The sequence below is a fragment of the Streptomyces sp. NPDC050674 genome (genome assembly GCF_040654575.1).
In the GTDB taxonomy this organism is placed as follows: domain Bacteria; phylum Actinomycetota; class Actinomycetes; order Streptomycetales; family Streptomycetaceae; genus Streptomyces.
This window is the reverse complement of the sequence record NZ_JBFAIG010000005.1, coordinates 225,006-282,545: the sequence shown is the minus strand read 5'-3', so window position 1 is coordinate 282,545 and position 57,540 is coordinate 225,006. Positions and strand designations below refer to the sequence as shown.

General features: G+C 72.7%; 45 protein-coding genes, 1 pseudogene and 1 riboswitch (2 of these 47 running past the window's edge). Of the genes and pseudogenes, 26 read left to right on the top strand and 20 right to left on the bottom strand.

The genetic code is table 11. The annotated features are described in order from the left end of the window. From AB0I06_RS11580 to AB0I06_RS11570, 3 genes are all read right to left on the bottom strand, one after another. Positions 1-262, bottom strand: partial view of an ester cyclase gene (locus AB0I06_RS11580; protein ID WP_363118573.1) — the 5' portion only. Its footprint begins 446 nt before the window's first position; 262 of the gene's 708 nt are visible here — the first part of the coding sequence; the start codon lies at positions 260-262; its stop codon lies off the left edge, out of view. A 109-nt stretch (positions 263-371) separates the two neighbouring features. Then, positions 372-1,145, bottom strand: coding sequence for an SDR family oxidoreductase (locus AB0I06_RS11575; protein WP_363118572.1), 774 nt, complete (start codon positions 1,143-1,145; stop codon positions 372-374). A 94-nt stretch (positions 1,146-1,239) separates the two neighbouring features. After that, positions 1,240-1,908, bottom strand: coding sequence for an MOSC domain-containing protein (locus tag AB0I06_RS11570; RefSeq protein ID WP_363118571.1), 669 nt, complete (start codon positions 1,906-1,908; stop codon positions 1,240-1,242). Positions 1,909-1,989: 81 nt separating this feature from the next. Between AB0I06_RS11570 and AB0I06_RS11565 the strand changes: the two genes are divergently transcribed. Beyond that, positions 1,990-2,886: a LysR family transcriptional regulator gene (locus AB0I06_RS11565; protein WP_033311558.1), complete on the top strand. Its 897-nt coding sequence runs from the start codon at positions 1,990-1,992 to the stop codon at positions 2,884-2,886. 65 nt (positions 2,887-2,951) lie between these two features. On the opposite strand, the gene AB0I06_RS11560 is transcribed toward AB0I06_RS11565, so the two are convergent. Beyond that, complete coding sequence (locus tag AB0I06_RS11560; protein WP_352117699.1) at positions 2,952-3,281, bottom strand: WhiB family transcriptional regulator; 330 nt, start codon at positions 3,279-3,281, stop codon at positions 2,952-2,954. A gap of 380 nt (positions 3,282-3,661) precedes the next feature. Between AB0I06_RS11560 and AB0I06_RS11555 the strand changes: the two genes are divergently transcribed. From AB0I06_RS11555 to AB0I06_RS11540, 4 genes are all read left to right on the top strand, one after another. After that, positions 3,662-4,273 carry a response regulator transcription factor gene (locus tag AB0I06_RS11555; protein WP_003948568.1) on the top strand — a complete coding sequence of 204 codons (612 nt, stop codon included), beginning with the start codon at positions 3,662-3,664 and terminating at the stop codon, positions 4,271-4,273. Positions 4,274-4,741: 468 nt separating this feature from the next. Continuing rightward, positions 4,742-5,329, top strand: coding sequence for a sigma-70 family RNA polymerase sigma factor (locus tag AB0I06_RS11550; RefSeq protein WP_030854669.1), 588 nt, complete (start codon positions 4,742-4,744; stop codon positions 5,327-5,329). 154 nt (positions 5,330-5,483) lie between these two features. Next, complete coding sequence (gene guaB, locus AB0I06_RS11545; protein ID WP_363118570.1) at positions 5,484-6,986, top strand: IMP dehydrogenase; 1,503 nt, start codon at positions 5,484-5,486, stop codon at positions 6,984-6,986. Positions 6,987-7,091: 105 nt separating this feature from the next. Continuing rightward, a complete protein-coding gene (locus AB0I06_RS11540) occupies positions 7,092-8,216 on the top strand; it encodes a GuaB3 family IMP dehydrogenase-related protein (RefSeq protein WP_363118569.1) in 1,125 nt (374 codons plus the stop codon). A 645-nt stretch (positions 8,217-8,861) separates the two neighbouring features. Here the strand turns inward: AB0I06_RS11540 and AB0I06_RS11535 are convergent. Next, positions 8,862-10,070, bottom strand: coding sequence for a nucleotide sugar dehydrogenase (locus AB0I06_RS11535; protein WP_363118568.1), 1,209 nt, complete (start codon positions 10,068-10,070; stop codon positions 8,862-8,864). A gap of 271 nt (positions 10,071-10,341) precedes the next feature. Here AB0I06_RS11535 and AB0I06_RS11530 point away from each other — a divergent pair, with 271 nt between their 5' ends. Further along, the gene (locus AB0I06_RS11530; protein ID WP_363118567.1) at positions 10,342-12,048 is read left to right on the top strand and encodes a glycerol-3-phosphate dehydrogenase/oxidase; all 1,707 of its coding nucleotides are present in this window, start codon (positions 10,342-10,344) and stop codon (positions 12,046-12,048) included. 9 nt (positions 12,049-12,057) lie between these two features. Here AB0I06_RS11530 and AB0I06_RS11525 read toward each other — a convergent pair whose 3' ends face one another. After that, positions 12,058-13,101 carry a serine hydrolase domain-containing protein gene (locus tag AB0I06_RS11525; protein WP_363118566.1) on the bottom strand — a complete coding sequence of 348 codons (1,044 nt, stop codon included), beginning with the start codon at positions 13,099-13,101 and terminating at the stop codon, positions 12,058-12,060. A 171-nt stretch (positions 13,102-13,272) separates the two neighbouring features. Here AB0I06_RS11525 and AB0I06_RS11520 point away from each other — a divergent pair, with 171 nt between their 5' ends. The 7 genes from AB0I06_RS11520 to AB0I06_RS11490 all read left to right on the top strand — a co-directional run bounded on the left by AB0I06_RS11520 (position 13,273) and on the right by AB0I06_RS11490 (position 26,834). After that, positions 13,273-15,315: a serine/threonine-protein kinase gene (locus AB0I06_RS11520; RefSeq protein ID WP_363118565.1), complete on the top strand. Its 2,043-nt coding sequence runs from the start codon at positions 13,273-13,275 to the stop codon at positions 15,313-15,315. Positions 15,316-15,468: 153 nt separating this feature from the next. Continuing rightward, positions 15,469-17,988 carry a protein kinase gene (locus AB0I06_RS11515; protein WP_363118564.1) on the top strand — a complete coding sequence of 840 codons (2,520 nt, stop codon included), beginning with the start codon at positions 15,469-15,471 and terminating at the stop codon, positions 17,986-17,988. 166 nt (positions 17,989-18,154) lie between these two features. Next, a complete protein-coding gene (locus AB0I06_RS11510; protein WP_363118645.1) occupies positions 18,155-19,945 on the top strand; it encodes a serine/threonine-protein kinase in 1,791 nt (596 codons plus the stop codon). 74 nt (positions 19,946-20,019) lie between these two features. Next, positions 20,020-21,279: a protein kinase gene (locus AB0I06_RS11505; RefSeq protein WP_363118563.1), complete on the top strand. Its 1,260-nt coding sequence runs from the start codon at positions 20,020-20,022 to the stop codon at positions 21,277-21,279. A gap of 124 nt (positions 21,280-21,403) precedes the next feature. After that, positions 21,404-23,233 carry a serine/threonine-protein kinase gene (locus AB0I06_RS11500; protein ID WP_363118562.1) on the top strand — a complete coding sequence of 610 codons (1,830 nt, stop codon included), beginning with the start codon at positions 21,404-21,406 and terminating at the stop codon, positions 23,231-23,233. Between the two features lie 137 nt (positions 23,234-23,370). Then, the gene (locus AB0I06_RS11495) at positions 23,371-25,008 is read left to right on the top strand and encodes a succinic semialdehyde dehydrogenase (protein ID WP_363118561.1); all 1,638 of its coding nucleotides are present in this window, start codon (positions 23,371-23,373) and stop codon (positions 25,006-25,008) included. A gap of 38 nt (positions 25,009-25,046) precedes the next feature. After that, positions 25,047-26,834 carry a GMC family oxidoreductase gene (locus AB0I06_RS11490; protein ID WP_363118560.1) on the top strand — a complete coding sequence of 596 codons (1,788 nt, stop codon included), beginning with the start codon at positions 25,047-25,049 and terminating at the stop codon, positions 26,832-26,834. A gap of 91 nt (positions 26,835-26,925) precedes the next feature. On the opposite strand, the gene AB0I06_RS11485 is transcribed toward AB0I06_RS11490, so the two are convergent. Beyond that, on the bottom strand, positions 26,926-27,912 hold the full coding sequence (locus AB0I06_RS11485) for an LAETG motif-containing sortase-dependent surface protein (protein WP_363118559.1): 987 nt from the start codon (positions 27,910-27,912) through the stop codon (positions 26,926-26,928). Between the two features lie 214 nt (positions 27,913-28,126). Between AB0I06_RS11485 and AB0I06_RS11480 the strand changes: the two genes are divergently transcribed. Then, positions 28,127-29,269, top strand: a complete 1,143-nt coding sequence (locus AB0I06_RS11480) for a hypothetical protein (RefSeq protein WP_363118558.1) — start codon at positions 28,127-28,129, stop codon at positions 29,267-29,269. Positions 29,270-29,837: 568 nt separating this feature from the next. On the opposite strand, the gene AB0I06_RS11475 is transcribed toward AB0I06_RS11480, so the two are convergent. After that, positions 29,838-30,119, bottom strand: coding sequence for a chorismate mutase (locus AB0I06_RS11475; RefSeq protein ID WP_363118557.1), 282 nt, complete (start codon positions 30,117-30,119; stop codon positions 29,838-29,840). 330 nt (positions 30,120-30,449) lie between these two features. Between AB0I06_RS11475 and guaA the strand changes: the two genes are divergently transcribed. Further along, positions 30,450-32,030 (top strand): glutamine-hydrolyzing GMP synthase, encoded by a 1,581-nt coding sequence (gene guaA, locus AB0I06_RS11470; RefSeq protein ID WP_363118555.1) that lies wholly within the window; start codon positions 30,450-30,452, stop codon positions 32,028-32,030. A gap of 15 nt (positions 32,031-32,045) precedes the next feature. Here the strand turns inward: guaA and AB0I06_RS11465 are convergent, their stop codons facing one another. After that, on the bottom strand, positions 32,046-32,519 hold the full coding sequence (locus tag AB0I06_RS11465) for a pyridoxamine 5'-phosphate oxidase family protein (RefSeq protein WP_363118554.1): 474 nt from the start codon (positions 32,517-32,519) through the stop codon (positions 32,046-32,048). A gap of 189 nt (positions 32,520-32,708) precedes the next feature. Here AB0I06_RS11465 and AB0I06_RS11460 point away from each other — a divergent pair, with 189 nt between their 5' ends. Continuing rightward, positions 32,709-33,503 (top strand): class II aldolase/adducin family protein, encoded by a 795-nt coding sequence (locus AB0I06_RS11460; protein ID WP_363118553.1) that lies wholly within the window; start codon positions 32,709-32,711, stop codon positions 33,501-33,503. A gap of 69 nt (positions 33,504-33,572) precedes the next feature. Here the strand turns inward: AB0I06_RS11460 and AB0I06_RS11455 are convergent, their stop codons facing one another. Further along, positions 33,573-34,307, bottom strand: coding sequence for a hypothetical protein (locus tag AB0I06_RS11455; RefSeq protein ID WP_363118552.1), 735 nt, complete (start codon positions 34,305-34,307; stop codon positions 33,573-33,575). A gap of 294 nt (positions 34,308-34,601) precedes the next feature. On the opposite strand from AB0I06_RS11455, the gene AB0I06_RS11450 reads away from it, so the two are divergent. Continuing rightward, positions 34,602-35,954, top strand: coding sequence for a hypothetical protein (locus tag AB0I06_RS11450; RefSeq protein WP_363118551.1), 1,353 nt, complete (start codon positions 34,602-34,604; stop codon positions 35,952-35,954). 117 nt (positions 35,955-36,071) lie between these two features. Then, a complete protein-coding gene (locus AB0I06_RS11445; RefSeq protein ID WP_363118550.1) occupies positions 36,072-36,599 on the top strand; it encodes a DoxX family membrane protein in 528 nt (175 codons plus the stop codon). Positions 36,600-36,612: 13 nt separating this feature from the next. On the opposite strand, the gene AB0I06_RS11440 is transcribed toward AB0I06_RS11445, so the two are convergent. Next, positions 36,613-36,834 (bottom strand): hypothetical protein, encoded by a 222-nt coding sequence (locus tag AB0I06_RS11440; protein ID WP_363118549.1) that lies wholly within the window; start codon positions 36,832-36,834, stop codon positions 36,613-36,615. Beyond that, positions 36,821-38,272 carry a PspC domain-containing protein gene (locus AB0I06_RS11435; protein WP_363118548.1) on the bottom strand — a complete coding sequence of 484 codons (1,452 nt, stop codon included), beginning with the start codon at positions 38,270-38,272 and terminating at the stop codon, positions 36,821-36,823. Before AB0I06_RS11435 ends, AB0I06_RS11440 begins: the two co-directional genes overlap by 14 nt. Positions 38,273-38,449: 177 nt before the next feature. Between AB0I06_RS11435 and AB0I06_RS11430 the strand changes: the two genes are divergently transcribed. Both AB0I06_RS11430 and AB0I06_RS11425 read left to right on the top strand, forming a co-directional pair. Next, positions 38,450-39,739 carry a PspC domain-containing protein gene (locus AB0I06_RS11430; RefSeq protein ID WP_363118547.1) on the top strand — a complete coding sequence of 430 codons (1,290 nt, stop codon included), beginning with the start codon at positions 38,450-38,452 and terminating at the stop codon, positions 39,737-39,739. Further along, positions 39,736-40,476, top strand: coding sequence for a response regulator transcription factor (locus AB0I06_RS11425; protein ID WP_363118546.1), 741 nt, complete (start codon positions 39,736-39,738; stop codon positions 40,474-40,476). Before AB0I06_RS11430 ends, AB0I06_RS11425 begins: the two co-directional genes overlap by 4 nt. 9 nt (positions 40,477-40,485) lie before the next feature. Here AB0I06_RS11425 and AB0I06_RS11420 read toward each other — a convergent pair whose 3' ends face one another. Continuing rightward, positions 40,486-41,544, bottom strand: coding sequence for a C40 family peptidase (locus AB0I06_RS11420; protein WP_363118545.1), 1,059 nt, complete (start codon positions 41,542-41,544; stop codon positions 40,486-40,488). Positions 41,545-41,967: 423 nt separating this feature from the next. Between AB0I06_RS11420 and AB0I06_RS11415 the strand changes: the two genes are divergently transcribed. Next, on the top strand, positions 41,968-42,321 hold the full coding sequence (locus tag AB0I06_RS11415) for a hypothetical protein (RefSeq protein WP_363118544.1): 354 nt from the start codon (positions 41,968-41,970) through the stop codon (positions 42,319-42,321). Here AB0I06_RS11415 and AB0I06_RS11410 read toward each other — a convergent pair. Beyond that, the gene (locus tag AB0I06_RS11410; protein ID WP_363118543.1) at positions 42,299-43,237 is read right to left on the bottom strand and encodes a hypothetical protein; all 939 of its coding nucleotides are present in this window, start codon (positions 43,235-43,237) and stop codon (positions 42,299-42,301) included. The genes AB0I06_RS11415 and AB0I06_RS11410 overlap by 23 nt on opposite strands. A gap of 77 nt (positions 43,238-43,314) precedes the next feature. Further along, entirely contained in the window at positions 43,315-44,493 is a 1,179-nt protein-coding gene (locus tag AB0I06_RS11405; RefSeq protein WP_363118542.1) for an NlpC/P60 family protein, read from the bottom strand. 7 nt (positions 44,494-44,500) lie between these two features. Next, positions 44,501-44,674, bottom strand: a riboswitch (cyclic di-AMP (ydaO/yuaA leader). Positions 44,675-44,999: 325 nt separating this feature from the next. Between AB0I06_RS11405 and pcrA the strand changes: the two genes are divergently transcribed. Then, entirely contained in the window at positions 45,000-47,504 is a 2,505-nt protein-coding gene (pcrA, locus tag AB0I06_RS11400) for a DNA helicase PcrA (RefSeq protein WP_363118541.1), read from the top strand. A 236-nt stretch (positions 47,505-47,740) separates the two neighbouring features. Then, a complete protein-coding gene (locus AB0I06_RS11395) occupies positions 47,741-48,610 on the top strand; it encodes an alpha/beta hydrolase (RefSeq protein WP_363118644.1) in 870 nt (289 codons plus the stop codon). 57 nt (positions 48,611-48,667) lie between these two features. Here AB0I06_RS11395 and AB0I06_RS11390 read toward each other — a convergent pair. The 3 genes and pseudogenes from AB0I06_RS11390 to AB0I06_RS11380 all read right to left on the bottom strand — a co-directional run. Then, positions 48,668-48,859: pseudogene (locus tag AB0I06_RS11390) on the bottom strand (transposase); the annotation flags it as partial. Between the two features lie 9 nt (positions 48,860-48,868). Beyond that, positions 48,869-50,428 carry a peptidoglycan DD-metalloendopeptidase family protein gene (locus tag AB0I06_RS11385; protein WP_363118540.1) on the bottom strand — a complete coding sequence of 520 codons (1,560 nt, stop codon included), beginning with the start codon at positions 50,426-50,428 and terminating at the stop codon, positions 48,869-48,871. A 219-nt stretch (positions 50,429-50,647) separates the two neighbouring features. After that, the gene (locus tag AB0I06_RS11380) at positions 50,648-51,511 is read right to left on the bottom strand and encodes an alpha/beta fold hydrolase (protein ID WP_363118539.1); all 864 of its coding nucleotides are present in this window, start codon (positions 51,509-51,511) and stop codon (positions 50,648-50,650) included. Between the two features lie 551 nt (positions 51,512-52,062). On the opposite strand from AB0I06_RS11380, the gene AB0I06_RS11375 reads away from it, so the two are divergent. After that, complete coding sequence (locus AB0I06_RS11375) at positions 52,063-52,479, top strand: cobalamin B12-binding domain-containing protein (protein ID WP_363118538.1); 417 nt, start codon at positions 52,063-52,065, stop codon at positions 52,477-52,479. A gap of 428 nt (positions 52,480-52,907) precedes the next feature. Here AB0I06_RS11375 and AB0I06_RS11370 read toward each other — a convergent pair whose 3' ends face one another. Together AB0I06_RS11370 and AB0I06_RS11365 are read right to left on the bottom strand one after the other, a co-directional pair. Then, positions 52,908-54,587: a DUF5691 domain-containing protein gene (locus AB0I06_RS11370; RefSeq protein ID WP_363118537.1), complete on the bottom strand. Its 1,680-nt coding sequence runs from the start codon at positions 54,585-54,587 to the stop codon at positions 52,908-52,910. A gap of 239 nt (positions 54,588-54,826) precedes the next feature. Continuing rightward, positions 54,827-56,179, bottom strand: a complete 1,353-nt coding sequence (locus AB0I06_RS11365; RefSeq protein WP_363118536.1) for an SWIM zinc finger family protein — start codon at positions 56,177-56,179, stop codon at positions 54,827-54,829. A gap of 145 nt (positions 56,180-56,324) precedes the next feature. Between AB0I06_RS11365 and AB0I06_RS11360 the strand changes: the two genes are divergently transcribed. Then, positions 56,325-57,455, top strand: coding sequence for an AAA family ATPase (locus AB0I06_RS11360; protein ID WP_363118535.1), 1,131 nt, complete (start codon positions 56,325-56,327; stop codon positions 57,453-57,455). A gap of 84 nt (positions 57,456-57,539) precedes the next feature. Then, position 57,540 carries a 1-nt sliver of a DUF5682 family protein gene (locus AB0I06_RS11355; protein ID WP_363118534.1) on the top strand. It continues 2,393 nt past the right edge of the window, so only 1 of the gene's 2,394 nt is visible here; the start codon is cut by the window's right edge — 1 of its three bases falls inside, at position 57,540; the stop codon falls past the right edge of the window.

Sequence of the window (57,540 nt, the reverse complement as noted above, 5' to 3'; positions counted from 1 at the left end):
TGAAGACCGGCGTCTCGTCGCAGAGCGCCACCATGTCCTGGAAGATCCGGTCGGTCTCCGGCAGCCCGGAGTTGCGCATCGCCTCCTCGTACGAGGGGAACTCCACGATCTCCACGATGTGCGAGGCGTCGGCCCGGTCCTTGGCCACCACACTGTGCGACGCGGTCCGCTTCCCCTTGGTCTGCTCGACCCACCGGTCCATCAGCCGGTTCATCTCGTCGAGCCGGCTGGTCCTGCATTCGATGAGCTGTACGAAGGTCATGGTCTCGCCTCCGGCCCCCCGGGTCCGGCTGAACAGCTCCATTGTCCCAAGGGGCCGGCCCGGATGCCTCCCGGCCGGGGGAGGAGCGGGCCGGGCCGCCCGCGTGCGCCTACTGCGGCCCGTACTTGCGTCCCGTCCTGGACGACACCGCCCCGAGCATCCCCCGCGGCACCAGCTTCGCCGCCCCCATCAGAGCCTTGTAGCGGGGGTCCGGAATGGACAGCGTCTTGCCGCGCGCCAGATCCTGCAACGCCGCCGCCACCAGCTTGTCCGCGTCGAGCCACATCCAGCCCGGGATGTTGTCCGTGCCCATCCCGGCCCGCTCGTGGAACTCGGTGCGCACGAACCCCGGGCAGAGCGCCATCAGCCGTACGCCGCTGCCCGCCAGGTCGCGCGCCGCGCCCTGCGTGAACTGCACGACCCAGGCCTTGGAGGCGCCGTAGGTGCCCCGCGGGACGAAGGCGGCCACCGACGCGACGTTGACGACGCCGCCGCGGCCGCGCTCGCGCATGGCCCCGGTCGCCGCCGACGTCAGCCGCAGCACCGCCTCGCAGTGCACCTTCAGCATCCGCAGCTCGTCGGCCATGGAGACGTCGAGATACCGGCCCTTGTTGCCGAACCCGGCGTTGTTGATCAGCAGGTCGACCGGGTTCTTGCGGTCACCGAGGCGGGCGGCCACCGCCTCGATGCCCTCGTCCTCGGCCAGGTCGGCCGTCAGCACCTCCGCCTCGATGCCGTGCCGGTCGTGCAGCTCGGTCGCCTGTTCCCGGAGCCTCTTGGTGTCCCGGGCCACCAGCACCAGGTTGTGCCCGTCGGCCGCCAGTCGCCGCGCGAACGCGGCCCCGATGCCTGCCGTCGATCCCGTAATCAGAGCCGTTGTCATGGCAGAAGGTTAGTGACCTGGACTGCGTGGGTCCGCTTCCCCGTGGGGCCGTCCGTGGTGAAGGGTCGGTGAACACGGGCGTGGTGAGCGGGCGTCAGGACCCGTACTTCGCCTGGTACTCCCGTGCCGTCCGCAGCAACTCCGGGTGCAGCGCCTCGCCCGCGGCCAGCAGACGCGGCAGCAGCGTCCGCTCGGTCGTCACCGCCCGGAACTGCAGGGCCACGGTGACGTCGTGATCGGGCCGGCGCACGATCTCGACGGCGTCGCCCGCCCGGATCTCCCCGGGCACGATCACCCGCAGGTACGCCCCCGGGGCGCCCCGCCGCGTGAACCGCTTCACCCAGCCCTTCTCGTCCATGTGGCCCTGGAACGTACGGCACGGTATCCGCCCGGAGGTGATCTCCAGCACCACCTCGGGACCGATGCGCCAGCGCTCGCCGATCAGCGCGCCGGACACGTCCAGGCCCTGGGTCGTGAGGTTCTCGCCGAACGCGCCGTCGGCCAGCGTCCGGCCCAGCTCGCGCTCCCACTCGTCCATGTCCTCGCGGGCCATGGCGTACACCGCCTGGTCGTCACCGCCGTGGTGCTCCAGCTTGCACACCGCGTCCCCGGCCAGCCCGCTGCCGCCGATGCCCTTGGGCCCGGGCGCGGACACCCGCACCGGCCCGTCCACCGGCCGCTTGTCGATCCCGGTCACACCCTCCGGGTTGTCCGTGTAGGGCACGGCCACGGCATGGCCCAGATTCACTGACAGAAGCCTCATGCACCGCACGGTAGGCGACCGGCCCCCAAAGCGTCGACGCATTATCGGCGGCGGCGTCAAAGGGTGACTTATCCTCGAAGGGTGATCGAAGCTCGTCATCTCCGTGTCCTGCGCGCCGTCGCGACCACCGGCTCCTTCTCCGCCGCGGGCCGTGAGCTGGGCTGCACCCAGCCCGCCGTCAGCCAGCAGATGAAGGCCCTGGAGACCTCCGTCGGCACACCGCTGCTGATCCGCACCGGACGGGAGATGCGTCTGACCCAGGCCGGTGAGGCCCTGGTGCGGCACGCCGCCGGGATCCTCGCCGGGCTCACGGCGGCCGAGGAGGAGGTCGCCGCCATCGCCGGGCTGCGCGCGGGCCGGGTCCGGCTCGTCTCCTTCCCCAGCGGCAGCTCCACCCTCGTGCCCACGGCCCTCGCCGCGCTGCGCGAGGCACACCCCGGCACCCGTGTCTCCCTGGAGGAGGCCGAGCCGCCCGCCTCCGTCGGTCTGCTGCGCGAGGGCGACTGCGACGTGGCGCTCGCCTTCCGCTACGAGGGGGCGGCGGGCGCCGAGGAATGGGACGACCTGGTCGTACGGCCGCTGCTGTCGGACCGGCTCGTCGCGCTCGTGCCGGAGCGGCACCGGCTCGCCGGCGCGGAGTCCGTCGCCATCGGCGAGCTCACCGAGGAGCCGTGGATCGCGGGCTGCCCGCGCTGCCGCGGACAACTGGTCGAGGTGTGCGCGGCGGCCGGCTTCACCCCGCGCATCGACTTCGCGACCGACGACTACCCGGCCGTCGTCGGACTGGTGGGGGCCGGACTGGGCGTGGCCGTGCTGCCCCAGCTGGCCGTCGAGTCGGTACGGCCCCGGGGGGTGCGCACCGTGCGGCTCGAACCGGCGGTGCGGCGGGAGATCGTCGCGCTCACCCTTCCCGACCTCGCACAGGTCCCGGCGGTGGCCGCGACGCTCGACCAGCTGGCCCGGGCCGCCCGCCGCTAGCGGCCGCCCACCGGCGTCAAAAACCAACGGCACGCGTGCGCGTGCCGGTAAGCAGAAACGTTCCTTCAGTTGTTCGAGGCGGAGTGCCCGCCCGATGCCGACGCCGACACCAGCCGGTTGCGTGCCCGCCCCATGAGCTCTTCGCGCTCGTCCTCGGTCAGTCCGCCCCACACGCCGTACGGCTCACGCACCGCCAGGGCGTGGGCGGCGCACTCGGCACGCACCGGGCACCGCATGCAGACCTCTTTGGCCGAGTTCTCACGAGCACTTCGCGCCGCACCGCGCTCGCCCTCCGGATGGAAGAAGAGCGAGCTGTCCACCCCGCGACAGGCAGCCAGCAGCTGCCAGTCCCACAGGTCCGCGTTCGGTCCGGGAAGGCGGGAGAAATCTGCCATTACGTGACCCCTTGTAGCCGTTCTGGGCGGATCCGGTGTCTACGACCGTACAACTACGATCTAAGGAGATGAAAATATGACTCATTGCGAATCTAGCTCCAGACACTGGCAAAGCGGAAGAAATGGGTCTGAATGGGGCATAGGTTGTGATGAAAGTTCGAGGGTCTGCGGTGCATGTCTGCACCGTGTCCGTCCCCTCACGTAGAGTGCCGAAGAGGGCAGCCGGCCCCGTAACTCTTTCGAGTGACCGTCGTTGAGAGTGCGAGGCGGTTGAAGCAACAAGCGCTCGGACGGGTGTCCGGGGCGGTCGACCGCACAGGTGACGATTTCGTACCAGCCTGGAGGCTCAAGGTGACGTGCATCAGCTGCGGAGGGCGGTCATGACATCCGTCCTCGTCTGCGACGACTCCCCGCTTGCCCGAGAGGCGCTCCGTCGTGCGGTCGCGACCGTGCCCGGCGTAGAGCGCGTGACGACGGCGGCCAACGGCGAGGAAGTCCTCCGCCGCTGGGGGGCCGACCGCTCGGACCTGATTCTGATGGACGTACGCATGCCCGGACTGGGCGGCGTCGAGACGGTCCGGCGGCTGCTGTCGGCCGACCCCGGTGCGCGCATCATCATGCTCACCGTCGCCGAGGACCTGGACGGCGTGGCCCTCGCGGTCGCCGCCGGTGCCCGCGGCTATCTGCACAAGGACGCCTCCCGCGCGGAACTGCGCGCGACGGTGACCCAGGCCCTGGCCGACCCGACCTGGCGGCTGGCCCCGCGCCGGCTGCGCTCGGCCGAGATGGGCGCCGCGCCCACGCTCACGGCGCGTGAGATCCAGGTCCTCGAAGGCATGAGCCACGGCCGCTCCAACGCCGAGATCGGCCGCGAGCTGTTCCTCTCCGAGGACACCGTCAAGACGCACGCCCGGCGCCTGTTCAAGAAGCTCGGCGCCTCGGACCGGGCCCACGCGGTGGCGCTCGGCTTCCGATGGGGTCTGGTGCGCTAGGGCCTGTCCTTCGGATCGGCCCGGCTTCGACGCCGCGCGGCCTCAGGCCGGGGCCGGCGAGCGGGGCCACCTGGATGCCCCCGCGCGAGCCGCACCCGCGTGGACCGGAGCCGGTGGCCGACGACGGCGCCGCCGGCGCTCCGCACCCCTCCGGGCGAGGCCGAGAGCCCCGGACGGCGCAGGCGAGGGCCCACGTCCCCGGGACGATCCGAACGGCAGGCCCCAGCGGTCGTGGTGAGGCACGGAACGCCAGGTGGGCGCGGGTGGACCGGGGGTCCGCCGAAGGCCCGCTGCTCGTTTCGCCGCGGATGCCGCATCCTTGGGGGTGTGGAGTTCCTCGGGGACGAGTCGGTCGAGCGGAAGGGGAGGGCGCAGGGGATGAGTGCCGGCGCACCTGCTCATAACGCTTCGGTGCACAACAACGGGCGCGGTGCCGCGGACCCGGTGGCCGCAAGGCACCATGGACCGATGCGCGACGACGAGGCGGCCCCTGCCCAGGGCGCGATCGGTGCGCTCGTCCACCGCGCCGTCGACGGGGACGAGCAGGCCACGCACGACCTGCTCGCCCATGTCCACCCGCTGGCCCTGCGCTACTGCCGCACCCGTCTGTCCCGTCTCCCGGGCGACGCCCGGCACTTCGTGGAGGACCTCGCCCAGGAGGTCTGCGTGGCGGTGCTCCTCGCACTGCCCCGCTACCGGGACACCGGGCGTCCCTTCGAGGCGTTCGTCTTCGCCATCGCCGCCCACAAGGTCGCCGACCTCCAGCGTGCGGCGATGCGGCACCCCGGTTCGACGGCGGTCCCCTCCGACGAGATGCCCGAGCGCCCGGACGACTCCCTCGGCCCGGAGGAGCGCGCCCTGCTCAGCAGCGACGCGGAATGGGCCAAGAAACTGCTGGCCAACCTGCCCGAGAACCAGCGGGAGCTGCTGCTGCTGCGGATCGCGGTGGGGCTGACGGCCGAGGAGACCGGCCAGATGTTGGGAATGTCACCCGGTGCGGTCCGGGTGGCCCAGCACCGGGCGCTGAGCCGGCTGAGGGCCCTGGCCGAGCAGTAGCGCCGCGCGAACTGCCCCTCCGTTGAACAGGCGGTGTGTCGCTTCCGTACGAACATACGAAGCCCGGAGCCGGGTGGAACCGTGGAATGAGACAGCCCCGCTGCCCGTTAGCATGGACATCCGCACCGATCAAGGCCATTTGGGGGAAGGTGTCATGACTGCCAACGTCGACGGAGTGCCCGGTAAATTCGCGACACTCGGGCTGACCTACGACGACGTGCTGCTGCTGCCGGGTGCATCCGAGGTGCTCCCCAACGCGGTCGACACCTCGTCCCGCATCTCCCGCAACGTCCGGGTCAACATCCCGCTGCTGTCCGCGGCGATGGACAAGGTGACCGAGTCCCGCATGGCGATCGCGATGGCCCGCCAGGGCGGCGTCGGCGTCCTGCACCGCAACCTGTCCATCGAGGACCAGGTCAACCAGGTCGACCTGGTCAAGCGCTCCGAGTCCGGCATGGTCACCGACCCGATCACGGTGCACCCGGACGCGACGCTGGCCGAGGCCGACGCGCTGTGCGCCAAGTTCCGCATCAGCGGCGTCCCGGTCACCGACGGCAACAAGAAGCTGCTGGGCATCGTCACCAACCGCGACATGGCCTTCGAGACCGACCGCACCCGTCAGGTGCGCGAGGTCATGACGCCGATGCCGCTGGTCACCGGCAAGGTCGGCATCTCCGGCGCCGACGCCATGGAGCTGCTGCGCCGCCACAAGATCGAGAAGCTTCCGCTGGTCGACGACGCGGGTGTCCTCAAGGGCCTCATCACGGTCAAGGACTTCGTCAAGGCCGAGCAGTATCCGCACGCGGCGAAGGACGCCGAGGGCCGGCTGCTCGTCGGCGCGGCCGTGGGTGCCAGCCCCGAGGCCCTGGAGCGGGCCCAGGCGCTGGCCGGCGCCGGTGTGGACTTCCTGGTCGTCGACACCTCGCACGGCCACAACAGCAACGCCCTCAGCTGGATGTCGAAGATCAAGTCGAGCGTCGGCGTCGACGTGATCGGCGGCAACGTCGCCACGCGTGACGGCGCCCAGGCGCTGATCGACGCCGGTGTCGACGGCATCAAGGTGGGCGTGGGCCCCGGCTCGATCTGCACCACCCGCGTGGTCGCCGGCATCGGTGTCCCGCAGGTCACCGCCATCTACGAGGCGTCCCTCGCGGCCCGCCCGGCCGGTATCCCGCTGATCGGCGACGGCGGCCTGCAGTACTCCGGCGACATCGGCAAGGCCCTGGCCGCCGGCGCCGACACCGTGATGCTGGGCAGCCTCCTCGCCGGTTGTGAGGAGTCCCCGGGCGAGCTGCAGTTCATCAACGGCAAGCAGTTCAAGTCGTACCGCGGCATGGGCTCGCTCGGCGCGATGCAGTCCCGCGGCCAGGCCAGGTCGTACTCCAAGGACCGCTACTTCCAGGCCGAGGTCGGCTCCGACGACAAGCTCGTGCCCGAGGGCATCGAGGGCCAGGTGCCCTACCGGGGCCCGCTGGCCAACGTGCTGCACCAGCTCGTCGGCGGTCTGCGCCAGACCATGGGCTACGTGGGCGCGGCCACCATCGAGGAGATGGAGTCCAAGGGCCGCTTCGTCCGGATCACCTCGGCGGGCCTCAAGGAGAGCCACCCGCACGACATCCAGATGACGGTCGAGGCGCCGAACTACAGCCGTAAGTAGCGGCCAGGCCTTCCGAGGGCGGCCCCGGGGCATCCGGGGCCGCCCTCGGCGTGCCCGTCGGCGATACTGGAAGACGCTGAAACGCATCAGGGAAAGGCCACCAACGTGACTGAGATCGAGATCGGGCGCGGCAAGCGCGGCCGCCGGGCGTACGCCTTCGACGACATCGCCGTCGTCCCCAGCCGCCGTACGCGGGACCCGAAGGAGGTCTCGATCGCCTGGCAGATCGACGCCTACCGCTTCGAGCTGCCCTTCCTGGCCGCCCCCATGGACTCGGTCGTGTCCCCGGCCACCGCCATCCGCATCGGCGAGCTCGGCGGCCTCGGCGTGCTGAACCTCGAAGGCCTGTGGACGCGCTACGAGGACCCGCAGCCGCTGCTCGACGAGATCGCCGAGCTGGACTCGGAGACCGCGACCCGCCGTCTGCAGGAGATCTACGCCGCTCCCATCAAGGAGGAGCTGATCGGGCAGCGCATCAAGGAGGTGCGCGACTCCGGCGTCGTCACCGCCGCCGCGCTCTCCCCGCAGCGCACCGCGCAGTTCTCCAAGGCCGTCGTGGACGCGGGCGTGGACATCTTCGTCATCCGCGGTACGACGGTCTCCGCCGAGCACGTCTCCGGCGCGCACGAGCCGCTGAACCTGAAGCAGTTCATCTACGAGCTGGACGTCCCGGTGATCGTCGGCGGCTGCGCCACGTACACGGCGGCCCTGCACCTGATGCGCACCGGCGCGGCCGGTGTGCTGGTCGGCTTCGGCGGCGGCGCCGCGCACACCACGCGCAACGTGCTCGGCATCCAGGTCCCCATGGCGACGGCGGTGGCCGACGTGGCCGCCGCACGCCGCGACTACATGGACGAGTCGGGCGGCCGGTACGTGCACGTCATCGCGGACGGGGGTGTCGGCTGGTCCGGCGACCTGCCCAAGGCGATCGCCTGCGGCGCCGACGCGGTCATGATGGGCTCCCCGCTGGCCCGTGCCACCGACGGGCCGGGCCGTGGCCACCACTGGGGCATGGAGGCCGTGAACGAGGAACTGCCGCGCGGCAAGAAGGTCGCCCTCGGCACGGTCGGCACCCTGGAGGAGATCCTCACGGGCCCGTCCCACACCCCCGACGGCTCGATGAACCTCTTCGGCGCCCTGCGCCGCGCCATGTCCACGACCGGCTACAGCGAGCTGAAGGAATTCCAGCGCGTCGAGGTCACGGTGGCGGACTCGCAGCACCGGCGGTAGTCCGGCCCCGGCTGAGAAGGGCCTGGTCACTCGGGAAGTGGCCGGGCCCTTTTGCGTGCCCAAGTGGCTCTGACGGGGCGCGTGTTGCCGTCAGGGGGCGCACGGGTGCCTTCAGGCCGTTCGGCCTCGGGGAGGGCGGTTTCGAGGCGCTAGTGTCCGATCGGCGCCCAGGTTCTTCTGGGTGCCCCCTTCCAAGGACACGGTTCCGGACCCCGGCCCTCGGGGCCCGGCCCGAACTCCGACGTGCCGCCTACCGGGTCAATGGGCGGCGTCGTGGAAGGGGGCGCCCATGGGACGCCACCGCAAGCCCACCCGCTGGGACCGACTCCGTCTTCGGATGGTGCAGTGCCGGAGGAGGTGGATCTTGCGGATTCTCGGATGGTGAGCGGCCGCCCCCAGAAGAAGTAGGGGCGGACACTTCGTGATCCATCCAGGAGCCTGCCGCAGTGACCGCTGCGGTGGGCTCCGCTTTGTTTCGGATGGTGAGCGGCCGCCCCCACGAAGACCCGGGGCGGACAGTCCGTGATCCATCCAGGAGCCTGCCGCAGTACCCCCTGCGATGGGCTCCACCTGTGTCCGTAAGGTACCCGCGCCGTGTGCCTCATGCCACCAGTCGCCTGGGTCACGCACCCCGCGCGCTCCCCTTCACAACCGATGCGCCGCCCCCGTCGGGGCTGCTCCCCGCGTGTCCAGCAGGAGCTGGGCCTTCACCGACAGGCCCTGGAGGTCGTAGGTGCGGTGCTGTTGGAGGAGGATGGTCAGGTCGGCGTCGGCCGCCGCCTCGTAGAGGGAGTCCGCGCGCGGCACGGGGTGGTCGAGGACGCTCCAGGCCGGGACGTACGGGTCGTGGTAGCTGACCGCCGCGCCCAGTTCCCGCAGGCGCAGGGCGATCTCCCGGGCCGGGGTGCCCTGGAGGTCGGCGAGGTCGGGCTTGTAGGTGACACCGAGCAGGAGGACGCGGGCGCCCCGGGCCGACTTGCCGTGTTCGTTGAGGAGCGTGGCGGCCCGCTGGACGACGTAGCCCGGCATGCGGCTGTTGACCTGCTGGGCCAGTTCCACCATGCGCAGGCCCCGGCCGCCCCCGGCGGTCATGTCCTGGGGGACGGAGTGGCCGCCGACGCCGGGGCCCGGGCGGAAGGCCTGGAAGCCGAACGGCTTGGTCTCCGCGCAGCGGACGACGTCCCAGAGGTCGACGCCCAGGTCGTTGCAGAGGACGGCCATCTCGTTGACGAGCGCGATGTTCACATGCCGGTAGTTCGTCTCCAGCAGCTGCACGGTCTCCGCCTCGCGCAGGCCACGCGCGCGTACCACCTTGTCGGTCAGCCGTCCGTAGAACGCGGCGGCCGACTCGGTGCAGGCCGGGGTGAGGCCGCCGATGACCTTGGGGGTGGTGGCGGGCGTGACGTCGCGGTTGCCCGGGTCGACGCGGCTGGGGGAGTACGCGAGGTGGAAGTCGCGGCCCGCGCGCAGGCCGGAGCCCTCCTCGAGGAGCGGACGCAGGACCTCCTGCGTCGCCCCCGGGTACACGGGGGACTCGAGGATCACTGTGGTGTGCGGGCGCAGACGGGCGGCCAGGGTGCGGGCGGCCGCCTCCAGCTGGCTCAGGTCGAGTCCGCCGTCCGCTCCGCGTGGGGTCGGCGCGCAGATGACCGCCGTGCGCACCCGGCCGAGCTCGGCCGGGTCGGTGATCGGCCGGAAGCCCCCCGAGAGCATCCGGCGCAGTTCGGCGGGGCTGAGCGAGCCCGCCTCGGGGCCGGTCCGGTAGCCGATGGTGGGGATGCCGGCGGCGACGGCGGCCTGGGCCAGGGGCAGGCCGTATGCGCCGAGTCCGATGACGGCGAGATCTGCGGGCATGGCGTGGCCGTCCTTCCCGATAGCCGAAGTGGGACAGGTGCGCAAGCCCTGTGGACAGGACGGGCGAGCGCAATGTCAGACTAGGAGTAAATATGACCGATATGCGGGATTGTCCGGCCGAGTTTCGGGTGAGTGTTCCGTGAGCGTTCTCCACAGGCTGCGGGCCCGTGGTGGCTGAAGTGGGGCAACGCGGTCAGAATTTGGGCAGGGGGTACGGACGGGGTCTCACCCGACGGGTGGGGCCCGTGCGACCGATCAGCGGGAGGCAGCGGTGAGGACAGCGACACTCGGACCGGCGCAGCGCGTCGAGTCACTCGCATCGATGGCCGAGCGCGAGCTGGACGTGCTGGTCGTGGGCGCAGGCGTGGTCGGTGCGGGCACCGCGCTCGACGCCGTGACCCGGGGCTTGTCCACCGGGCTGGTCGAGGCGCGCGACTGGGCGTCCGGCACCTCCAGCCGGTCCAGCAAGCTCATCCACGGCGGACTGCGCTATCTGGAGATGCTCGACTTCGCGCTCGTGCGCGAGGCCCTGAAGGAGCGCGGCCTGCTGCTCGAGCGGCTCGCCCCGCATCTGGTGAAGCCGGTGCCGTTCCTGTATCCGTTGCAGCACAAGGGCTGGGAGCGGCTGTACGCGGGGTCGGGCGTCGCCATGTACGACGCCATGTCCATGGCCCGCGGGCACGGCCGGGGCCTGCCGATGCACCGCCATCTGACCCGCTCTCACGCCCTGCGCGTGGCGCCCTGCTTGAAGAAGGACGCGCTGGTCGGCGCGTTGCAGTACTACGACGCCCAGATGGACGACGCCCGCTACGTGGCGACCCTGGTGCGCACGGCGGTGGCGTACGGCGCGAAGGCCGCCAACCGCGCGCGGGTGACGGGCTTCCTGCGCGAGGGCGAGAGGGTCGTCGGCGCGAAGGTGCAGGACGTCGAAGGCGGCGGCGAATACGAGATCCGCGCCAAGCAGGTCGTCAACGCCACCGGCGTGTGGACGGACGACACCCAGGCGATGGTCGGGGAGCGCGGGCAGTTCCACGTGCGGGCGTCCAAGGGCATCCACCTGGTCGTGCCGCGCGACCGGATCCACTCCACGACCGGCCTGATCCTGCGCACGGAGAAGTCCGTGCTGTTCGTCATCCCCTGGGGCCGGCACTGGATCGTCGGCACCACGGACACCGACTGGGACCTCGACAAGGCCCACCCGGCCGCCTCCAGCGCGGACATCGACTACCTGCTGGAGCATGTGAACTCGGTCCTCGCGGTGCCGCTCACCAGGGACGACGTCCAGGGCGTGTACGCGGGCCTGCGCCCCCTGCTCGCCGGTGAGTCCGACGCCACCAGCAAGCTGTCCCGCGAGCACACCGTGGCCCACCCGGTGCCCGGGCTGGTCGTCGTGGCGGGCGGCAAGTACACGACGTACCGGGTCATGGCCAAGGACGCGGTGGACGCCGCGGTGCACGGGCTCGACATGCGGGTCGCCGAGTGCGTCACGGAGGACGTGCCGCTGCTGGGCGCCGAGGGCTACCCGGCGCTGTGGAACGCCCGGGCGCGGATCGCCGCCCGGACCGGGCTCCACGTGGTGCGGGTCGAGCACCTGCTCAACCGCTACGGGACGTTGACCGAGGAGCTGCTCGAGCTCATCGCCGAGGACCCCTCGCTGGGTGAGCCCCTGGCCGCGGCCGACGACTACCTGCGCGCCGAGATCGTGTACGCCGCCTCCCACGAGGGGGCGCGGCATCTGGACGACGTGCTGACCCGGCGGACGCGCATCTCCATCGAGACCTTCGACCGGGGCACGCGCAGCGCGCGGGACGCCGCCGAGCTGATGGCGCCGGTCCTCGGCTGGGACAAGGACCAGATCGAGCGCGAGGTGCAGCACTACGAGAAGCGGGTGGAGGCCGAGCGGGAGTCGCAGCGCCAGCCGGACGACCTGACGGCGGACGCGGCGCGGCTGGGGGCGCCGGACATCGTGCCGTTGTGATCAGTACGCCTAGGCGGTGCGGGGGCAGAACTCGGCCGTGAGCAGGGCGGGTTCGAGGCCGGGGTCCGCGATCGCGTCCGTGTTCACGCGGAAGGTGAGGACGCGCCGGCCGTCGACGGTGGCGGCGGTGCGCACGTAGCTGCCGGATATGTGTCCGTTGTGCCCCCACACCGTCGTGCCGCAGGGAAGCTTCTCGGGAAACAGGCCCATGCCGTACGCGCCGTGCGCGGTACGGGTGTCGAGCATCTCGCGCAGCCGGCGCGGGGGCAGCAGCCGGCCGCCGAGCAGGGCCGTGTAGAAGCGGTCCAGATCGGAAAGCGTGGTCACCAACTCGCCCGCGGCGCCGGCCACCCGCGGGTCGAGCGCGGTGACGTCGGTCCCGTCGGCGGCGTAGGCGCGGCCGTGCGGAGCGGGCAGTGAGGAACGGGAGCCGGGAAAGGAGGTGCCCGTCAGGCGCAGCGGGGTGATGATGCGGCGCTCGGCCTCCGTGGCGTACGTGTGCCCGGTGACCTGCCGGACGACCAGGCCGAGCAGCACGTAGTTGGTGTTCGAGTAGGAGAAGCGGCCGCGTTCGGCCGGAGGGTGGGCGAGAGCAAGACTCAGGGCCTGACGGGGTGTGACGGGCACGGTCCCGGCGGTGTCCGCGGTGTAGTCGTACAGGCCGCTGGTGTGGGTCAGCAGGGAACGCAGGGTGAGCGCGCGGCCGTCGTTGCCCGCTCCCCGCACCAGGCCGGGCAGGTGCCGCTCCACCGTGTCGGACAGCGACAGCCGGTGCTCGGCGGCCAGTTGCAGCACCACCGTCGCGAGGAACGTCTTGGTGATGCTGCCGGCGCGGAAATGGTCCGAGCGGGCGATTCCCGGACCGGCGGCGGCGTAACGGGTGGTGGTCCCCTCGCGGGCCAGCAGGGCCGCGGCCGGGGCCTCACCCCGCGTCACCAGCAGCGGCAGCACCGCGTCGGTCGGCGCCATCGACAGGGCCGAGGAGTCGGCCGGGGGAAGCCCGAACAGGGCGGCGGCCACCGGCAGGGCCAGCAATGTCCGAATCGGTGGCATGCGGGCTCCTCCCTGGTCGGCGCCCATCATGCAAGGCGGCGTGGGGCGCGCCGCACCCGGGTGGCCGCGGGGCGGGGCCGCGGGTGCCCGCCAGGGGGCCCCTGGGCGCCGGGCACTTGTCGGGTGAGAGACAATGGAGGCTCTGTCAGGGCGGGTTGTATGAGGGGACGCATGTCGGAGGCGGAGCGGGCGGGCACATCTCGTCAGGACACTCGTCAGGACAACAGGGAGCGTCTCCTCGCGGGGCGTTACCGGCTGGGCAAGGTGCTGGGCCGCGGAGGCATGGGCACGGTGTGGCGGGCCCAGGACGAGACCCTCGGGCGGACGGTCGCCGTCAAGGAGCTGCGGTTCCCGACGAACATCGACGAGGAGGAGAAGCGGCGGCTGATCACGCGGACGCTGCGCGAGGCCAAGGCCATCGCGCGAATCCGCAACAACAGCGCCGTGACGGTCTTCGACGTCGTCCAGGAGGACGACCGGCCCTGGATCGTGATGGAGCTCGTCGAGGGCAAGTCGCTCGCCGAAGTCATCCGTGAGGACGGCCTCCTGGAGCCGAAGCGCGCCGCCGAGGTCGGGCTCGCCGTCCTCGACGTGCTGCGGTCCGCCCACCGTGAGGGCATCCTGCACCGTGACGTGAAGCCGTCCAACGTGCTGATCGCCGAGGACGGCCGGGTCGTGCTCACCGACTTCGGCATCGCCCAGGTCGAGGGCGACCCGTCCATCACCTCGACCGGCATGCTCGTCGGCGCGCCCTCCTACATCTCCCCGGAGCGGGCACGCGGGCACAAGCCCGGCCCGGCGGCCGACCTGTGGTCGCTCGGCGGGCTGCTGTACGCGGCGGTGGAGGGCGCTCCGCCGTACGACAAGGGGTCGGCCATAGCGACCCTCACGGCCGTGATGACCGAGCCGCTGGAGGAGCCGAAGAACGCGGGCCCGCTGAAGGACGTCATCCACGGACTGCTCACCAAGGACCCCGCGCAGCGGCTCGACGACGCGGGTGCCCGGGCCATGCTCAACGCGGTCCTGCGCGCGCCGGACAGGGCCGAGCCGGAGCCGATGGACGCGACGAAGGTCGTGCCGCTGCCGGCGCAGCCGGACAGGTCCTCGGGCAAGGGAAGCGCGCCGGGCGCCGGGGGCAAGCGGGGCGAGGAGCCCGGGGAGCGGCTGCGCGGGGCGTTGCGTTCCGTGCGCAAGGCCGCCGCGGGACCGGCCGCCCTGTCGGCCAATTCCGGTGACTCCGCGGCCTCTTCGGGGACGGGTGACCAGGCTTCCTCCGCGTCGGACGGCGGCGCGGGCGGGGCCGGGGCCGCGGGCGCGTCCGGGACGCGGCCGGGCGCAGGGGCCGGGGAGCGGGGCGCAGGCGCACCGGAGTCGAAGACGGCTTCCGGGGGCCGCAGTTCGGGCTGGCCCGTCATGCCGTCGCCGGACCTGCCGCCCAGGCCCGTGCCCCGGGCGCCGCTCACCGACGTGGTGCCGCGGCGGACCCTGATGATCATCGCGGCGGTCGTGGTGCTCGCCGTGATCGGCGTCGTGCTCGCCCTCGCGCTCGGCGGGGACGACGAGGGGTCCAAGGGCGCCTCCGGCAAGGGCGCGGGGAAGACCGCCGCCACCGCGTCGGACGGCTCCGACACCAAGGGCGACGAGAGCGACGGCACGCGCACGGACGGGGCGCAGACCCAGCCCGCGCCGTCCGGCTCCGCCTCGGGCACGCCGAGCGGCCGGGCGAGCGGCCAGGCGAGCGGCTCTTCGGACGACAGCGGCTCGGGCACGGGGAAGGGCACCGCGGCGGAGTCGACTCACCAGGGCTCCCAGGGGTACTCGATCGGCCTGCCGAAGGGCTGGAAGTACCGGTCCGCCGGTGCGGCGGGCGACCGCTTCACCGGGCCCGACGGGCAGAAGCTGCTCATCGCCTGGACGTCCACGCCCAAGGGCGACCCGGTGGCGGACTGGAAGAACCAGGAGCGCTACATGGTGCGCGCGCAGTACAAGAGGATCCGCATAGAGAAGGTGGACTACCGGGACTGGAACACGGCCGACTGGGAGTTCACCTACACCGAGAACGGCACCAGGTACCGGACCATCGACCGGGGTTTCGTGGTCGACGACCGGCAGGGGTACGCGCTGATGTACACGGCCAAGGCGGCAGGCTGGGACGGCCGGTTGCGCAAGGAGACGTGGCGGACGCTGACGAAGACCTTCGAACCCAAGTCCTGAGCATGAGGCGCCCCGGGTTTGGGGAGTGAGATCTGGCATCCCCGCATTGCGGGTTGCCCGCGGCACGTATCGTGAATGTGTGCGGACCGTGTGCAGCCGGAACGGACCGTGGGGCGACTGGATGTGACCGAACGGGCTGCCGGGGGAGGCAACGTGGACGACTATGCGGGCCGGGTGCTCGCCGACCGCTACCGCCTGCCGCTGCCGCCCTCCGACGAGTACGAACTCACCGAGACCCGGGCCTTCGACACCTACAGCGGACAGGAAGTCCTGGTCCGGCAGGTGCCGTTGCCGGAGGTGGTCGAGGCGGAGGTCCTCGACGCCGAGGGCCTGCCCGACGGGTTCACGGCCCGTGACGGTGGTGCGCGGCGGCCCGGAGGGCGCGCGGGTGCGCGTCCGGGCGTGCGGCGGCCCACGGATCCGGTGGTGCGGCGCGCGGTCGAGGCGGCGCAGTCCGCGGCGGCCATCCCCGACCACCCGCGACTCGACCAGGTCTTCGACGTGTTCGCCGAGGGCGGCTCGCTCTGGATCGTCAGTGAGCTGGTGGCCGCCCGTCCGCTGGCGGCGCTGCTCGCCGAGAAGCCGCTGACGCCGTACCGGGCGGCCGAGGTCGCCTCCGACGTGCTGATGGCGCTTCGGGTGCTGCACGCGCACGGCTGGGTGCACCGGAACATCACCGCGCGGACGGTGCTGGTCTGCGACGACGGGCGGGTGATGCTCACCGGGCTGGCGGTGGGCGCCGCGGAGGAAGCGCTGTGCGGGTACGACCCGGTGCCGGAACCGCCCTTCGAGGAGGCCCCGGGGCCGGGGCGGGAAGGCGGCACCGGGGGGCCGGTCCAGGGCGTCGGAGGTTCCGGACGTCCGGGTCCGGCCGGTGGCGCGGCTGACCCCGAGGCCGCGCGGCGCGCCGCCATCGAGGCCAGGGAGTCCAGGGGACTGCCCTCGGCCGGGGGCCAGGGCCCCGGAGGCGGATCGGTGGTGCCGGTGCGCAGGCCGGTGGAGGACAGCGGGGACCCGAGGGCGGCGCGCGCCGGGGCGATCGCGGCCTACCGGGCCGGTGCCCGGGCGGCGGCCCGGGTGCAGGAGGCGCAGCAGGGCGAGCGGGCCGCCCTGCCCGGGGCCCGGCCCGCCCCGGACGGCGGGCCCGCGCCCCATGACAGAGGATCGGCGCAGTCGCCCTACATCCCCGGGCAGGGCACCGCGCCCGGCACCCAGCCGCCCGGGCGGATCGCCGACCCCTACGGCGTGGGCGGCGGCCCGCGGACGACCGGGTGGCACGGCGCGACGCCCCGGGGCACGGCCGGCGACGGACCGGCCCCGCAGGACCGGGAGCGGGCGGCACTCCCGCCGGCCCCGGACAGCGCGCCCCACGGCGAGTCCACGCGGTGGGACGACCTGGTCGCCGGCACCCCCGCCCCCCGGCGCGGCCCGGCGACCGCGCTGGCCGCCGAGCGGGCGCGGCAGGCGCGGATGGCCGTGGTCGGGCCCGTGACCGAGCGCTGGGCGCCGGAGCAGGCCGGACCGGTGCACGAGAACTGGCAGCTGGCCGCGCCGATCGGCCCCGCGACCGACCTGTGGGCGCTCGGCGCGCTGCTCTTCAGGGCCGTGCAGGGGCACGCGCCCTACCCGGAGGAGTCGACGGCCGAGCTGGTGCAGATGGTGTGCGCGGAGCCGCCCGCGTACGCCGAGGAGTGCGGGCCGCTGCGGCCGGTGGTGGAGTCGCTGCTGCGGCAGGACCCCACCGAGCGCCTCGACTTCGAGGAGGTGCGCGGCTGGCTGCGCTCCCTGGTGCGGTCGGCGCCCGAGCCGGAGGCGGGGATGCACGTCGTCCCGGTGCCGCCGGTGGACGCCGGCCGGCTGCCCGTCGTACGGCGCCGCGGCGAGCTCGTGCGCAGGCGCAAGGCCGGGCTGCCCGCCCACCACGGACGGCACAAGCGGGCGAAGAAGGAGTCCGGTTCGCCGCGCCGGCTCGGCCGCAACCTGCTCCTGCTGGTGCTGCTCGTGATGGCCGCGGCGATCGCCTACGCCATGCTCTTCATGCCCAAGTCGGGGACCGAGGGCGCGAACGGCGCGGACCGCACCGGCGCCGCGGGCGAGGTCAGCCGGCCGCCCGAGCCGGACGCCAGCAGCGAGCCACGGCCCGAGCAGACCTCGCCCGAGCCGGACGGGAGCCCGTCGTCGTCGGCGGGCACCACCGAGACACAGACCACCGGCCCCGGCGCCGCCGACGGCTTCACCCTGCGCAAGGACTCGGCGGGTTTCCAGGTCGCCGTCGCCAAGGGCTGGGACCGCGCCCCCCGCAACGGCAGTGGCCAGGTCGTCTACTCCAAGGGCGACTTCGAGCTGATCGTCGTGGCGGGCCGCGACAGCGCCTCCGAGTACGGCAGCGATCCGATGGCGTACCAGCGGGAGTCGGAGCGCGAGTTGCAGCCGTACCGCGACTCCAGCTGGGCCACCTCCACCGGGCTGAAGAGGATAGAGGTGGGCGGACGGACCATGGCCGAGGGACAGTTCACCTGGAGCGGCGACGGGGGCGACCTGTACGTCCGCAACCTCGCGATGCTGGTCGGCGGGCGCTACCACGTGGTCCAGGTGCGCGGCCCGGAGTCCGAGCGGGACGAGGTGACACGGCTGTACGAGCAGGCGGCGGCGACGTACAAGGCCACGGGCTGAGCTGCCGCCGCACCGCCCGTACACCGCGGTTCGGCTTCCGGTCGCCTCCCCTCCCGGCAGGCACAACCGTCACAGTGCGGTCACCGTGGTACCCCGCTTGTTCCCCGGGTGAGGGCGGGTCCTTACGCTGACCCTGTCAAGACCATTGCGGGGCAACGTGAATCAGATGCAGGGCCTGCTCGTCGCGGGCCGCTACCGGCTGGCCGAATCCATCGGGAGTGGCGGCATGGGCCGGGTCTGGCGTGCGCATGATGAGGTGCTGCACCGGTCGGTCGCCATCAAGGAACTGACGGCCGCCCTCTACGTCTCCGAGAGCGAGCAGGCGATCCTGCTGGCGCGCACCCGGGCCGAGGCGCGGGCCGCCGCACGGATCAACCACTCCGCCGTCGTCACGGTGCACGACGTGCTGGAGCACGACGGCCGCCCCTGGATCGTGATGGAGCTGGTCGAGGGCCGCTCCCTGGCCGACGCGGTCAAGGAGGAGGGCCGCGTCGAGCCGCGCGAGGCGGCACGCATCGGCCTCTGGGTGCTGCGGGCCCTGCGCGCCGCGCACACCGCCGGTGTCCTGCACCGCGACATCAAGCCGGGCAACGTCCTCCTCGCCCGCGACCGCCGGGTGCTGCTCACCGACTTCGGCATCGCCCAGATCGAGGGCGACACGACCATCACGCGGACCGGAGAGGTCGTCGGCTCGGTCGACTACCTGGCGCCCGAGCGCGTGCGCGGCCACGACCCCGGCCCGTCCTCCGACCTGTGGGCGCTCGGCGCGACCCTCTACACGGCGGTGGAGGGCCGTTCGCCCTTCCGGCGCACGACACCGCTGACCACCATGCAGGCCGTCGTCGAGGAGGAGGCCGCCGAGCTCCGGCACGCCGGCCCGCTCGCCCCCGTCATCACCGCCCTGCTCCGCAAGGACCCGGGCGCCCGGCCCGACGTGGCCGAGGCCGAGCAGATGCTGGCCGAGGCGGCCGAGGGGCGGCGGCCGAACGGGGCACAGGCGTATGTGCCGACGCAGTTCGGGGGCACCACGCCGTACCGGGAGGCCGGCAGCGGTACGGGCACGGGCCACGCCCCCGCGGGTACGTCCGGCAGCGGCTCGGTGGGGACGGGCCCGGCGGGCAGCGGCGCGATGGGCAGCGGATCGCCGGGCACCGGCTCGGTCGGTGCGGGTGGGTTCGGCGCCGGTTCGGGGTCGCACACCGGGACGCCGCTCCCGCCGCTGGCCGGCACCGCGGCCAGCGGCGCGTCGACGGCGGGCACCCCGCCCTACGGCCCCGCCACGGCCGGACCCATGACGGGCCCGCGACAGACCGGTTCCGGAAGGCGCCGCAGGCTGCGCACCCTCGCCCTCGTCGTGGCGCTCGCCGCCGTCATCGGCGGGGGCACGGCCGTGGTGCTCCAGCAGTGGAACGAGGGCCGGTCGGCGCGGGACGGCGGGTCCGGCACGACGACGTCCACGGGCACGGAGCGGTCCGGGGGACCGGTTCCGGACAGCTGGGTCCGCTACGACGACCCCGCCGGATTCAGCCTCCACCTGCCCAAGGGCTGGAAGCGCAAGCCCTTCGGCCCGCAGGACGAGATCAAGCAGATCGACTACACGCCCGACGGCGGCAAGCACTTCGTCCGCATCGCCATCGACGCGTCACCGGACTTCGCCGACGCCAAGTCGCACCAGGAGGATCTGGAACAGCAGCTTCAGGGGCTGGTCGACTACAAGCGGGTGACCATGCGGGAGAACACCTACCGCGACCGCAGGGGCTCGCTGTGGGAGTACACCTGGACGGCGCTCGCCAAGGATCCGCCCTACGTGGCCGGACCGCGCCACGCCATCGAGGAGACGTACTTCTCGCGCGACGGCGTCGAGTACGCGATCTACATGTCCTCACCGGAGCAGGACTGGGCGCAGGCGAGCCGCGAGTTCACCTGGGTCCTCCAGGGCTGGCAACAGCCGCGCTAGGAGCGTGACCGTCCGGAGCCGGACGGCGACCGGATTTCGTGGGCGCCGACGACGTCTGCGGCATGATGGGGCGCATGGGGACCGAGGGGGCCGACTTCCGTGTCATCGCGGGGCGTTACCGCCTGGAGGCGAAGCTCGGTCGCGGCGGAATGGGCGTGGTCTGGCGGGCGACCGACCAACTGCTCGGCCGGGGCGTGGCCGTCAAGGAACTCCCCTACGACGAGACGCTCTCCAGTGCGCAGGCACGCCGGCAGCGGGACCGTACGCTCCGCGAGGCCCGGGCCGTCGCCCAGCTGAGCCACCCGCACATCATCGTCGTCCACGATGTCGTCGAGGACGGCGAACGCCCGTACATCGTCATGGAGTTGATCGAGGGCGGCTCGCTCGCCGACCGGCTCGCCCGGCACGGCCCGGTCGACGCCGCCGAGGCCGCCCGCATCGGTATCGCCCTGCTCGGCGCCCTGCGCGCCGCCCACGCGGCCGGGGTGCTCCACCGTGACCTCAAACCGGACAACGTGCTGCTGGAGACCGGCACCGACCGGGTCGTCCTCACCGACTTCGGCATCGCCCAGGTCGCGGGCACCCCCACGCTCACCGAGAACGGGGCCTTCGTCGGCTCACCCGAGTACACCGCGCCCGAGCGGATGTCCGGGGTCAGGACCGGGCCCGAGTCCGACCTGTGGTCGCTCGGCGCCCTGCTGTGCGCGGCCCTCAGCGGGGAGTCGCCGTTCCACCGCGACTCGCTGGGCGGCATCCTGCACGCGGTCGTCGTGGGCGACATCCAGCCGCCCCCGCAGGCGGGGCCGCTCCTGCCCGTCGTCCACGGCCTGCTGGAGCGCGATCCGGACCGGCGACTGGACGCGGACCGGGCGGAGCGGATGCTGCGGGCCTTCCGCGACACGGGCCGCATGCCGGTGTCGCCGCCGCCCTTCGCGCCGACGGTGGGGGACGCGCCGCGCGGACGCCCCCGGGCTCCCGAGCCGCTCCCGCCCCAGGTGGGCCCGGGCCGGCCGGACGAAGCGTTCCTCAGACAGCCCGCCCGGCGTGTGCTCGTCGCCGCGCTGCTGGTCGCCGCGATGGCGGGGGCCGGGGTGTCGGCGGCGGCCCTGCTCAGGGCGGAGGGTGACGGGGACGGCGGTCCCGCGCCGACGAGTTCGGCGTCCACGCCGAGGACGGCGGCGCCTCGGACACCGGTGACCCCGCGGACACCGGTGACCCCGCGGACACCGGTGGATCCGCGGACACCGGCGGCGCCTCCGACATCGGTGCCGCCTCAGCCGCCGGTCACATCGAAGGCGCCGACCTCCCGGACGGACCCGCCGAGCACCCCGTAGGAGGGAACGGCCGGCTGCGACGTCACGGGCTCCGCGACTCCACGCCGGACCTGAATCCGCCCCTCAACACCCCCGAAAAGGACCCGCGTCGACAAGAACGCGCCGCGCGGGGTACTGATGGGGCATGAGCAACGACGGGGGCGGGACGGACGACGCCCGGGGCCGGACGGTCGGCGGGCGGTACCGGCTGATCGAGCGCATCGGCTCCGGCGGGACGGGTTCAGTCTGGCGAGCCCATGACGAGCTCGCCGAACGCGAAGTCGCCGTCAAGCAACCGCGGTTGCCGGGTGGCCCGGAGGACGAGAGCCACCGGCGGGCCGCGCACCGGCTTCACCGCGAGGCCCGTGCCGCCGCCCGCGTCGACCATCCCGCCGCCGTCACCATCCACGACGTGGTCGTCGAGGCGGAGCGGCGCGACGAACGGCCGGGACCCGTCGGACCCGACGAACTCGACGGGGCCGAGGCGCTGGACGGACTCCCCTGGATCGTCATGGAGTTGGTGCCCGGCGAGTCCCTGCGCGAGACGCTCCGGCGCGGCCCGGTCGACGTGCCCGAAGCCGCCCGGATCGGCCTCGCCGTCCTCGGTGCCCTGCGCGCCGCGCACTCCGTCGGCATCGTGCACCGCGATGTGAAACCCGCCAACGTGCTGCTCGGCCCGGACCGGCGTGTCGTCGTCACGGACTTCGGCATCGGCCACGGTCAGGGCGAGGACTCCCGCACGGCGAGCGGGGGGCCCGCCGGTTCGCTGGAGTTCGTGGCGCCGGAGCGGATCTCGGGGCTCATCGCCGGGCCCGCCTCGGACCTGTGGTCGCTGGGCGTCCTGCTGTACGCGGCCGTCGAGGGCACCTCCCCGTTCCTGCGCGCCACGCCGGAGGCCACGGTCGCCGCGGTCCTCGCCGCCGAGCCGCCCGAGCCGGGACAGGCCGGAGCGCTGGGACCGCTGATCGCCCGGCTGCTCCTGCCGGACCCCGCGCAGCGGCCGGACGCCGAGGAGGTCGCGAAGGAACTGGAGGCGGTGGCCGAGCCCATACCCACCCGGGCGGCACCGCCGGCGACCGCAGCCGTACGCGAGACCGACGCCCGGACCGTGCCTCCCGTCGACACCCTTCCCGGCCCCGTCCCCACCGCGCAGCGCCCGGCGCCCGCCGCACAGCGTCCCGTGCCCGCCGCGCAGTTCGACCCGCGGGCCGCGCAGTCCGACCCGCAGGCCGCACGGTCCGGCACCCCGGCCGCCATCCCCGGCGCCCCGGCGGCGATGCCCGGCGCCCCGGCCGCGCCCCCCGTCCCCGCAGCCGCCTCACCCACCCCCCTCGCGCAGCCGGTCCCGCCGGAAGCCCTGCCGGCAGACCCACCGCCGCAGGACCCCGCACCCCCCAAACGCCAGTCCCTCCTCCGCCCCGGCCCCCTCGCCCTCCTCAGCGCGCTGCTCGCCGGTGGTCTGGGGGCCGTCACACAGCTCGCGGACACCAGCAGCGCGGACAGTGCCGAGCGGACCGCCGACGCGACGGACGCCTGGACCTCGCACCCCGAGCCGGACATGGCGGCCGTCCTCCACCTCCCGCACGGCTACCGCCTCCTCGAACGGACCGGCGGCGCGTCGGGCGGGCCCCGCACGGCGCTCTACGGCGACGAGCGGACCGGCACGATCCAGGTCCGCCTTCTCGCCTGGGACGAGGCCCCGGCCTCCCCGATGGACCAGGCGAGGAAGACGCACGAAGGGGGCGGGGAGACGCGGTACACCCGCACCCGCGTCCAGGGCCGGGAAGCCGCCCTCGCCGACACCGCGTACCACCGGGGCGAAGTCCCCCGGCGGGCCATGCGGGTGGTGATCCGCACCGGCGACGACCGCATGTACGAGCTGCGCGTCGACATGCCCCGGGGCACACCGGAGGAGGAAGAGGGCACCGCTGTGTTCCGCGGGGCCCAGGCGCGGCTCGGGATCGTGAAAGGCTGAATCACTCCGGCCGGTCACCGCTCAACGCCCTGATCAGCGCATTTGTTGCCAGCGGTCACTGGCGGCGTGTGTGTACTCGGTGAAGCCGTATTACCGACGGGTACCCAAAGCCTCCGTGGCGGCATACCCTGCGCCTCATGACGGACGCGCAGGCCGCCGAGAAGACGGCGGAGACCGACACGGCACAGACCGGCACGAACCCCCTGGCCCCCGCCCCGGAGGGCGCCCGCACCGCCGCGGACGTGGTCACGCCCGAGCTGGTCGCCCAGCTCACCAAGGGCGTCGTCGGCTCCGGCAGGACCGCCAACCACACGCCGTTCACGGGTGAGAAGCTGGCCGACCTGCCCGCATCGACGCCCGAGGACGTGGCGAAGGCCTACGAACTGGCCCGCACCGCACAGGCCGTGTGGGCGCGGACCCCCGTACGGCAGCGCGCCGCCGTCCTGCTCCGCTTCCACGACCTGGTGCTGGAGCGCCAGGCCGAGGTGCTCGACCTGATCCAGCTGGAGACCGGCAAGGCCCGGCTGCACGCCCACGAGGAGGTCCAGGCCGTCGCGGTCGCCGCCCGGCACTACGGCCGCAAGGCCCCCTCCTACCTCCGGCCCAAGCGGCACGCCGGCGCCGTGCCGACGCTGACCAAGGTCACCGAACTGCACCACCCGCGCGGGGTCGTCGGCCAGATCGCCCCCTGGAACTACCCGCTGGAGCTGTCGGTCGGCGACGCGCTCCCGGCGTTCGTCGCGGGCAACGCGGTCGTCATGAAGCCGGACACCGAGACCTGCCTGACCGCCCTGTGGGCCCGTGACCTGCTGATCGAGGCCGGGCTGCCCGCCGACGTCTTCCAGGTCGTCCTCGGCGACGGCCCGGTCGTCGGCCCCGAGGTCGTGCGGCACGCCGACTACGTCTCCTTCACGGGCTCCACCCGCACCGGCCGCGAGGTCGCCCAGGGGGCCGCCGCCCGTCTGGTGGGCGTCTCCCTCGAACTCGGCGGCAAGAACGCCATGCTGGTGCTGGAGGACGCCGACGTCGAGAAGGCGGCGGCCGGTGCCGTGCGCGCCTGCTTCTCCTCCGCGGGCCAGCTCTGCATCTCCATCGAGCGGCTCTACGTCCACGAGTCGATCGCGGACGCCTTCCTGGAGCGCTTCGCCGCCCGCACGAAGGCCATGCGCCTCGGCACGTCCCTGGCGTACGGCGCCGAGATGGGCTCCCTGGTCGGCGAGCGCCAGCTGGAGACGGTCACACGGCACGTGGCGGAGGCCGTCGCCAAGGGCGCGAAGGTCGTCGCGGGCGGGGTGGCGCGCCCCGACATCGGCCCGTACTTCTTCGAGCCGACGATCCTCGACGGGGTCGCCCCGGACATGTCCGTCTGCACGGAGGAGACCTTCGGCCCCGTCGTCTCGGTCTACCGCTTCACGGACGAGGACGAGGCGATCGAGCGCGTCAACGCCACGGCGTACGGCCTGAACTCCTCGGTCTGGACCAAGAACGGCCGTCGTGGCCAGGAGGTCGCGGCCCGGCTGCGCACCGGCACGGTCAACATCAACGAGGGCTACGCCCCCGCCTACGGCAGCGTGCAGTCCCCGATGGGCGGCATGAAGGACTCGGGCCTCGGCCGCCGCCACGGCTCCGAGGGCATCCTCAAGTACACCGAGGCCCAGACGGTCGCCCACCAGCGCGTGCTCCCCATGGCCCCCTCGCTGGGCATGGACGACGAGCAGTACGCCCGGTTCATGAGTCGGAGCCTGCGCCTGATGAAGGCGTTCCGGTTCCGGTAGACGACCCTCGCTCCAGCCACTCGAAGGGGAGACGGCACGTGCCTCAGGACGCTTACGACTACGACGTCATCGTCGTGGGTTCCGGCTTCGGCGGGTCGGTGACCGCCCTGCGCCTCACCGAGAAGGGCTACACGGTAGGCGTCCTGGAGGCCGGCCGCCGCTTCACCCGCGAGACCCTGCCCAAGAACTCCTGGGACCTCAGGAACTACCTGTGGGCCCCGAAGCTCGGCATGTACGGCATCCAGCGCATCCATCTGCTGGGCAACGTCATGGTCCTGGCGGGCGCGGGCGTCGGCGGCGGTTCCCTCAACTACGCCAACACCCTCTACGTGCCGCCGAAGCCGTTCTTCGAGGACCCGCAGTGGCGTGACATCACCGACTGGCAGGACGAGCTGGCGCCGTACTACGACCAGGCCCGGCGCATGCTCGGCGTACGGCTCAACCCGACCATGACCCCCTCGGACGTCCATCTGAAGGCCGCGGCGGAGCGGATGGGCTGCGGTGACACCTTCCACATGGCGCCGGTCGGCGTCTTCTTCGGCGACGGCGAGGACGCCGACGGCTCGGTGAAGGCGAAGCCGGGCCAGGAGGTGCCCGACCCGTACTTCGGCGGCGCGGGTCCGTCCCGCAGGGCCTGCGCGGAATGCGGCGAGTGCATGACCGGCTGCCGCCACGGCGCGAAGAACACCCTCAACGAGAACTACCTGCACCTCGCGGAGAAGGCCGGCGCGGTCGTCCACCCGATGACGACGGTCGTCTCGGTCACCGACGACGCGCGCGGCGGCTACGCGGTCGCCACCCTGCCCACCGACCGCGGCCGCAAGGCGAAGGGCCGCACCTACACCGCCCGCAAGGTCGTCCTCGCCGCCGGCACCTACGGCACCCAGACCCTGCTGCACCGCATGAAGGCGGGCGGCCAGCTCCCCCACCTCTCCGACCGGCTGGGCGAACTGACCCGCACCAACTCCGAGGCCCTGGTCGGCGCCCAGACCGACGACCGGCGCTACCGCAAGGCGCACGGCGCGCCGAAGGCCGACTTCACCCGGGGCGTGGCCATCACGTCCTCGATCCACCCCGACGCCAGCACCCACATCGAGCCGGTCCGCTACGGCAAGGGGTCCAACTCGATGGGCAGCCTGTCCATCCTCCAGGTGCCCTACGCCGGGCGGAACTCGGGCACCTCACGGGTCCTGGGCTTCCTCACCCACGCGGCCAAGCACCCCCTGCTGGTGCTGCGCTCGCTGTCCAACCGCCGCTGGTCGGAGCGGACCATCATCGGCCTGGTGATGCAGTCGCTGGACAACTCCCTGACGACACACCTGAAACCGTCCGGCGTCGGCCGCGGTCTGCTCACCGCCCGCCAGGGCCACGGGGCCCCCAACCCCAAGCAGATCAAGGCGGCGACCGAGGGCGCGACGGCACTGGCCGCCGAGATCAACGGCTTCGCGGGCTCCAACGTCGGCGAGCTGATGGGCACCCCGCTCACCGCCCACTTCCTGGGCGGCTGCCCGATCGGCGACTCGCGCGAGTCCGGTGTCATCGACCCGTACCACCGCCTCTACGGCCACCCCGGCATCTCGGTCGTCGACGGGGCCGCGGTCTCCGCCAACCTGGGCGTCAACCCGTCGCTGACCATCACCGCTCAGGCCGAGCGGGCCATGTCGTACTGGCCCAACAAGGGCGAGCCCGACCCGCGCCCGCGACAGGGCACGGCCTACGAGCGTCTCCAGCCGGTCGAGCCGAAGTCCCCGGCGGTCCCCGCGGAGGCGTTCGGCGCGCTGCGGCTGCCGTTCCTCGGCATGCCGGCGGTACCGCCGAAGAACTGAGCGGAAGCGGAAGACAGAAGAGGGACCTGCGCCCCCCTCCGAGCGCAGGTCCCTCTTCTGCTTGGTGCGGCGGCCTGCCGGCCGCTGCGGCTTACGCCTGGACGCCGGCCTTGCGGCGACGGACCACGAAGATCGCGCCGGCACCGGCGACGACCGCGGCACCGCCGACCAGGCTGATCATCGGCAGGGCCGAGCTGGAGCCGGTCTCGGCGAGGCTGCCGGTGACCTCCGGCGTGTCACCGCTCGGCTTCTCGTCGGTGACGGGCGCCTTGCCGCCTTCCTGCGGCTTGGTGCCGTCGGTGTCCGTACCGGCGGAGACGATCTGGAACTTGTACGACACGTCACCGAAGCCGGTGCACTCGGCGTCGTTGTCGCCGTAGATCGTCGCGCCGAGCGAGAAGCCGGCGCCGACCGGGGCGGACTTGCTGACGCTGAGTCGCAGCGGGATGTCGACCTCGTAGCCGGGCTTCAGCTCGTCGGTGTAGCCGACGTAACCGACCGCGTAGCCGCCGTCGTTCAGGTCGGTCCAGACCTCGCTGTCGGGGTCCCAGGCCTGGAGCTTGACCTGCTTGCTGGTGAACAGCTCCTCGCCGTTCTCGTCGGGGGAGGCCCCGGCGAAGAAGTTGAGGTCGTTCAGCGTCGAGTCGGAGTCGTTCAGCACGCTCAGCGAGAACTTGTGCCAGCCGCTGCCCGCGGCGATCTTGCCGGGCAGGCCGGAGATGCCGACGTCGACCTTGGTGTCCTCGCACACGGAGGGCTCCGGCTCCGGGGTCTCCGACTCCTCCGGCTCGGAGGCGCTCGGCGCCGGGGAGGACTCGCTGGCGGAGGTGCTCGGGGCCGGCGACGTCTCGGGAGCGGACTCGCTGGCGGACGTGCTGGGGGCCGGCGACGTCTCGGGAGCGGACTCGCTGGCGGACGTGCTGGGGGCCGGCGACGTCTCGGGAGCGGACTCGCTCGCGGACGTGCTCGGGGCCGGTGACGTTTCGTCGGTCGCGTATGCGGCCGGTGCCGCGAGCAGTGCCACCGGGGCTATGACCGCCGTAGCGGCCGCTGCTGCCATGGCGCGGCGAAGCTTCATGAAGACCTCGGAGAGTCCGGCGTGCCGCGCGGTGCGGCACGAACGTTGGGGGAGGCCTCCGCGTGTGGGGCGCGGGAGTGGCCCTTGGTTCGGCAGGTTTGATCCGTGAAACCTGTGAATGGTTGTGCCGGCATTCACAGAATTCTTATGTGGGCTGAGTCACACCAGGAACCTTCTTGTGAAGGCGCTCGCCGGCCGCTTAGATGCTTTGTTCGTGTCTGAAAAGCCGTCCGACGATCAACCGTCGGCCTCGGAGCTCCCCGACGACGTCTGGGAACAGTTCACCCGCGACACCGAGCGGGACATCCGTTCCTCCGCCCCGAAAGAGCCGTCAGCGCGGGCGCGCATGGTGACCGAGCGCCTGCGGGAGCAGGACGCCCGGGGCGAACAGCCGCCCGGGTGGCGCACCGGCCCTGCCTGGCAGGAGATGAACGGGCGGGCGGCCCGGCGCCGCAAGCTGTGGGCCGCGCTCGGGGTGTCCGTCGCGGTGGCCGTCGTCGTGGTGGCCCTGAAGCCGTCGCTGCTGCCCGGTGACCCCTTCGGCACCGGGGGGTCCCGGGCCGCCGAAGCCGCACCGCTGCCCGAGGAGACGGCCGCGCCCACCGCCGCGCCCGGAGCGTCCGACCCCGAAACCCCGACGCTGGACCGGCCGTTCGCCGGTTCCCCGGCCGAGCGCTGGGCCGACGGCGAGGCCGGCATCGTCCTGCCCGAGGCCAAGGCCGTCGGCACGGTCTCCAAGGACCGGGTGGAACAGGCGCTGAAGCTGACCAAGAAGCTGCTGGTCGGGGCCAACCTCGACCCGAAGACGCTCCAGGGGGCGCGCCCGGCGGCCGCGCTCTCCGTGCTGGACCCCAAGCAGCCCGAGCTCCTCGACGACCTCGGCACCGGCCTGCGCTCCCCGAGCAAGGAACACGATCCGGTGACGCTGTTCAGCCGCTTCGACCCCGACGAGGTGCGGCCGGCCGGTGACGTGGTCAAGACCCGCGGCCGCATGACGGTCAAGAAGGGTTCGCACGGGGGTGTGGCGGTGCGCGCCGACTACACCTTCGTCTACCCCGTCGTGCGGGCGGACGGCCCTCCGGAGGTCGCCCGGACCATCGTGCGCCGGGTCCTCGACGTCGAACTCGCCGACCCCGCCAGGTACCAGGTCACACCGGGCCGCGTCCTCCTGCTGAACTACGACCAGGAGATAGGCAACTCGTCGTGCTTCGTCTACGACGGCTACCTGCACCCGGGGTTCCCGTCGAGCACGTCCGCCGGCCCGGACCCGAGCGGCCCGGCGACGGACCCGTACGACCGCAGCAAGGAGATCGACCACGGCGACGGCGACGACTGCGGCACGGTGACCCGCACCTGAGCGACCCGCATGTGAGTGCCCCGCGTCCGAGCGGAGTGAAGGGTCGTGGGCCAAGGGCGAAGGGCCCCGCGGGGTGGAGCCGCGGGGCCCTTCTTCTCGTCAGCACCGACGTCAGGGCAGCGCCGGTGCCTGGAAGCGGCGCCGGGGGGTAGCGCCGCTGGTCTGTACCTCTGGAAGTGCGGTCATGCGGGTGCCCGCGAGGGGGACTTGGGCTGTCTGGGCATCGTGCTGGAAGAACGCGGCGCCCGCAACCGTTCGACCCGGACTTGTGCATTTATGCAAGGTCCGCCGGCCGACTCCGGGCGTCCCCGGAGCCGGCCGTTCTCTTGGGTGACCGGGCTGCTGTCCCCTGCCGTCCGGTCACTACCCTGGAGCGAGGTCCCACGACGCACGGCACGATCCGTGCGTCTCATCGCCCCAGTGAGCCACGCGTGGTTCTTTCGAGCCCGCCCCTGGCTGGCACGGACACCGGGATCAACGAGGCGGCGCGGGGCCGGTCACGCGCCGTACGGGTGAGAGTGATGCGTACGTCTGTCCCGGGAACACGGTCACGGGACGCGCGCCGCCGTCAGACCTTGCCGCGGCACAGCTCCAGCAGCGTCATCGCGAGCGCCGTGCCCGGCTTGCCCAGCGCCTCCCTGTAGTGGCCGAGCACGTCCATCTCGCGGGAGAGGTTCACACGCCGCCCACCGGAGGCGATCCGGGCCTCCTGGATGACGGCGGAGACGGCCACCCGCTCCTGGATCAGGCCGATGATCCGGTCGTCGAGCGCGTCGATCCGCTCGCGCGCTCCGGTGATCACGCCGGCGGCCTCGGGGGTGCGGGCGCCGGTCACGTCGATGGTGGTCATGGGGGCTCCTCGTGAGGGGAGGCCGCCCCGGGGCGACACGGCCCGGACGACGACAGGCGCCCCGGGGGCCTTGTCGGCCCGGGGCGCCTGGAACGTTGCTTGTCAGTGGCTCAAGCAGCACGACCATGGCGTCCGGCGGGCCGGATGCCATAGGTAAAGACGAACGTCTGGTGCTTGAACATGGGGGCAAGTATGCACCGCGCCCCGGAAGCGTCCAAGCCGGTTCGCATCCTGAGACGGGGGCCGGTCCCCGGCGCACGGAAACGGGTCCACCGCCCCCCGGTAGAATCGGGAGCACAAGACCCCCGCCCCACCGCCGGAAGGCACCCCGTGTCATCAGCGACTCCCGCTGCCACCGCCGCCGACACCGTCCTGGTCGTCGACTTCGGCGCGCAGTACGCCCAGCTCATCGCCCGTCGCGTCCGCGAGGCGCGGGTCTACAGCGAGATCGTGCCGAGCACCATGCCGGTCGCGGAGATGCTCGCCAAGAACCCCGCGGCGATCATCCTCTCCGGCGGTCCCTCGTCGGTCTACGCGGAGGGCGCGCCCAGCCTCGACCGCGAGATCTTCGAGGCCGGCGTCCCCGTCTTCGGCATGTGCTACGGCTTCCAGCTGATGGCGAGCACCCTCGGCGGCACCGTCGACAACACCGGCGCCCGCGAGTACGGCCGCACCGGCCTGCACGTCTCCAAGGTGTCCTCCACCCTCTTCGAAGGCACCCCCGCCGAGCAGCCCGTCTGGATGTCGCACGGCGACGCCTGCTCCGCCGCCCCCGAGGGCTTCACCGTCACGGCCTCCACGGACGTCGTCCCGGTGGCCGCCTTCGAGAACGACGAGAAGAAGCTCTACGGCGTCCAGTACCACCCCGAGGTGATGCACTCCACGCACGGGCAGCAGGTGCTGGAGCACTTCCTCTACCGGGGCGCGGGCCTGACCCCGTCCTGGACCACGGGCAACGTGATCGAGGAGCAGGTCGCCGCGATCCGCGAGCAGGTCGGCGACAAGCGCGCCATCTGCGGCCTGTCCGGCGGCGTGGACTCCGCGGTCGCCGCGGCCCTCGTGCAGAAGGCCATCGGCTCCCAGCTGACCTGCGTGTACGTCGACCACGGCCTGATGCGCAAGGGCGAGACCGAGCAGGTCGAGAAGGACTTCGTCGCCGCGACCGGGGTGCAGCTGAAGGTCGTGGACGCCGAGGAGCGGTTCCTCAAGGCGCTCGCCGGGGTCTCCGACCCCGAGGAGAAGCGGAAGATCATCGGCCGGGAGTTCATCCGGGTCTTCGAGCAGGCCCAGGCGGAGATCATCGCCGACGAGGGCCCGGCCGTCGAGTTCCTGGTCCAGGGCACCCTCTACCCGGACGTCGTCGAGTCCGGCGGCGGCACCGGCACCGCGAACATCAAGTCCCACCACAACGTGGGCGGCCTGCCCGAGGACCTCGAGTTCCAGCTCATCGAGCCGCTGCGCAAGCTGTTCAAGGACGAGGTCCGCATGGTCGGCCAGGAGCTCGGCCTGCCGGAGGAGATCGTCCAGCGCCAGCCGTTCCCCGGCCCCGGCCTCGGCATCCGCATCGTCGGCGAGGTCACCAAGGAGCGCCTGGACCTGCTGCGCGAGGCCGACGCCATCGCCCGCGAGGAGCTGACGGCGGCCGGCCTCGACCGCGACATCTGGCAGTGCCCGGTGGTCCTGCTCGCGGACGTCCGCAGCGTCGGCGTCCAGGGCGACGGCCGCACCTACGGCCACCCGATCGTGCTGCGCCCGGTCTCCTCCGAGGACGCCATGACGGCCGACTGGTCGCGCCTGCCGTACGAGGTCCTCGCCCGGATCTCCACGCGGATCACCAACGAGGTCAAGGACGTCAACCGGGTCGTTCTCGACGTCACCTCGAAGCCGCCGGGCACCATCGAGTGGGAGTGATTCCCCCGGTGACCCCTACGTGCGCTTGACCGTGCGCAGGGGCGCGCCGGGCGTCCAGACCTGGACGACGAGGTAGGTGTCGTCCTCGACGGAGGTCCGCACGACCTCCGTCAGCTCGGTGTGGAAGAGGTGGAACGGCTCCGGCGGTTCCACCTCTTCGACGTACCGGGCCTTGGTCTCCACGTCCTCGACCTCGATCGCCCGGCCGCTGATCCGGACATCGCCGCCGCCCATGCCCGTGCCCTCCCCGGGGTTCGCCTGGAGGGCGAAGCGCGGGTCGCGGCGCAGATCCAGGGCCTTGAGTGAGTGCGGCATCATGCCGAGCCACAGCTCGCCGTTCAGGAACCGCACCTCCAGGCCGCTGGTGCGGGGCGAACCGTCCTTGCGGAGCGTGGCGAGGATGTGGTGGGTGTACGCACCGAAGCGCTTCTCGACGGTGGCGGCCAGATCCGGTTCGGCGGTGACGAAAGCCGCCCAGTTCGCAGTCATGGGAAGAGTGTCGCGCCGAAATCCGACATCTTCTGTCGGCTATTCGTGGGGTCGGGGAGCCAGGGGGCACACGAATGGGCACACGGTGCTCACAGGGGCGCTCGTGTCATCTTCACGATTCGCTCCTGTTCTTCCCGGCCTCACGGACGGTAATTTCCGCCCGTACGCAGAACCAGTGCTGGAGGACCTATGCACGGGCCCACTCCGCCCCTGCCGCTGCCCACCGACCGGCTGCGGTTCGCCATGCCGCCGATGCACGAGTCGGTCGAGGACGAGCGCCGGCACCGCAAGGAGCGGCTCGCGGGCGCCCTGCGGATCTTCGGGCGGCTCGGCTTCGAGGACGGCGTGTCCGGGCACATCACCGCCCGTGACCCCGAATTCAGCGACTGCTTCTGGGTCAACCCGTTCGGGATGCCCTTCCGGCACGTCACCGTGAGCGACCTCGTGCTCGCCAACCAGGACGGCCAGGTCGTCGAGGGCGGCTACCACGTCAACCAGGCCGCGTTCACCGTGCACGCGCAGGTCCACGCCGCCCGGCCCGACGTGGTCGCCGTCGCCCACTGCCACTCCGTGCACGGCCGGGCGCTCGCGGCCCTCGGCGAGCTGCTGGAGCCGATCACCCAGGAGAGCTGCGCCTTCTACGAGGATCACGCCCTCTACGACACCTACACCGGGGTCTCCGTCGACGCCGAGGAGGGGCGGCGCATCGCGGCCGTCCTCGGCTCCCGCAAGGCGCTCGTGCTGCGCAACCACGGGCTGCTGACCGTCGGGGACTCGGTGGACGCGGCGGCCTGGTGGTTCGTGTCGATGGAGCGCTCCTGCCAGGTGCAGCTGACCGCGCAGGCGGCCGGCCGGCCGGTCCGGATCGACCACCGGATGGCCGTGGCGACCCGGGAGCAACTGGGCGGCGACCTGGTGGCGTGGATCAACTACCAGCCCATGTGGGAGGACATCAGCCGCAGCGAGCCGGGTCTGCTGACGTAGAGGCCGTCTCGTGTGGCGGGTCCGCGGGTGGCGGACGAGGGTGCGGGCGGCGATGCGGGTCGCACCCGCTCAGCCGGCCGACGTGCCCTGTGCGGCCTCGCGTGCCTCAATGAGGGCTCGTTGCCTGAGGCTGCCGCCGAACAACTGGATCATGGTGGCGGCCAGGATGTCGTCCCTGCCGATGGTCCGCCCGTCCCCCCTGCGGACGGACAGGGCCCGGAGGGGCTCCTCGAGGGGCGGGGGCGGGGCGGCCGGTTCGCCCGGCATCGCCAGGGTGACCGTACCAAAACGTTTGAGCCCGCCCTCGCGGACGACCATGGCCGCGTCCCGGGCGAGGCCTGTCAGGAACACACTCGCGATGCCGTCCAGGTCGCGGACCATCGCCGGGACGGCCGTCGCCCCCTGGCTCCGCAACAACTTCCTGACCCCGGCCTCGAACCTGTGGGCGCCGACCACAGCACTCTGTTTGCGCGACCTGCTGCGCTTGCCGTTGAACGTCGGGCTGTGGGCGTACCACTGGTCCCCCACGTCGAGCTCGACGTTCCGGCCGATCGCCGTGAGGAGGTCCCCGGGAACCAGCTTCTTCCGGGCCTCCTCCGCGGCCGCTCTCCTCGCGCCGTCGATGATCTCCGTCAGCACGGTCCGCGTCACCGACGCGGCGGCCCACGCGGCCGACCGAGAGACGTGCATCGAGGTCACGTCCCTGAACACCGCTCTCACGAGAGAGGGCTTGAAGGGCGAGGCTTGTATGACCGAGGCGGTCTCGGGACCGGTGCGCTCAAGGCGGGCGGGCTGTGCGGTCATCGGAAGAAACGCTCCCTGTCGGCGGAGTTGTCACAGGCCCACACTTCACCACGCACACCCGCTCCCTTGTACCCGGTAGCAGGTGCCGTCGCGCTGGATGATCCCGGCCATAGGGGGACCCTCCCGGCGGGGTCAACAGGGCGCGTCGAAGTTCACCCGTGTTGACCAGAGCGGGCCGACGCGAACCGGCTGGTTAGGGCACAATTCGCTGACGTCGCACGAGAGTTGCGCAGCGGGGTTTCCGGCATCCGGAAGACCGGCGGTGGTTGGGTCGCGGGAAGGCGGGCGTCGGGCGTGGCGGTGGGGGAGGCGAGGCAGGGCGGCGTGGACGCGGGCGCCTGCGCCGAGGGGTACTCGGGTGGCCGCGGCAGGGGTTACCCGGCTGGTCACCCGGTCGGGTCCGGGGGCGGACACCAGGGCGGGTGTGCCTGCGGTGACTGCCCGCACGGGGCGCGAGAGGGGCATCGGCGGGCCATGGCCGCCTTCCTGCGCCGACGGGACGAGTTCGCGGCCGGGCAGGGGCTGCCGGCCTCGGTGGCCCACTCCGCGTCGGCGTCCCGCCAGTGGGTCTCCGAGGCACTGGCCCAGTCCGCCGAGCACGTCGCCGAGCGGAGGCGGGCCGAGGGGCTGGCCTGGCTGACCGGCCTGTGGCGCCGCACGACGGCCGTGGTCTGGGCCGCCGTCGTGCTGTTGCTCCTCGGGCAGGCCCTCACGGCGGTCGGCGCGGGCTGGACGGCGGCGCGCACGGCGGGGCTGGCCGCGGCGCTGATCGCGGCACCGGCGCTGACCGCCGCGTCGTGGTTCCACCGGGCGAAGGGCGGGGTCCTGGCGCCGGTGATCGGTGAGGACAACCGGCTGTCCACCTCCCGCACGGTCGCGGCGGCCTGGGTGCTCTTCGTGGCGTACGCGGTCCTCGTGCTCGCCGGACGGCTCGCCGCAGCCTCGCGGGGCCGGGAGCGGGACGCCCTGATCGCCGGGCTGGACCTCGCCCGGGGCGCCGGGGTCGTGACCGTGCTGGCCGTGGTGTGCGGGATCGCCGTGCTCGTGCGGCGGGTGGTCGGGCTGCGGGTCCTGGGGCAACGGCTGCAGAAGATCCGCGCCGACCGGCCCCGGGCCGCCGACCTGCTGACCGACGACGCGGGGCGGGGCACCTTCGCCGACATCCAGTACGTGGTGATCAGTGGTGTCGCCCTGGTCTTCGCGGCGGTACGGCTGGCCAGGCGGCCGGAACAACTGCCGGACCTGCCGTGGGGACTGGCGCTGGTGGTGCTGGTGTCGGCGGCGACGTACCTGGCCGGCAAGTATGCCGAGGGCGGCCGGCCGGTCATCCTCTCCGTGGTCCGCGCCCGGGAGGCGGGTGACCTGGACGGGCCGATCCGCACCGGGGACGACATCGAGATCCGGGGCGCCGGGTTCGTGCCGCCCGGCGCGCAGGGCGCCGACCGGCTGGCCCGGATGGTGGTGCGGGTGGGCGCGGTGCACGTCCACGTACCGCTGGTGCCGGTGCCCGGCGGGTTCCGCAACCCCACGGACACCCTGCTGACGGTCCCGGTGCCGGCGGACGTGGAACCGGGGCGGGTCGAGGTGCAGGTGGTCACCGCGGCCGGCGTGGAGACGAACCGGTACACGGTCGACGTGACGGAGTGAGCCGGCATCCATCGGCCGGACCGCACCGGCCTCTCCCGCGGGATTGAGCGTGGCCCCTTCGTCGTACGTATGGTCTGTCAGGGGGGTCTCGGTACGGGCGAGAGGCGGTCAGCAGCGATGACTCACGGTATGCGAACAGACACGCACGTCCCCCACTTCGGTGAGGGGGGTGACTGGCGGGACAACGCCACCCGCTACGCCCTGCTGCCCCTGCGCCTCTTCCTCGGCGTCACCTTCATTTACGCCGGGCTGGACAAACTCACCGACAGCGCCTTCATGAGGGACTCCGGCCCCGGGTCCATCGGCGACATGATGCGCGCCGTCCGCGACTCCTCCGCCCTTCCCGCCCTGGTCGACCTCTCCCTCAAGAGCCCCGTCGGGTTCGGCTACGCCATCGCCTTCGGGGAACTGGCCGTCGGCATCGGCACCCTGCTCGGCCTGCTCGCCCGTCTGGCCGCGCTCGGCGGCGCGCTGATCTCGCTGAGCCTGTGGCTGACAGTGAGCTGGGCCTCCGACCCGTACTACTACGGCAACGACCTCGCCTACCTCATGGCCTGGACGCCCCTGATCCTGGCGGGCGCGCCCCTGTTGTCCCTCGACGCCGCGCTGCGCTCCCGACGACGGCGGCGCGGCGGGTACCGCTAGCGGGCCGCCCGCGTCACGCCGGGTCCGTGCCCGTGGGGCCTCTCCGGCGGCGGCGGGCTCGGCCCGTCAGGAGCGCCACCGCGCCCGCCAGGCACAGCCCGCCCGTGACGAGGGGGATCGCCACGAACCACGGGGTCTCCCAGGCGCCGCCCGCGTCACCGGCGTACAGGACGCCCACCAGGATCAGGACGGCGCCGGCGACCAGCTTGCCGGGCTGGAGTTCATGACGCAGCACGGGCCACCTCCGCCTTTCCCATGCCGACCTGGAGATCCAGGTCGATGGTGCCGGACCTCCCGGCCCCCTCGGCGGGGGAGAGGGTGATCTCCTGGTGGCGGTCCGGCCGCACGTCCAGGTCCTTCGGGTCGTCGCCCGGCAGATGGAGGTCGCCGATGCCGACCTCGGCGTTCAGCCGCACGGTCACCTCCTCGGGCACGACCACCCTGAGCTTGCCCATGCCGACCTCCGCCCGCGTCGTCACCGTCTGCTTCCCGGTCAGGTCCAGCCTGCTCAGATCCAGGGTGGCGACGCCCGTCCCCAGGTCGTAGCGCGGCCGTACGTCCGTCACGCCGGCGGGCTGCCAGGTGGTGCGCGCCCAGTGGGTGTCGATGTCCTTGGGCAGGGCCGCCGCTCCGGCGAGCAGACCGGCCGTGACGATCGCCAGGAGGATCGAGCCGGCTCCCGTCCGGCCCAGGAAGGCGCTGACGGCCATGCCCAGGCCCAGCACGGCGAGCGCGCAGGCCAGACCCGTCTGAAGGCTGGTGCCGAGCGGGTGCCCGTCCCAGGTGCGGCTGGTGCCCAGGGCTCCCGCGAGCAGGGCCAGCAGGAAGACCCAGCCGCCGATCCGGCGCGGCCCGCGCTCAGGCGGCCGGGAGCGCGGGGCGGGCCGGTCCTCGCGGGCGCCCGGCCGGGTGCCGAGGCTGACGTCGACGGCCGCCGCGACGTCGAGGTCGTGGGTGTCGCGCGGGCCCCACAGATAGCCCGTGCCGCCGATGTGGGTGCCGTCCTTGACGATCGGGTCGCGCCACCAGGAGGGGCCGGTGAGGAACGCCGGCGGCGCCTGCGGCTCCGGCGGGGCGTCGGCGACCGCCTGCGCGGCCAGCGGATCGGGGCTGGGGGTGCCGCGGTGGCGCGACCAGTAACCGGCGCCCGCGAGGAGGAGGGAGAGGACGACGGCGAAGGTCAGCACCCCGCCGTTGTTCAGCATGGTCAGGAACACCCCGCAGCCGACCAGCGCGAACAGCACGGCCGCCAGGGCCTGGCCGTCGACACGGCCGGTGAGCAGTTTGCGGACCTCGTTCTCCTCCTCGTCGTCGTACGGGACGAAGAGCCAGGCGAAGCCGTAGAACAGCAGACCGATACCGCCGGTGGCGGAGAGCACGGCGAGGGTGATGCGGAAGATCACCGGGTCCATGTCGCACTGCCGCCCGAGCCCGGCGCAGACACCGGCCAGGGTCTTGTGGCGGCGGTCGCGGCGGAAGGCGTGGGGCGGCCCGGCCGGGACGGCGTCCTCGGCGGAGGCGGTCGCGCCGGGTGCTCCCCCCTGCTCTCCCGCGTCCGCGCGCCCGGGTGCGGAGCCCGCGGCGGGCGCGGCACCCTGCGGCCCGGCACCCGGGGTGGGGCGCGGGCCGGAGCCGGGTCCCGGACCCGTCGCGGCGTGCTCGTGATCGGTCATGGATCCATGGTGACGGGCGCGGCGCCCGGGCGGGAGCCGGAACGACCCTGGCCGGACCCTGATATCGGCCCTGAGGGGCCGCCCGGCAACCGCCCGGGGGGTGGCCCACGCAGATCAGGGGAGCTCTAGGGGACGACCCTGATGCTCCGGCCTGCCGCGCGTGTGACCATCAATGGCATGTCGGAAGCCGCAGCAGCGCCACTCGCCGAACCGCGGCCGCCGCGCAAGCTCTACCGCAGCAGTGACGGACGCTGGCTCGGGGGCGTGGCGCGAGGGCTCGCCGGGCACCTCGGGCTGCCCGTGATCTGGGTGCGGCTTGTCTTCGTCGGCCTGTTCATGGCCGACGGCCTAGGCGCGCTGCTGTACGCCGCGTTCTGGTTCTTCGTCCCGCTCGGCGTCGGCGGGGTCGAGGCGCAGAAACCGCCGCCCCCGGTCGCGGAGACCTCGCCCGACGGCCGCCGCAGACGCGTCGCGCGCAGGCCCGACAAGGGCCAGATCGTGGCCCTGCTCCTCATGGTCGTGGTGGCCATGGTCTTCGTGGGCAACGTGAATCTCAGCGGCGGGGCCAGGGTCTACCTCTGGCCGATGGTGCTCGTCGGCGCGGGCGTCGCCCTGGTCTGGCGGCAGGCGGACAACGCCCGCCGGGCCCGCTGGGCCGAGGTCGGCCGCCGCCGGCGCACGGTGACGCTGCTGCGCTCGGTGGGCGGGGTGCTGCTGGTGACGGCCGGCGTCTCCGGCATCTTCGTCCTGCAAGGCTCGGCGGCCCACCTCGGCTCGGTGCTCCAGGCAGCCCTCGCGGTGCTCGTCGGGATCACGCTGCTCGCCGGGCCGTATCTGGTGCGCATGACGCAGGATTTGTCCGAGGAGCGCCTCATGCGCATCCGCGCCCAGGAGCGCGCGGAGGTCGCCGCCCATGTGCACGACTCGGTGCTGCACACCCTCACCCTGATCCAGCGCAACGCGGAGAACGCCGGCGAGGTGCGTCGCCTGGCCCGTGCCCAGGAGCGCGACCTGCGCACCTGGCTCTACAAGCCCGAGGGCACCGGCAAGGACGAGGCCGACGAACCCACCACCCTCGCCGACGCCGTCCGGCACAACGCGGCCGAGGTGGAGGACAAGCACGGCGTGCCCATCGAGGTCGTGGTCGTGGGCGACTGCCCGCTCGACGACGGGATCGCCGCACAGATGCAGGCCGCGAGGGAAGCAATGGTGAACGCCGCCAAGTACGGTGGCGAGGGCGGCGCCGTACAGGTCTTCGCCGAGGTCGAGGGGAGGACGGTCTTCGTGTCCGTCAGGGACCGCGGCCCCGGCTTCGACCTCGACTCGATACCCGCCGACCGGATGGGTGTCAGAGAATCGATCATCGGCCGCATGGAGCGCCACGGCGGTACGGCGCGGCTGCGCGCGGTGCCGGACGGCGGCACGGAGGTCGAGCTGGAGATGGAGAGGGCGGAGAAGACGTCATGAGCGACCCGACCGAGGCGAACGGTACGGCGGGATCGGCGGAGGCGGCCGGCCCCGCGGAGTCGGACGGCGGCCCCGGGCGCCATGTGCGCGTGGTCCTCGTGGACGACCACCGCATGTTCCGCACGGGGGTCCAGGCCGAGATCGGCCGGACCGAGCAGACCGGTGTCGAGGTCGTGGGCGAAGCCGCCGACGTCGACCAGGCCGTCACGGTCATCACCGCGACCCGGCCCGAGGTGGTCCTCCTCGATGTGCACCTGCCCGGCGGCGGCGGTGTCGAAGTGCTGCGCCGCTGCGCCCCGTTGATGGGCGACGCCGAGCAGCCGGTCCGCTTCCTCGCGTTGTCCGTGTCGGACGCGGCGGAGGACGTGATCGGCGTGATCCGGGGCGGGGCCCGCGGATACGTCACCAAGACGATCACCGGCACGGACCTCGTGGACTCGATCTTCCGCGTCCAGGAGGGCGACGCGGTCTTCTCGCCCCGGCTGGCCGGGTTCGTCCTGGACGCCTTCGCCTCCACGGACGCGCCGCCGGTCGACGAGGACCTGGACCGCCTGACCCAGCGCGAGCGCGAGGTGCTGCGGCTCATCGCGCGGGGGTACGCGTACAAGGAGATCGCCAAGCAGCTGTACATCTCCGTGAAGACGGTCGAGTCGCATGTCTCGGCGGTGCTGCGCAAGCTCCAGCTGTCGAACCGGCACGAGCTGACGCGCTGGGCGACGGCTCGCCGGCTGGTCTGACACCGGCGCTCACACCACCCGCGTCGCCCCCGCGTACGGCATCTCGTCGAGCGGGGCGACGCGCACCGGCGCGGACGGGTTCGGGGCGTGGATCATCTGCCCGTTGCCCACGTAGATGCCCACATGGCTGATGCCGGCGTAGAAGAAGACCAGGTCACCGGGGCGCAGTTCGGAGCGGGAGACGCGGCGGCCGGCGGCGATCTGGGAGTACGTCGTGCGCGGCAGGGAGACCCCGGCGGCGCGGTAGGCGGCCTGCACCAGACCCGAGCAGTCGAAGGCGTTCGGGCCGGTTGCGCCCCACACATAGGGGCTGCCGAGCTTTTGGTAGGCGTAGGAGACGGCGGCGGCCGCCCGGGAGTCGGGCGCCTGGGAGGAGGCCGGGCCGGGGGCCGCCAGGGTGTCCCGCGCGCCGGTGGAGCGTGAGGCGCGGTCCGGGGATCCGCCCTGCCGGGAACGTTCCTGCGGTTCGAGCCGGGACAGCAGCCGCCGGGCGGAGCCCAGCTTGCCGGTGATCGTCTTCTTGTGCCGCTTCAGTTCCGTCTGCCGCGACTTCAGGGAGGTCAGCTCGATGTGGGCGGCCCCGCGCAGCTGCTCGATCTCCCTCAGCCGCTTGCGCACGCCGGAGACGGCGGCGTTCTGCCGGTTGCCGGCCCGCTCGACGAACTCGGCGTTCTCCAGGTACCGGTCGGGGTCGTCGGACAGGGCGAGCTGCACCGCGGGATCCAGTCCGCCGGCGCGGTACTGCGCGGCGGCGACCGAACCCAGGCCCTGGCGGGCCGAGTTGAGCCGTTCCTCCTTGCGCGCCGCCTGGTCCTGGAGGTTCCTCAGGCGCTGCGCGGCCGCTTCGGCCTCCTCCTTGGCGCCGTTGTACTTCTCGGTGGCGACCTCCGCCTCCCGGTACAGCTTGTCCACCTCGGCCTTGACCTGACCGGCGGTGAGCGGGGGCTCGGCGTGCCCGGTCCCGTCGAAGGCCGTCGCCGTCGCCGCGCCCGCGAGGGCGATCGTGGCGGCCGTACGGGCCTTGCCGCCACCCAATGCGCGCTGTCGGGGCTTGCGGTGCGCTGCCACCTGGAGGCCACGTCCTTTCCTCGACCGCCGGTGAGGGCGCATACGGCCGCCGGGGGGAACGGACGGGCGGCCTGCGCGTCCGGCGACGGCCCGCACAGGGGGAGCGGATCGCCGCCGGACTTCTCGGCGGTGGTGTCCGACTGCCGCCCCTGGCCCGGGCGGCGGTGGGGAGCCGGGCACCTGGAGGAGGACGTTAAACGTCGCCGAGGCGGGCCGGTGGCGGGTGTGCGGAACTGTCTCGAGAGGACCGGCGGTGACCGTATGCGACCGTAGCGCCGTCTCGACCCCGCACGCTTCACTCAGCGTGATGACCGATGCGCCGAATCGTGCGCGAGTGACCCTGATCGGGTGCTATGGGGCGCATATATGCATCAGTGGCCCGGTGTCGGGCGGCCCGCGGGCCCCTGATTAGGCTCCGGCCTCATGGACGTACTCATCCACCTCTTCGTCGGCCTCCACATCGTCGGCATCGCCGCGCTCCTGGGCGGATTCCTCACCCAGATGAAGGCGATGGGCGAGGGCACGGCCCGCTTCACGCCCGCGATGCTGCACGGCGCGCTGACGATGCTGGTCACCGGTGTGGCGCTGGTCGGCCTCAACCAGGCCGACGACCAGACCGTGGACAACATCAAGATCGGCGTGAAGCTGGCCCTGCTGATCGTGATCCTCGGCCTGGTCTATGTGAAGCGGGACGAGGAGAAGGTGGACAAGGGCCTGTTCGGCCTGGTCGGGCTGCTGACCACGGCGAACGTCTTCATCGCCGTGCTCTGGACCTGACCCGGGAGGGACGGGCGCGCGCCGAGGTGAGCGCCCAGGCGGTGCAGCCGAGCCAGGCCGCCACGGTCATCCACAGCAGGACCTCGCCGAGGGCGTCGAGCCAGGGCGCGTCCAGGGCGGCGGCGACGGCCAGGGCGGCCACGGCCGTGCCGACCGCGGTGAAGACGGTCGCCCAGCGGGCCACGTCGTAGCCGTGCCGGGGCCAGGCGAGCTCGGCGGTGAGCAGGCCCACGCAGCAGACCAGGGTGAGCACGAGCAGCCCGGCCGTCACCCTGCCGAGGACGGCGTGGTCGTCGTCGTTCCACAGGTACATGCGGGCGCTGTCGGCGCTGATCAGACGTGCCCCGGCCAGCGCCGACAGGGCGAGCGCCCCGGCCGCGAGCCAGTGGTCCCCGCGCCCCTCGGTCACCTCCCGCGGCGGGAAGCGCAGCAGCGCGAAGCAGTAGAGCACCAGCCCCGGCCAGAACAGCACCATGGCCGCGTGGGCGAGCCAGGCGGCCGACTCGGCCGCGGCGAGCGTGGCGCCGAGCACGGCCAGCCCCTGGGTGGCCGCACACCGCAGGAACACCGTGCCGCGGCGCTCCGGGTTCGCCGCGACGAGCAGCGCCGCCCACAGCAGGGCCGCGAGCGCCAGCAGCGCCGCGGCCGACCGCTGCCAGCCGGCCGCGCAGAAGCCGGTGCCGATCAGGGCGGTCGCCGCCGTAAAGGTGAGCGCGGTCGGCGTCTGCGCCGGCCACCGCGGCCGCGAGGGCCGCAGCACGGCGTACGCGACCGCCCCGGCCCAGGCCGCGCAGGCCGGGACGAGGGCGACACGGGAGAGGGTCTCGTACCCCGCCGAGTCGAGACCGACCGCCAGGGCGCCGGTCGTCAGCGCGTACATCGCGCACAGGGCGGCGGACAGGGGGAGACCGGGCATGGCGCCGATGCTAGGCAGCGCCGTGCGCGCGGGGAGAGGGGCACGCGCGCGTGCCCCTCAAAATCGGACCAAGACCGTCAGGCCGGACGCACCACGCTGTGGATCGCCGACTCGCCGTCGTAGTAGATCGACTCCTCGCGCACGTACGTGCCGGGCTTCGGGGCGTGGATCATCATGCCGTTGCCGATGTAGATCCCGACATGGGTGACGTCGTCGTAGAAGAACACCAGGTCACCGGGCTGGGCCTGGGAGAGCGGGACCGTGGTGCCGGCGTTCACCTGGTCGTAGGTGGTGCGCGGCAGGGTGACGGACGCGGCCTTCCAGGCGGCCTGGGTGAGTCCGGAGCAGTCGTAGGAGCCCGGGCCGACGGCGCCCCACACGTACGGCTTGCCGATCTGGGCACGGGCGAAGGCGAGCGCCTTGTCGGCCTTGGTGGCGTACGAGGAGTCGGCCGGGACGGTCACGGAGGACGAGCCGGAGCCCGTGGACCCCGAGGCGGAGGACCCGCCCTCCCGCTGCCCCGCCGCCTGGTCCTGCGCCGTCTGCCGGGCGGCCTGCTGCCGGGCCAGCTCGTCGGCCTTGCGGGCGGCCTCCTCCCGCTTCTCCCGCTCGATCGCCGCGAGCCGGGCCTTCTCCTCGGCGGTCAGCCGGGACATCAGCTCGCGGGCGTCGGCCAGCTTGCGCTGGACGGTGGCCTTGGCTGCCTTCAGGTCGCCCTGCGACTCGGTGAGCGTCTCGAGGCTCTCGGTCGCCTCCTGGCGCTTCTTCATCGTCTCGGACTGCTGCGTGACGTAGTCGTCGACCGCGACCTTCTGACGGCCCGTCATCCGGTCCATCAGCTGGGTCTGGTCGAAGTAGTCCTGCGGGGTGTCCGCGAGCAGGAACGTGGCCGTGTCCGGGGCGGCGGCGCCGGTGCGGTACTGGGCGGAGGCGAAGGAACCCAGCTCCTCACGCGCCTCGTTGAGCTTCTGGGTGCGCTGGGCGACGTCGTCCAGGAGGGTGTCGACGCGCTTGCGCTGCTTCGAGGTCTTCTCCTTGGCCGCGTTGTACTTCTCGGTGGCCGACTCGGCCTGGCGGTACAGGTCGCCGACCTTCTTCTCGACGTCCTCCAGGCTGGGCTTGTCGTCGGCCTCGGGGGTGGCGTTGGCCGACTGGGACAGCAGGGCCACGGAGGTGAGGGCCGCCGTTGCGAGGGCGGGGGTCCGTATGCCTGCCACGCGCGTACCCGTAGGACGCGACTTGCGGTGCGACGCCAAGGGAGGCGACTCCTTCCACGTTCCGCCTACCGGGTTAGCTGTCGGGTTCGGGCGGATGGTTCGGAAGGGTTGCCCTACGGCCTTCTCCGCACAGGGAGTCGGGCCGATTCACCCCAGGTTCACGGTTGGGTCCCCGGCTCCGGCTGCCGCTGCGGCACACCGGACTCGGCGGAGGCCGCGCGGCCCGGCGACGTTCGCCGGTGGGGGTCATGCGGCCTGATCGCACCGTAGCCAATTCGTGTGGCCCTTGTGAAGGTTGATGGGTGATATGCCCGATACATTTTCGTGACCTTACTCATGAGCGTTGCGGAGAGTGAACGATCCGGGGCGGTTGATCACGACATGTCCACGAATGAGGAGGGTGTAGCAGGCCGTCACCGGCCGGTCATGGAGGGCGACAATGCGCCGCCGGACGGTCGATCCGCGGCCGGGTGCGCGGCGAGGTTCCGGCGATGTTCTCGGGGCGGCGGCGTGCTGTCAGTGGGGCGCCCTAGACTCGGAGAGCGATGAGCAGCCTCTTTGACGACAGCTTCCTGGCGGACCTCCAGGCCCGGCGGGGCCCCGCGGACGAGCCCCCGCCGCCGCCCGAGGACGATCACGTTCCGGAGTCGATCCCGGACGATCTGTTCGGCGGGAAGTTCGACGCGCCGCCGGACCACGACCCCTACTACCGGGACGGCGCCCCCCGCCCGGTGGTGGACACCGCCACCCTCCTGGAGGGGCTGAACGACAACCAGCGCGCCGCCGTCGTCCATTCCGGCTCCCCGCTGCTCATCGTGGCCGGCGCAGGCTCCGGCAAGACCCGTGTGCTCACGCACCGCATCGCCCACCTGCTCGCCGAGCGGGACGTGCACCCCGGCCAGATCCTCGCGATCACCTTCACCAACAAGGCCGCCGGTGAGATGAAGGAGCGCGTCGAGCAACTGGTCGGCCCGCGCGCGAACGCCATGTGGGTCATGACCTTCCACAGCGCGTGCGTGCGCATCCTCCGGCGCGAGAGCAAGAGGCTCGGCTTCACCTCGTCGTTCTCGATCTACGACGCCGCCGACTCCAAGCGGCTGATGGCCCTGGTCTGCCGCGACCTGGACCTCGACCCCAAGCGCTTCCCGCCGAAGTCCTTCAGCGCCAAGATCAGCAACCTGAAGAACGAGCTGATCGACGAGGAGGACTTCGCCGCCCAGGCCACTGGGGGCACCTCCCAGACGGAGTCTGGGGGAGGGTTCGAGAAGACCCTCGCCCAGGCCTACGCGATGTACCAGTCGCGGCTGCGCGAGGCGAACGCACTCGACTTCGACGACCTGATCATGACGACGGTCAACCTGCTGCGCGCCTTCCCGGACGTCGCCGAGCACTACCGCCGCCGCTTCCGGCACGTCCTGGTCGACGAGTACCAGGACACCAACCACGCCCAGTACGCCCTGGTCCGCGAGCTCGTCGGCACCGCTGAGCACCCGGTCGACGTACCGCCCGAGGCCGAGGTCCCGCCCGCCGAGCTGTGCGTGGTGGGCGACGCCGACCAGTCGATCTACGCCTTCCGCGGCGCGACGATCCGCAACATCCTCCAGTTCGAGGAGGACTACCCGGACGCCACGACGATCCTGCTCGAGCAGAACTACCGCTCCACGCAGACCATCCTCAGCGCGGCCAACGCGGTCATCGAGCGCAACGAGTCCCGCCGTCCCAAGAACCTGTGGACCAACGCGGGCGCCGGTGCCCGGATCACCGGCTACGTCGCCGACACCGAGCACGACGAGGCCCAGTTCGTCGCCGACGAGATAGACCGCCTCACGGACGCGGGCGAGGCCAAGGCCGGCGACGTCGCCGTCTTCTACCGCACCAACGCCCAGTCCCGTGTCTTCGAAGAGGTCTTCATCCGCGTCGGCCTGCCCTACAAGGTCGTCGGCGGCGTCCGCTTCTACGAGCGCAAGGAGGTCCGGGACGTCCTGGCCTACCTGCGCGTGCTGGCCAACCCCGAGGACTCGGTGCCGCTGCGCCGGATCCTCAACGTCCCCAAGCGGGGCATCGGTGACCGCGCCGAGGCGATGATCGACGCCCTGTCCCAGCGCGAGAAGATCAGCTTCCCGCAGGCGCTCAAGCGCGTCGACGAGGCGTACGGCATGGCCGCGCGCTCCACCAACGCCGTCAAGCGGTTCAACACCCTGATGGAGGACCTGCGCACCATCGTCGAGTCCGGCGCCGGACCGGCCACGGTGCTGGAGGCCGTCCTGGAACGCACCGGCTACCTCGCCGAGCTCCAGGCCTCCACCGACCCGCAGGACGAGACCCGGATCGAGAACCTCCAGGAACTCGCCGCCGTCGCCATGGAGTTCGAGCAGGAGCGCGGCGAGGACGAGCAGGCCTCCCTGTCCGACTTCCTCGAGCAGGTCGCCCTGGTCGCCGACTCCGACCAGATCCCCGACGAGGAGGACGGCGACGGCGTCATCACGCTCATGACCCTGCACACCGCCAAGGGCCTGGAGTTCCCGGTCGTCTTCCTCACCGGCATGGAGGACGGCGTCTTCCCGCACATGCGCGCCCTCGGACAGGCCAAGGAGCTGGAGGAGGAGCGGCGCCTGGCCTACGTCGGCATCACCCGCGCGCGGGAGCGGCTCTATCTGACGCGCTCCACGCTGCGCAGCGCCTGGGGCCAGCCCTCCTACAACCCGCCCTCCCGGTTCCTGGAGGAGATCCCCGCGGCGCACCTGGAGTGGAAGCGCACCGGTGCGACCGCGCCCGCGTCCTCCGGGCCGGTCTCGGCGGTGGCGGCCTCGCTGTCGTCGTCCCGTTCCCGCTCGTCCGCCTCGGGCGCCTCCGGGTTCGCCACCCGCCGCACCTCGGAGAAGCCGGTGGTGTCGCTCGCGGTCGGGGACCGGGTCACACACGACCAGTTCGGGCTCGGAACCGTCGTCGCGGTCAAGGGCACGGGCGGCAACGCCGAGGCGACGATCGACTTCGGGGACACCAAGCCGAAGCGGCTGCTGCTGCGGTACGCGCCGGTGGAGAAGCTGTAGCCCGGTGAGGTGAACCGGTGGGCCCCTGCTCGCTCGACGACACCGTTGGCGAATCAGGCAGTTGTGTCCACGGGTTCTGCGGGGGATGAGGAAGGCTGTGTCGGTTCAGCACTCGTCGGCAAAGGGGGCCGTCTTGCGCAGCCTGTTGGCAGGGTGGTCCGCGTGTGCGAGTACGGGGTTGTCCTGGACCGATGGGCGCCGTGGCGGTGTGTCAACGAGGGCGGGAGGTCCGGGCCTTGTTCGAGGGCTTTGATACCAGGCGGGTTCAGGTCGATGAAGCATCGATTTTCGTTCGCTACGGCGGGGACGGGCCGCCGGTGGTGCTGCTGCACGGCCACCCCCGGACATCTGCGACCTGGCATCGCGTCGCCCCGCTCCTCGTCCGACGCGGTTTCACCGTGGTCTGTCCCGATCTCCGGGGATACGGCCGGTCCACCGGTCCGGCGCCTACCGCAGACCACGCGGGATACTCCAAGCGGGCTGTTGCCGGTGATGTGGTCGAGGTGATGCGCTCCCTCGGCCATGCCCGGTTCGCGCTCGCCGGGCACGACCGCGGTAGCAGTGTCGCGCTGCGTCTCGCGCTCGATCACCCCGACGCGGTCTCGCGGGTGGCGCTGATCGACGGTCTGCCCCTCACCGAGCACCTGTCCCGCATCACGACCGAGTTCGCCACGCAGTGGTGGCACTGGTTCTTCTTCGCCCAGCCGGACATCCCTGAGCGGGTCATCAACGCCGATCCGGACAGCTGGTACCACGGTGACCCCCAGAGCATGGGACAGGAGAACTATGACGAGTGGCGCGCGGCCACGAGGAACCCCGACGTGGTGCGGGCGATGCTCGAGGACTACCGAGCCGGCCTCACCATCGACCCGCGGCACGAGGAGGACGACCGCGCGGCCGGGACACGGATCCAGTGCCCGGCGCTGATCCTCTGGTCGCTCCGGGACGACATCGAGGACCTGTACGGGGACCCGGTGAAGATCTGGCGTCAATGGGCACCGGACGTACGCGGCCACGGCATCGACTCCGGGCATCACGTGGCCGAAGAGGCTCCGGAAGCGCTCGCATCTTCCCTTGCGGACTTCTTCGCCGGCCGAGCTGAGTGAGAAACCTCTGGGCCACCTCCCGCAGAGCACCGTAGGGAAGTGCTCAGCGCACGAGCTCTATCCAGCCGGTCCCAGGGGTGCCAGATGGGAAGTGCGGGTGCAGGCCCTTGGGGTGCCGGTCCACCAGGCGTTGAGGCGGTGGAAGTTCATAGCGGTTGCGGTGAGCTGATGTCGTAGCCGCGCCTTGGCCAGGCCGCGATACCGGCATTGCCGCAGACCGAAGGCCCGAACGCCCTGGGAGATGGTGCCTGCCGGACGTTACGTCGGGTCGATGCCGTGGCTGCGCAGCCACGGGAGCGGGTCGATGGCCGAGCCGCCGCCCGGGCGCACCTCGAAGTGCAGGTGCGGGCCGGTGGAGTTGCCGGAGTTGCCGGAGCGGGCGATCGGATCGCCGGCCTTGACGGTCGTCCCCGAGGCGACCGTGTAGGTGGAGAGATGGCAGTACCACGTCTCCGTGCCGTCCTTGGCGGTCAGGATCAGCATGTTGCCGTACGCGCTGTTCCACTGCGTGCGCACCGTGCCGTCGGTCGCGGCCATCACGGTCGTGCCGTACGAGACGGGGAAGTCGATGCCGGTGTGCAGGGACATCCAGTTGATGCCGGACTGGCCGTAGTAGGCGCTGAGTCCGTGCCGCGCGACCGGCAGGGCGAACTTGGGGCGCAGCCGCTCCTTGCGGGCCGCCTCCTCCGCCGCGCGCTTCTTCTCGGCGGCCTGCTGCGCCTTGAGGTCGATGCGCTCCTGCGTACGGCTGGCCCGGTCGGCGAAGTCGTCGGCGCCGGCGGCGAGGCTCTGGAGCTGGGTGTCCAGCTTGTTGTTGGCCGCGGCCGGCTGGACGGGCTGGGCGTCCGCCGCGGTCGTCCGTGCCTCGGCGGCACTGTCGTCGGCGAAGGTACCGACGGAGGCGGCGGCGATCCCGGCGACCCCCATCACACACGCCGAGGGCACCGCGATGGTCATCAGCGCCGAGCGCTTGGGGGGTGTGCGGCGGCGGGAACGGGACCCGGCGCGTGCGGCCGCCCGCGAGGACGGCGCAGGGGCGACGTCCTCCTGGTCGTCCAGGAGCGAGGTGACGACGGGCAGTTCACCGGTGGCGGCCGGTTCGTTGCCGTCCGCCGTGGGCTCGTAGCCGACCCCGGCGGATTGGTCGTAGGCGACCTGCTCGAACGTCGCGGTCTCGAGCTGGTCGAAGGTTTCAGCAGGGTGCTCGTACGCCTCGGGGGCCGGTGCCGCGGTGCCGTCGGAGTTCCACTGCGTGGCGTCGTACGCGCCCGTGTCGAAGGCCTGCGTGCCCCACTCCCACTGCTGGGTGCGGTCGGCGGGGTCGCCGGACTGGTCCGGCTGGAGCCAGGCGCCGGCCTCCCACTGCCCGGTGGCGTCCGGGGGCGGGCTCGGCGACGGGATCGCCGACATCGGCTGCTGCTCGCCCGTCCAGGACGTCGTGTCGTAGACGCCGGTGTCGTAGGCCGCGTGGTGCTGGGCCGCGTAGGCGTCGTAGTGCACGTTCTCGTGCGTGCCGGTGGGCCATTGACCGGTGTCGTAGGCACCCGTGTCGTGGCCGCCGCCCGGCATGTCGCCGAAGAGGGGATCCGTGGCGAAGGTCGTGGTGGCGGGCCCGGAGGCATCGAAACCGGCGCCGTGGGTACCGGCAGCGGTGGCACCGGTGGCACCGGTGGCGTCAAAACCGGTGGCGGCGTAGTCGCCGTACGTGGTGAGGTCGCCGTACTGGGCTTCCTGGGTGCCGTACGACGCGTAGGGCGCCGAGGCGGCGTCGGAAGCCGGAGCCGGGGTCATGGTCCCCGACGGGTGACGGTCGTTCACCAACTTCTCTTTCGCCTCGACAACAGGGGCTGCCAGAGCAGTGCGGCGACTGTACCCGGCGGTACGCGGGCACGACAATCTTCTGCAGGTTTCGCGCGCGCAGGAAACGGGCATTCGGCCGTGTTTTGGCGGACGGCGGGCACGGGTTTGGTTCTGTGTTCGAAGTTTGTTCGACCTTGAGCGGTGCTGTGGCGCGACGTGCCCGCTGTATGACGAGTTTCAGGCCACCGTCAGACCGCCGGTGTGTTCGGCGGAGGGTTCACCCGGCTGGGCCGTGTCGAGAACCTCCCGTATGCCGTTGGCGACGGCGGGGTGCACGGGCAGGGCGAGATGACCGATGCCGGTCACGTGCACGTTCTGCGCCATCAGGTCGGGATGGTCGATACGGGCCGTCTCCACCGGGTCCATCACATGGTCCAGGTCGCTCCAGAAGCCGACGAAGCGCGTACGGCAGTCAGGGGCGGGCAGAGTGAGCTCCTCGAGCACCGGTGAGCCGGGGCGCATCTGGCGCACGATGGGGTGCGCGTTCGCCACGGGCATCACCCGGGTTCCCGCGTGCGGCGTGCCGAGCGTGACCAGCGTCCGCACACGCGCGTCACCGCCGAGCCGCTGCACGTAGTAACGCGCTATCAGACCGCCGAGACTGTGCCCGACGACGTCGACCCGCCGGGACCCGGTGCGCTCGCAGACCTCCTCGATGTGCCGGCCGAACTGCTCGGCCGCGGCCCGTATGTCGCAGGTCAGCGGCGAGTAGTTGACGGACTCGATCTGCTGCCTGCCGTGCTGGGCGAGGCTGCGGCGCAGCAGGACGAAGACCGAGCGGTTGTCGATGAAGCCGTGCAGCAGGACGACCGGCGGCTTGGCCCGCGTGGGCAGTTGGGCGGCGCCGTCCACGGGCGGCACCGGAACCGGGGCGCGCCGCTCCTGGGCGATGCCCGACGGGTAGAGGAGGAGATGCCCGGCCAGGATCGCGAACTCCAGGGCGGTCGCCTTCAGCAGGGCCACGGAGAGTCCCGCGAACCTGCCCGGCAGCAGGCGCTCGCAGAACGGAAGAAAGGGCAGAGCAGCCCTGGTGACCTTCATGGCCGACCTCCTGTCGGCACGCGGGAGGACGGTTCCGCCCCCCGTGTGCCCTCGTGGAAAGCAGCTGCGGAGGCGGCCGGCGTCGACCGCGCGAGCGGCGTGAGCCGCATGAGTCGCGTGAGCTGCGGGGGCAGAGCGCGGCGTGTGGCGTCCGGGACGCCGGACGTGCGACGGGGGTCCCCGACCGGTGGGGTGACGGGGGTCCCCGCTGATGCGCCGTGTCTGCCCTGCTGGCTGTGCGTGCGGTCCGTGCCGTGAATGCGGTGCTTGCTCTGCGTGCCTTCGCCGAAGTGTCCGGCCGCCGCTGTGTGCCCTGGGCGGCGTGGCGGTACGGCAACCCCGTTGCGACTCCCCTTGCGCTTGTCCCATCGTGTGATTTCCCCCTCGCTCTCCGCCCCGAAACTGCCGGTTGCGGGATGCTGGAGATAACGTTCGTTCACTTGCCCGGACGGTTCGGGGCGGGGAGTCCGTGCGGTGCGGCATGTACGGCTTGCCCGATGTGTGCGGTACTTGTCGGTACGGATGGATGTAGTCGCTTCATGGAGGCAGTGATGGGTGTGGCAGCCGGTCCGATCCGCGTGGTGGTGGCCAAGCCGGGGCTCGACGGCCACGATCGCGGGGCCAAGGTGATCGCGCGGGCCCTGCGCGACGCCGGTATGGAGGTCATCTACACCGGGCTCCACCAGACTCCCGAGCAGATCGTCGACACGGCGATCCAGGAGGACGCCGACGCGATCGGGCTGTCCATCCTCTCCGGAGCGCACAACACGCTCTTCGCGGCGGTGATCGACCTGCTCAAGGAGCGCGAGGCGGAGGACATCCTTCTCTTCGGCGGCGGGATCATCCCCGAGGCGGACATCCCCCTGCTGAAGGAGAAGGGCGTCGCGGAGATCTTCACCCCGGGCGCGACGACGGCGTCGATCGTGGACTGGGTCCGGACGAACGCGCGCCAGCCCGCGGGGGCCTAGGCCTGCGGCGGTCCGGCCCGGGCCGGCGGGTCCGGGCGGGCCGGGCGGTCCGGCGGGTCCGGGGGGTCCGGCGGGTCCGGGGGGTCCGGCGGGTCCGGGGGGTCCGGCGGGTCCGGGCGGTCCGGCGGGTCCGGGCGGTCCGGCAGATCCGGCAGATCCGGCCGGTCCAGTGGCTCCGGCCGGTGGCCGTGCGTTCTCGCTCCGGGGAACTCGCGGCCTGACGGCTGTCTGTGGCGGCCGTGCCTGTGGTCGCCGTGCTTGCTGTGCTCCCTGTCGTTCCTGTCGCCCCTGTGGTCCTGCCTGCCTTGTCCGCTGCCCGTGCCGTTCGTCTCGTAGCTGACGTCGGTGTGCTCCGCGGCGTCCGGCGGACCGCCGGGCGGACCGCCCGGCGGCCGGAAGGTCCCCACCTTCCGCCGGGCGGTCCGGGGTCAGGCCGTTCCCAGTTCCTCGGCCATCGCCGCGCGCAGACGCAGGGTCGTCACCAGGCGCTGGAAGGCCTCTGCCCAGTAGCCGCCCGCTCCCGGGGACGCGTTCTCCGGTTCGTCCGGCACGGCCAGCAGGGCGTCGAGCCGGGCGGCCTCGGACGGGTCGAGGCAGCGCTCCGCCAGGCCCATGACCCCGCTGAAACTCCATGGATAACTCCCCGCGTCCCGAGCGATGTTGAGCGCGTCCACCACGGCTCCGCCGAGCGGCGCGGCCCAGGGCACCGCACATACTCCGAGCAACTGGAAGGCCTCGGACAGGCCGTGCGCGGCGATGAAGCCGGCCACCCACTCGGCCCGCTCGGCGGCGCCCAGCGTGCCGAGCAGCTTGGCGCGTTCGGCCAGCGAGACCGCCCCAGGACCGCCCGCCTCCGGCGCCGACGGCTCGCCGAGCAGCGCGCGTGCCCACGCGGCGTCCTCCTGACGCACCGCCGCCCGGCACCACGCCGCGTGCAGTTCGCCCTGCCAGCCGTCCGCCACCGGCAGCGCCACGATCTCCTCCGGCGTGCGTCCGCCGAGCCGCCGGGACCAGGTCCCGAGCGGTGCCGCCTCCACCAGCTGGCCGAGCCACCAGGACCGCTCACCCCGCCCCGCCGGGGCCTTCGCCACGACGCCGTCGCGCTCCATGCCCGCATCACACTCGTGCGGCGCCTCGACGACGATCGCCGGGGTGGGCCGCGTAGCCGCGCCCGGTCCCTCGTTCGCACTGCCGGTGGCCGGCGGCTGGGCGATCTGCGCGTGGTCGAGGGCGACGCAGGCCTCCGCCCTGACCGCCATACGCGCGGCGAGCGCCGAGCCGGGCAGGGACGACAGCAGCTCCGCCGCCGTCGCCCGGACGTTGCGGCTGCGGTCGGCCAGGGCTTGCTCCAGGAACGGCTCGTCGTCCGCGCCCAGGCCCGCCCGCAGCGAGTCGAGGAACATCAGCCGGTCCTCGGCCCTTTCCGTCGCCCAGGTCGTCGCCAGCAGGTCGCGTGCGGCGGCCGGTTCGCGGGAGCGCAGCGCGGACAGCAGGGCCACCCGTTCGGCGAACAAGCCCTCCTGCCAGAGCTGCTGGATACGGTCGTCGTCCCCGATGGGCGGCAGGGCCGCTCCGCCGCCCGGGGTGGCCCGCAGGGCGAATCGCCAGTCCGGGTTCAGCCGCGCCAGCCACAGGGCCCGCGGCCCCGCGAACTCCAGCACCGCGGGACGCAGGTCGGTACGGCCGCGCGCCGCGTCCAGCAATGCCGGAAGCGCCTGCGGAGGCGGTGCGAACCCACGGGCGTTCGCCGCGGCGAGCCATTGGGGCAGCAGCTCCATCAGGTCGGGCGCGGCGCCTCGCCGGCCACCGCCGGACGGGCCGGGGCGGTCGGCCAGCAGCATCGCGAGCCTGCGGGCCGCCGCCGATGGCAGGGCGGGACGCGGGTCCTGCGGAGCCGGCTGCGGCCGCTCGGCCGCCCGCGCGGGACGCAGACCGGCCCGGCGCCGCACGGTCTGCACGGCCGCCGCGTCCAGCAGGGCCGCGGGGGCGTCCGGGCCGGGCGTGGTGCCCGGCGGGGTGCGGCGGTCGGTGCCCAGCAGCGCGGTGGTGACGAGCCCCTCCCAGGCGTCCGTGCCGGGCGCGTTGACAGGAGCGGAGATCCTGGTCATGAGCTTCCTTTCCGCAGGGCGCCCGGTGGTTGAAGGCTCGCCCTTACCGGATGTCCCGTGATGCCTGAAAGATTCGTGGATCTGTGGGATGCGTGAGACGGGGTGAACAGCCGTGGCTGGGAGGGGCGTCGGTGTCTGCGCCCCGCCGCCCTTGTGGGGGGTGGCCGCCCCGCTCGTGTCTGCGCTGCCGCACGCCCGGGCCCGGTGGCCCTGCCCCTGACCGTGCCCGCGTCGCGGCCTCAGCACAGGGCGACTGCCTCGCCCGGTCCGTCGGGCCAGGCCGTCAGGGGGGTGAAGCCCTGGTGGCCGCATTCGCCGAACACCTTAACCGGGGCGCCGCCCGACAGGGCGATCAGCCGCCACAGGCCCGGCCGGGAACGCGCGGTGGGAGTGAGGGGCAACGCCGCGTCCTCGTCGGCGTCCGCCAGCTGCCACGAGTCGCCGTTCGGGGCCGGGACGACCCGGTCCAGCGTCACCGGGACGGAATCCAGCCACGGATCGTCGCGCAGGGCGTCTCCGTAACGGGCGGCCGCCTGGGACGTCGTCATCCCCGGTGGGCGTATCGCCGAGGGCGCGGGCGGGGCGAACTGCTCGCCCAGGGCCACCCGCTGCCCCGCGCCCGGATACGCGGACACCTCCGCCTCCAGGGCCAGCCCCACCGGAAGGGCATGCTCCGGAGCGCGTCCGGCGGCGCCGTAGGAGAGGAGCAGCACGGTGCGGTGGGACTCGGCGCCGTACAGCCAGATGCGGCGGGTCGTCAGGCGTGGGTCCGTCGTGTCGTACTGGGCGAGGACCAGCCAGCGGTCCCGCAGCGGCGGGCCGTCCGCGGAGGCCGGCAGGCCGATGCGGGAGCGGACCGTGGCGGCGAGACCGTCCGGGAGCCGCTCGCGGCGCAGCCAGCCCTGGCCGAGGAGATGCAACAGCGCGCACTCCTCCAGCAGCCGCACCGGCCAGCCAGGCCCCGTGGACGGGATCGCCCCCAACTCCCGCACCCTGCCCGCCAGACCCTGGGCCTGGGCGTCGACCATCCGGGCCGCGGTCTCGTCCCAGAGGCCGTACCCCGCCTGCTCCGCCGACGCCAGGCCGCCGCGCAGCAGGTCCGTCAGGCGCTGCTCCAGCTCCACCGCGCCCGCTGTGACCCGCTCGGCCCTGCGCTCCGCCCGGCGCCGCGCCGCCTCGGGATCGGCTGCCCCGGACGCCGCACCGGAGCCGTCCCCGCTCCTCTTCTCCTCCGCGCGCCTGCGCCGACCCTCCATCCACTGCCCGGCCCACTCCGGAGCCTGCCCCGGCGGCACCGCCGCGTCGTCACCGGCCCAGAGCAGCAGCAGTCCGAGGGCGTGCTTGCACGGGAACTTACGGCTCGGGCAACTGCACTTGTACGCGGGCCCGGCGGCGTCCGCGATGTCGACGACCGTCTGGTAGGGCTTGCTCCCACTGCCCTTGCACAGCCCCCACACCGCCCCCTCCCCGGAACTGCCCGTCTCGGACCACGGTCCCGCCGCGCCGAGTTTGCTGCCCGCTTTGCGTGATGCGGCGTCAGGTGCCAGTGCCAGCACCTGGTCCGCCGTCCAGCGCACCCCCTGCTGAGTCATGCCATCGAAGGTAGATCCCACCACTGACAATCGGGTCGGCGAGCGGCGTCGGCGGGGCGTTTGCGCAGGTCGGAACGCATTGTCAGTGGTGTGGTGCAACGTTGGCGACAGATCCGAACCGGCCGAGCTGGAGGGGGACTTTGCCATGACTGTGTCCGTTGAGCCGACATCCGTCGAAGCGGGGGAGACGCGACCGGCCCAGGCGTTGCGACCGCATGCCGAGGACGCCTTCGCCCACGAACTGGCAGCGCTGGCCGCTCAGGACGACCGTCCGCGTCCGGCCCGCTGGAAGCTGTCGCCGTGGGCCGTGGCCACCTACCTGCTCGGCGGCACGCTGCCCGACGGCACGGTGATCACGCCGAAGTACGTGGGGCCGCGCCGCATCGTCGAGGTCGCCGTCACCACGCTCGCCACCGACCGCGCCCTGCTCCTGCTCGGCGTGCCGGGCACGGCGAAGACCTGGGTGTCCGAGCACTTGGCCGCGGCCGTCAGCGGTGACTCCACCCTGCTGGTTCAGGGCACCGCCGGAACCCCGGAAGAGGCCATCCGCTACGGCTGGAACTACGCGCAGCTGCTCGCGAACGGGCCCAGCCGCCAGGCCCTCGTGCCCAGCCCCGTCATGCGGGCCATGGCGGAGGGCATGACGGCCCGCGTGGAGGAGCTGACCCGGATCCCGGCCGACGTGCAGGACACGCTCATCACGATCCTGTCCGAGAAGACCCTGCCGATACCGGAACTGGGCCAGGAGGTGCAGGCGGTCCGCGGCTTCAACCTGATCGCCACGGCCAACGACCGCGACCGCGGGGTCAACGACCTGTCCAGCGCCCTGCGCCGCCGCTTCAACACGGTGGTGCTGCCGCTGCCGGACAGCCCCGAGGCCGAGGTGGACATCGTCGCGCGGCGCGTCGACCAGATCGGCCGCTCCCTGGACCTGCCGGCCGTGCCGGACGGGCTGGCCGAGATCCGCCGCGTCGTCACGGTCTTCCGGGAGCTGCGCGACGGGGTCACGGCCGACGGCCGGACGAAGCTGAAGTCGCCCAGCGGCACGCTGTCCACGGCCGAGGCGATCTCCGTCGTCACCAGCGGGCTCGCCCTGGCGGCGCACTTCGGCGACGGCGTGCTGCGGCCGGGTGACGTCGCCGCGGGCATCCTCGGCGCGGTGGTCCGCGACCCGGCGGCGGACCGCGTCATCTGGCAGGAGTACCTGGAGACGGTCGTGCGCGAGCGCGACGGCTGGAAGGACTTCTACCGGGCCTGCCGCGAGGTGAGCGCGTGACCGGCACGGGGCGGGGGCGCCGGGCGGCGGGACCGCGGCCGGCGGCGGGTTCGGATCGGGCGTGCGGGACGGGAGGGGGATGACG

What these genes read in the sequence shown, in the direction of transcription:
- AB0I06_RS11575 (WP_363118572.1), bottom strand. Translation starts at nt 1,145, where the DNA reads ATGACAACGGCTCTGATTACGGGATCGACGGCAGGCATCGGGGCCGCG.
- AB0I06_RS11570 (WP_363118571.1), bottom strand. Translation starts at nt 1,908, where the DNA reads ATGAGGCTTCTGTCAGTGAATCTGGGCCATGCCGTGGCCGTGCCCTAC.
- AB0I06_RS11560 (WP_352117699.1), bottom strand. Translation starts at nt 3,281, where the DNA reads ATGGCAGATTTCTCCCGCCTTCCCGGACCGAACGCGGACCTGTGGGAC.
- AB0I06_RS11555 (WP_003948568.1), top strand. Translation starts at nt 3,662, where the DNA reads ATGACATCCGTCCTCGTCTGCGACGACTCCCCGCTTGCCCGAGAGGCG.
- AB0I06_RS11550 (WP_030854669.1), top strand. Translation starts at nt 4,742, where the DNA reads ATGCGCGACGACGAGGCGGCCCCTGCCCAGGGCGCGATCGGTGCGCTC.
- guaB (WP_363118570.1), top strand. Translation starts at nt 5,484, where the DNA reads ATGACTGCCAACGTCGACGGAGTGCCCGGTAAATTCGCGACACTCGGG.
- AB0I06_RS11535 (WP_363118568.1), bottom strand. Translation starts at nt 10,070, where the DNA reads ATGCCCGCAGATCTCGCCGTCATCGGACTCGGCGCATACGGCCTGCCC.
- AB0I06_RS11525 (WP_363118566.1), bottom strand. Translation starts at nt 13,101, where the DNA reads ATGCCACCGATTCGGACATTGCTGGCCCTGCCGGTGGCCGCCGCCCTG.
- AB0I06_RS11520 (WP_363118565.1), top strand. Translation starts at nt 13,273, where the DNA reads ATGTCGGAGGCGGAGCGGGCGGGCACATCTCGTCAGGACACTCGTCAG.
- AB0I06_RS11510 (WP_363118645.1), top strand. Translation starts at nt 18,155, where the DNA reads ATGCAGGGCCTGCTCGTCGCGGGCCGCTACCGGCTGGCCGAATCCATC.
- AB0I06_RS11505 (WP_363118563.1), top strand. Translation starts at nt 20,020, where the DNA reads ATGGGGACCGAGGGGGCCGACTTCCGTGTCATCGCGGGGCGTTACCGC.
- AB0I06_RS11500 (WP_363118562.1), top strand. Translation starts at nt 21,404, where the DNA reads ATGAGCAACGACGGGGGCGGGACGGACGACGCCCGGGGCCGGACGGTC.
- AB0I06_RS11495 (WP_363118561.1), top strand. Translation starts at nt 23,371, where the DNA reads ATGACGGACGCGCAGGCCGCCGAGAAGACGGCGGAGACCGACACGGCA.
- AB0I06_RS11485 (WP_363118559.1), bottom strand. Translation starts at nt 27,912, where the DNA reads ATGAAGCTTCGCCGCGCCATGGCAGCAGCGGCCGCTACGGCGGTCATA.
- AB0I06_RS11475 (WP_363118557.1), bottom strand. Translation starts at nt 30,119, where the DNA reads ATGACCACCATCGACGTGACCGGCGCCCGCACCCCCGAGGCCGCCGGC.
- AB0I06_RS11465 (WP_363118554.1), bottom strand. Translation starts at nt 32,519, where the DNA reads ATGACTGCGAACTGGGCGGCTTTCGTCACCGCCGAACCGGATCTGGCC.
- AB0I06_RS11460 (WP_363118553.1), top strand. Translation starts at nt 32,709, where the DNA reads ATGCACGGGCCCACTCCGCCCCTGCCGCTGCCCACCGACCGGCTGCGG.
- AB0I06_RS11455 (WP_363118552.1), bottom strand. Translation starts at nt 34,307, where the DNA reads ATGACCGCACAGCCCGCCCGCCTTGAGCGCACCGGTCCCGAGACCGCC.
- AB0I06_RS11445 (WP_363118550.1), top strand. Translation starts at nt 36,072, where the DNA reads ATGACTCACGGTATGCGAACAGACACGCACGTCCCCCACTTCGGTGAG.
- AB0I06_RS11435 (WP_363118548.1), bottom strand. Translation starts at nt 38,272, where the DNA reads ATGACCGATCACGAGCACGCCGCGACGGGTCCGGGACCCGGCTCCGGC.
- AB0I06_RS11430 (WP_363118547.1), top strand. Translation starts at nt 38,450, where the DNA reads ATGTCGGAAGCCGCAGCAGCGCCACTCGCCGAACCGCGGCCGCCGCGC.
- AB0I06_RS11425 (WP_363118546.1), top strand. Translation starts at nt 39,736, where the DNA reads ATGAGCGACCCGACCGAGGCGAACGGTACGGCGGGATCGGCGGAGGCG.
- AB0I06_RS11415 (WP_363118544.1), top strand. Translation starts at nt 41,968, where the DNA reads ATGGACGTACTCATCCACCTCTTCGTCGGCCTCCACATCGTCGGCATC.
- AB0I06_RS11410 (WP_363118543.1), bottom strand. Translation starts at nt 43,237, where the DNA reads ATGCCCGGTCTCCCCCTGTCCGCCGCCCTGTGCGCGATGTACGCGCTG.
- pcrA (WP_363118541.1), top strand. Translation starts at nt 45,000, where the DNA reads ATGAGCAGCCTCTTTGACGACAGCTTCCTGGCGGACCTCCAGGCCCGG.
- AB0I06_RS11380 (WP_363118539.1), bottom strand. Translation starts at nt 51,511, where the DNA reads ATGAAGGTCACCAGGGCTGCTCTGCCCTTTCTTCCGTTCTGCGAGCGC.
- AB0I06_RS11375 (WP_363118538.1), top strand. Translation starts at nt 52,063, where the DNA reads ATGGGTGTGGCAGCCGGTCCGATCCGCGTGGTGGTGGCCAAGCCGGGG.
- AB0I06_RS11370 (WP_363118537.1), bottom strand. Translation starts at nt 54,587, where the DNA reads ATGACCAGGATCTCCGCTCCTGTCAACGCGCCCGGCACGGACGCCTGG.
- AB0I06_RS11365 (WP_363118536.1), bottom strand. Translation starts at nt 56,179, where the DNA reads ATGACTCAGCAGGGGGTGCGCTGGACGGCGGACCAGGTGCTGGCACTG.
- AB0I06_RS11360 (WP_363118535.1), top strand. Translation starts at nt 56,325, where the DNA reads ATGACTGTGTCCGTTGAGCCGACATCCGTCGAAGCGGGGGAGACGCGA.